60 protein-coding genes are annotated in these 55609 nt (G+C 60.0%); 33 read left to right on the forward strand and 27 right to left on the reverse strand.

The window, feature by feature from the left end:
• Positions 1 to 96: 96 nt before the first annotated feature.
• Positions 97 to 468 (forward strand): glutathione S-transferase N-terminal domain-containing protein, encoded by a 372-nt coding sequence (locus HX830_RS17475; protein WP_177101512.1) that lies wholly within the window; start codon positions 97 to 99, stop codon positions 466 to 468.
• A 12-nt stretch (positions 469 to 480) separates the two neighbouring features.
• Here the strand turns inward: HX830_RS17475 and HX830_RS17480 are convergent, their stop codons facing one another.
• From HX830_RS17480 to HX830_RS17490, 3 genes are all read right to left on the reverse strand, one after another.
• Entirely contained in the window at positions 481 to 876 is a 396-nt protein-coding gene (locus tag HX830_RS17480) for a lysozyme inhibitor LprI family protein (protein WP_177101514.1), read from the reverse strand.
• A gap of 126 nt (positions 877 to 1002) precedes the next feature.
• A complete protein-coding gene (locus HX830_RS17485) occupies positions 1003 to 1605 on the reverse strand; it encodes a glutathione S-transferase family protein (RefSeq protein WP_103498212.1) in 603 nt (200 codons plus the stop codon).
• Between the two features lie 10 nt (positions 1606 to 1615).
• Positions 1616 to 2782: an aminotransferase-like domain-containing protein gene (locus HX830_RS17490; protein ID WP_177101516.1), complete on the reverse strand. Its 1167-nt coding sequence runs from the start codon at positions 2780 to 2782 to the stop codon at positions 1616 to 1618.
• 83 nt (positions 2783 to 2865) lie between these two features.
• Here HX830_RS17490 and HX830_RS17495 point away from each other — a divergent pair, with 83 nt between their 5' ends.
• From HX830_RS17495 to HX830_RS17505, 3 genes are all read left to right on the forward strand, one after another.
• Positions 2866 to 3306: a MarR family winged helix-turn-helix transcriptional regulator gene (locus HX830_RS17495; protein WP_177101518.1), complete on the forward strand. Its 441-nt coding sequence runs from the start codon at positions 2866 to 2868 to the stop codon at positions 3304 to 3306.
• Between the two features lie 316 nt (positions 3307 to 3622).
• On the forward strand, positions 3623 to 4972 hold the full coding sequence (locus HX830_RS17500; protein ID WP_177101520.1) for an NCS2 family permease: 1350 nt from the start codon (positions 3623 to 3625) through the stop codon (positions 4970 to 4972).
• 64 nt (positions 4973 to 5036) lie between these two features.
• The gene (locus tag HX830_RS17505; RefSeq protein WP_177101522.1) at positions 5037 to 5663 is read left to right on the forward strand and encodes a LysE family translocator; all 627 of its coding nucleotides are present in this window, start codon (positions 5037 to 5039) and stop codon (positions 5661 to 5663) included.
• A 229-nt stretch (positions 5664 to 5892) separates the two neighbouring features.
• Here HX830_RS17505 and uraH read toward each other — a convergent pair whose 3' ends face one another.
• Positions 5893 to 6246: a hydroxyisourate hydrolase gene (gene uraH / locus HX830_RS17510; protein WP_103496213.1), complete on the reverse strand. Its 354-nt coding sequence runs from the start codon at positions 6244 to 6246 to the stop codon at positions 5893 to 5895.
• A gap of 420 nt (positions 6247 to 6666) precedes the next feature.
• Here uraH and puuE point away from each other — a divergent pair, with 420 nt between their 5' ends.
• The 8 genes from puuE to HX830_RS17550 all read left to right on the forward strand — a co-directional run bounded on the left by puuE (position 6667) and on the right by HX830_RS17550 (position 14724).
• Complete coding sequence (gene puuE, locus HX830_RS17515) at positions 6667 to 7593, forward strand: allantoinase PuuE (protein ID WP_177101524.1); 927 nt, start codon at positions 6667 to 6669, stop codon at positions 7591 to 7593.
• Complete coding sequence (gene uraD, locus HX830_RS17520) at positions 7590 to 8105, forward strand: 2-oxo-4-hydroxy-4-carboxy-5-ureidoimidazoline decarboxylase (RefSeq protein WP_177101526.1); 516 nt, start codon at positions 7590 to 7592, stop codon at positions 8103 to 8105. Before puuE ends, uraD begins: the two co-directional genes overlap by 4 nt.
• Before the next feature lie 60 nt (positions 8106 to 8165).
• Complete coding sequence (gene alc / locus HX830_RS17525; protein WP_103496216.1) at positions 8166 to 9161, forward strand: allantoicase; 996 nt, start codon at positions 8166 to 8168, stop codon at positions 9159 to 9161.
• Positions 9162 to 9230: 69 nt separating this feature from the next.
• The gene (locus HX830_RS17530) at positions 9231 to 9734 is read left to right on the forward strand and encodes an ureidoglycolate lyase (protein ID WP_177101528.1); all 504 of its coding nucleotides are present in this window, start codon (positions 9231 to 9233) and stop codon (positions 9732 to 9734) included.
• 51 nt (positions 9735 to 9785) lie between these two features.
• A complete protein-coding gene (locus HX830_RS17535; protein WP_103496218.1) occupies positions 9786 to 11135 on the forward strand; it encodes a urate hydroxylase PuuD in 1350 nt (449 codons plus the stop codon).
• Between the two features lie 221 nt (positions 11136 to 11356).
• Entirely contained in the window at positions 11357 to 12712 is a 1356-nt protein-coding gene (locus HX830_RS17540; protein ID WP_177101530.1) for a nucleobase:cation symporter-2 family protein, read from the forward strand.
• A gap of 352 nt (positions 12713 to 13064) precedes the next feature.
• Positions 13065 to 13850, forward strand: a complete 786-nt coding sequence (locus tag HX830_RS17545) for an outer membrane protein OmpK (RefSeq protein WP_177101531.1) — start codon at positions 13065 to 13067, stop codon at positions 13848 to 13850.
• A gap of 265 nt (positions 13851 to 14115) precedes the next feature.
• Positions 14116 to 14724: a TetR/AcrR family transcriptional regulator gene (locus tag HX830_RS17550; RefSeq protein WP_100940637.1), complete on the forward strand. Its 609-nt coding sequence runs from the start codon at positions 14116 to 14118 to the stop codon at positions 14722 to 14724.
• Here HX830_RS17550 and HX830_RS17555 read toward each other — a convergent pair whose 3' ends face one another.
• Entirely contained in the window at positions 14725 to 15165 is a 441-nt protein-coding gene (locus HX830_RS17555; RefSeq protein ID WP_177101532.1) for a GlcG/HbpS family heme-binding protein, read from the reverse strand. It lies immediately after the preceding gene.
• 254 nt (positions 15166 to 15419) lie between these two features.
• Here HX830_RS17555 and gcl point away from each other — a divergent pair, with 254 nt between their 5' ends.
• The 6 genes from gcl to HX830_RS17585 all read left to right on the forward strand — a co-directional run bounded on the left by gcl (position 15420) and on the right by HX830_RS17585 (position 22070).
• Positions 15420 to 17195: a glyoxylate carboligase gene (gene gcl / locus HX830_RS17560; RefSeq protein ID WP_177101534.1), complete on the forward strand. Its 1776-nt coding sequence runs from the start codon at positions 15420 to 15422 to the stop codon at positions 17193 to 17195.
• A 115-nt stretch (positions 17196 to 17310) separates the two neighbouring features.
• Positions 17311 to 18093 (forward strand): hydroxypyruvate isomerase, encoded by a 783-nt coding sequence (gene hyi / locus HX830_RS17565; protein WP_177101536.1) that lies wholly within the window; start codon positions 17311 to 17313, stop codon positions 18091 to 18093.
• Positions 18094 to 18111: 18 nt separating this feature from the next.
• Positions 18112 to 19002, forward strand: a complete 891-nt coding sequence (locus HX830_RS17570) for a 2-hydroxy-3-oxopropionate reductase (RefSeq protein WP_177101538.1) — start codon at positions 18112 to 18114, stop codon at positions 19000 to 19002.
• A 198-nt stretch (positions 19003 to 19200) separates the two neighbouring features.
• A complete protein-coding gene (locus HX830_RS17575; protein WP_177101540.1) occupies positions 19201 to 20106 on the forward strand; it encodes an urea transporter in 906 nt (301 codons plus the stop codon).
• 48 nt (positions 20107 to 20154) lie between these two features.
• Positions 20155 to 20979, forward strand: a complete 825-nt coding sequence (locus HX830_RS17580; protein WP_177101542.1) for an ion transporter — start codon at positions 20155 to 20157, stop codon at positions 20977 to 20979.
• Between the two features lie 92 nt (positions 20980 to 21071).
• Complete coding sequence (locus HX830_RS17585; protein ID WP_103496226.1) at positions 21072 to 22070, forward strand: sulfate ABC transporter substrate-binding protein; 999 nt, start codon at positions 21072 to 21074, stop codon at positions 22068 to 22070.
• A 151-nt stretch (positions 22071 to 22221) separates the two neighbouring features.
• Here HX830_RS17585 and HX830_RS17590 read toward each other — a convergent pair whose 3' ends face one another.
• Positions 22222 to 22860, reverse strand: a complete 639-nt coding sequence (locus HX830_RS17590; RefSeq protein ID WP_177101544.1) for a DUF5666 domain-containing protein — start codon at positions 22858 to 22860, stop codon at positions 22222 to 22224.
• Between the two features lie 148 nt (positions 22861 to 23008).
• Here HX830_RS17590 and HX830_RS17595 point away from each other — a divergent pair, with 148 nt between their 5' ends.
• On the forward strand, positions 23009 to 23251 hold the full coding sequence (locus HX830_RS17595; protein ID WP_152737032.1) for a hypothetical protein: 243 nt from the start codon (positions 23009 to 23011) through the stop codon (positions 23249 to 23251).
• A 97-nt stretch (positions 23252 to 23348) separates the two neighbouring features.
• Here the strand turns inward: HX830_RS17595 and HX830_RS17600 are convergent, their stop codons facing one another.
• The 10 genes from HX830_RS17600 to ccmA are packed head-to-tail and all read right to left on the reverse strand — an operon-like array spanning position 23349 to position 30605.
• Positions 23349 to 23741, reverse strand: coding sequence for a hypothetical protein (locus HX830_RS17600; RefSeq protein ID WP_177101546.1), 393 nt, complete (start codon positions 23739 to 23741; stop codon positions 23349 to 23351).
• 10 nt (positions 23742 to 23751) lie between these two features.
• Positions 23752 to 24957: a c-type cytochrome biogenesis protein CcmI gene (ccmI, locus tag HX830_RS17605; RefSeq protein ID WP_177101548.1), complete on the reverse strand. Its 1206-nt coding sequence runs from the start codon at positions 24955 to 24957 to the stop codon at positions 23752 to 23754.
• Positions 24954 to 25424 carry a cytochrome c-type biogenesis protein gene (locus HX830_RS17610; RefSeq protein WP_177101550.1) on the reverse strand — a complete coding sequence of 157 codons (471 nt, stop codon included), beginning with the start codon at positions 25422 to 25424 and terminating at the stop codon, positions 24954 to 24956. The genes ccmI and HX830_RS17610 overlap by 4 nt, the downstream gene beginning before the upstream one ends.
• A complete protein-coding gene (locus tag HX830_RS17615) occupies positions 25421 to 25957 on the reverse strand; it encodes a DsbE family thiol:disulfide interchange protein (RefSeq protein ID WP_177101552.1) in 537 nt (178 codons plus the stop codon). The genes HX830_RS17610 and HX830_RS17615 overlap by 4 nt, the downstream gene beginning before the upstream one ends.
• Positions 25954 to 27927: a heme lyase CcmF/NrfE family subunit gene (locus HX830_RS17620; RefSeq protein WP_103499455.1), complete on the reverse strand. Its 1974-nt coding sequence runs from the start codon at positions 27925 to 27927 to the stop codon at positions 25954 to 25956. Before HX830_RS17620 ends, HX830_RS17615 begins: the two co-directional genes overlap by 4 nt.
• Before the next feature lie 3 nt (positions 27928 to 27930).
• A complete protein-coding gene (gene ccmE, locus HX830_RS17625) occupies positions 27931 to 28386 on the reverse strand; it encodes a cytochrome c maturation protein CcmE (protein ID WP_100940651.1) in 456 nt (151 codons plus the stop codon).
• A complete protein-coding gene (gene ccmD, locus HX830_RS17630) occupies positions 28383 to 28559 on the reverse strand; it encodes a heme exporter protein CcmD (RefSeq protein ID WP_103499454.1) in 177 nt (58 codons plus the stop codon). The genes ccmE and ccmD overlap by 4 nt, the downstream gene beginning before the upstream one ends.
• Positions 28556 to 29314, reverse strand: a complete 759-nt coding sequence (locus HX830_RS17635) for a heme ABC transporter permease (protein ID WP_177101554.1) — start codon at positions 29312 to 29314, stop codon at positions 28556 to 28558. Before HX830_RS17635 ends, ccmD begins: the two co-directional genes overlap by 4 nt.
• Before the next feature lie 44 nt (positions 29315 to 29358).
• Entirely contained in the window at positions 29359 to 30027 is a 669-nt protein-coding gene (gene ccmB / locus HX830_RS17640; RefSeq protein WP_100940965.1) for a heme exporter protein CcmB, read from the reverse strand.
• A complete protein-coding gene (gene ccmA, locus HX830_RS17645; protein ID WP_248767642.1) occupies positions 30024 to 30605 on the reverse strand; it encodes a cytochrome c biogenesis heme-transporting ATPase CcmA in 582 nt (193 codons plus the stop codon). Before ccmA ends, ccmB begins: the two co-directional genes overlap by 4 nt.
• A 248-nt stretch (positions 30606 to 30853) precedes the next feature.
• Here ccmA and fliK point away from each other — a divergent pair, with 248 nt between their 5' ends.
• Both fliK and HX830_RS17655 read left to right on the forward strand, forming a co-directional pair.
• The gene (gene fliK, locus HX830_RS17650; RefSeq protein WP_177101558.1) at positions 30854 to 32425 is read left to right on the forward strand and encodes a flagellar hook-length control protein FliK; all 1572 of its coding nucleotides are present in this window, start codon (positions 30854 to 30856) and stop codon (positions 32423 to 32425) included.
• Positions 32422 to 32751, forward strand: coding sequence for an EscU/YscU/HrcU family type III secretion system export apparatus switch protein (locus HX830_RS17655; RefSeq protein ID WP_100940656.1), 330 nt, complete (start codon positions 32422 to 32424; stop codon positions 32749 to 32751). Before fliK ends, HX830_RS17655 begins: the two co-directional genes overlap by 4 nt.
• Positions 32752 to 32841: 90 nt before the next feature.
• Here HX830_RS17655 and speC read toward each other — a convergent pair whose 3' ends face one another.
• The 4 genes from speC to HX830_RS17675 are packed head-to-tail and all read right to left on the reverse strand — an operon-like array spanning position 32842 to position 37851.
• Positions 32842 to 34740, reverse strand: coding sequence for an ornithine decarboxylase (speC, locus tag HX830_RS17660; RefSeq protein ID WP_177101560.1), 1899 nt, complete (start codon positions 34738 to 34740; stop codon positions 32842 to 32844).
• Positions 34724 to 35944, reverse strand: a complete 1221-nt coding sequence (locus HX830_RS17665; protein WP_177101562.1) for an MFS transporter — start codon at positions 35942 to 35944, stop codon at positions 34724 to 34726. Before HX830_RS17665 ends, speC begins: the two co-directional genes overlap by 17 nt.
• A 53-nt stretch (positions 35945 to 35997) precedes the next feature.
• Positions 35998 to 36369, reverse strand: coding sequence for an adenosylmethionine decarboxylase (gene speD / locus HX830_RS17670; protein ID WP_177101564.1), 372 nt, complete (start codon positions 36367 to 36369; stop codon positions 35998 to 36000).
• A gap of 60 nt (positions 36370 to 36429) precedes the next feature.
• Positions 36430 to 37851, reverse strand: coding sequence for a coproporphyrinogen-III oxidase family protein (locus HX830_RS17675; protein ID WP_177101565.1), 1422 nt, complete (start codon positions 37849 to 37851; stop codon positions 36430 to 36432).
• Positions 37852 to 38517: 666 nt separating this feature from the next.
• On the opposite strand from HX830_RS17675, the gene HX830_RS17680 reads away from it, so the two are divergent.
• The 4 genes from HX830_RS17680 to HX830_RS17695 are packed head-to-tail and all read left to right on the forward strand — an operon-like array spanning position 38518 to position 43318.
• Positions 38518 to 40536 (forward strand): type VI secretion system Vgr family protein, encoded by a 2019-nt coding sequence (locus HX830_RS17680; protein WP_177101567.1) that lies wholly within the window; start codon positions 38518 to 38520, stop codon positions 40534 to 40536.
• Positions 40537 to 40582: 46 nt separating this feature from the next.
• A complete protein-coding gene (locus tag HX830_RS17685; RefSeq protein WP_177101569.1) occupies positions 40583 to 42583 on the forward strand; it encodes a hypothetical protein in 2001 nt (666 codons plus the stop codon).
• A 55-nt stretch (positions 42584 to 42638) separates the two neighbouring features.
• Entirely contained in the window at positions 42639 to 42917 is a 279-nt protein-coding gene (locus HX830_RS17690; protein WP_177101571.1) for a hypothetical protein, read from the forward strand.
• A complete protein-coding gene (locus HX830_RS17695) occupies positions 42914 to 43318 on the forward strand; it encodes a lysozyme inhibitor LprI family protein (RefSeq protein ID WP_177101573.1) in 405 nt (134 codons plus the stop codon). Before HX830_RS17690 ends, HX830_RS17695 begins: the two co-directional genes overlap by 4 nt.
• A gap of 99 nt (positions 43319 to 43417) precedes the next feature.
• Here the strand turns inward: HX830_RS17695 and HX830_RS17700 are convergent, their stop codons facing one another.
• Positions 43418 to 44173, reverse strand: coding sequence for a spermidine synthase (locus HX830_RS17700; protein WP_103499669.1), 756 nt, complete (start codon positions 44171 to 44173; stop codon positions 43418 to 43420).
• Positions 44174 to 44283: 110 nt separating this feature from the next.
• Here HX830_RS17700 and HX830_RS17705 point away from each other — a divergent pair, with 110 nt between their 5' ends.
• Positions 44284 to 45630: a class II 3-deoxy-7-phosphoheptulonate synthase gene (locus HX830_RS17705; protein ID WP_100940659.1), complete on the forward strand. Its 1347-nt coding sequence runs from the start codon at positions 44284 to 44286 to the stop codon at positions 45628 to 45630.
• Between the two features lie 169 nt (positions 45631 to 45799).
• Here the strand turns inward: HX830_RS17705 and HX830_RS17710 are convergent, their stop codons facing one another.
• A complete protein-coding gene (locus tag HX830_RS17710; protein ID WP_177101575.1) occupies positions 45800 to 47011 on the reverse strand; it encodes a winged helix-turn-helix domain-containing protein in 1212 nt (403 codons plus the stop codon).
• Positions 47012 to 47069: 58 nt separating this feature from the next.
• Positions 47070 to 47297, reverse strand: coding sequence for a DUF1127 domain-containing protein (locus HX830_RS17715; protein WP_152737045.1), 228 nt, complete (start codon positions 47295 to 47297; stop codon positions 47070 to 47072).
• A gap of 98 nt (positions 47298 to 47395) precedes the next feature.
• Here HX830_RS17715 and HX830_RS17720 point away from each other — a divergent pair, with 98 nt between their 5' ends.
• Positions 47396 to 48250, forward strand: a complete 855-nt coding sequence (locus HX830_RS17720; RefSeq protein ID WP_177101648.1) for a LysR family transcriptional regulator — start codon at positions 47396 to 47398, stop codon at positions 48248 to 48250.
• Here the strand turns inward: HX830_RS17720 and HX830_RS17725 are convergent.
• Complete coding sequence (locus HX830_RS17725) at positions 48240 to 48989, reverse strand: TSUP family transporter (RefSeq protein WP_177101577.1); 750 nt, start codon at positions 48987 to 48989, stop codon at positions 48240 to 48242. The genes HX830_RS17720 and HX830_RS17725 overlap by 11 nt on opposite strands.
• A gap of 104 nt (positions 48990 to 49093) precedes the next feature.
• Here HX830_RS17725 and HX830_RS17730 point away from each other — a divergent pair, with 104 nt between their 5' ends.
• From HX830_RS17730 to HX830_RS17745, 4 genes are all read left to right on the forward strand, one after another.
• Positions 49094 to 50050, forward strand: coding sequence for a LysR family transcriptional regulator (locus HX830_RS17730; protein ID WP_177101579.1), 957 nt, complete (start codon positions 49094 to 49096; stop codon positions 50048 to 50050).
• Positions 50051 to 50123: 73 nt separating this feature from the next.
• Complete coding sequence (locus HX830_RS17735) at positions 50124 to 50576, forward strand: MarR family winged helix-turn-helix transcriptional regulator (RefSeq protein WP_103499664.1); 453 nt, start codon at positions 50124 to 50126, stop codon at positions 50574 to 50576.
• 275 nt (positions 50577 to 50851) lie between these two features.
• Positions 50852 to 51271, forward strand: coding sequence for an organic hydroperoxide resistance protein (locus HX830_RS17740; RefSeq protein WP_103499663.1), 420 nt, complete (start codon positions 50852 to 50854; stop codon positions 51269 to 51271).
• Positions 51272 to 51297: 26 nt separating this feature from the next.
• A complete protein-coding gene (locus tag HX830_RS17745) occupies positions 51298 to 52308 on the forward strand; it encodes an alpha/beta hydrolase (RefSeq protein WP_177101581.1) in 1011 nt (336 codons plus the stop codon).
• A gap of 80 nt (positions 52309 to 52388) precedes the next feature.
• On the opposite strand, the gene HX830_RS17750 is transcribed toward HX830_RS17745, so the two are convergent.
• Positions 52389 to 52958, reverse strand: a complete 570-nt coding sequence (locus HX830_RS17750) for an elongation factor P (protein ID WP_100940667.1) — start codon at positions 52956 to 52958, stop codon at positions 52389 to 52391.
• Positions 52959 to 53006: 48 nt separating this feature from the next.
• The gene (earP, locus tag HX830_RS17755; protein WP_177101583.1) at positions 53007 to 54140 is read right to left on the reverse strand and encodes an elongation factor P maturation arginine rhamnosyltransferase EarP; all 1134 of its coding nucleotides are present in this window, start codon (positions 54138 to 54140) and stop codon (positions 53007 to 53009) included.
• 127 nt (positions 54141 to 54267) lie between these two features.
• Here earP and HX830_RS17760 point away from each other — a divergent pair, with 127 nt between their 5' ends.
• Together HX830_RS17760 and HX830_RS17765 are read left to right on the forward strand one after the other, a co-directional pair.
• Positions 54268 to 54687 (forward strand): hypothetical protein, encoded by a 420-nt coding sequence (locus HX830_RS17760; protein WP_177101585.1) that lies wholly within the window; start codon positions 54268 to 54270, stop codon positions 54685 to 54687.
• Positions 54688 to 54701: 14 nt separating this feature from the next.
• Entirely contained in the window at positions 54702 to 55184 is a 483-nt protein-coding gene (locus tag HX830_RS17765; protein ID WP_177101650.1) for a GreA/GreB family elongation factor, read from the forward strand.
• 9 nt (positions 55185 to 55193) lie between these two features.
• On the opposite strand, the gene HX830_RS17770 is transcribed toward HX830_RS17765, so the two are convergent.
• The gene (locus tag HX830_RS17770) at positions 55194 to 55448 is read right to left on the reverse strand and encodes a hypothetical protein (RefSeq protein WP_100940670.1); all 255 of its coding nucleotides are present in this window, start codon (positions 55446 to 55448) and stop codon (positions 55194 to 55196) included.
• Between the last annotated feature and the right edge of the window lie 161 nt (positions 55449 to 55609).

Below are 55609 nucleotides of genomic sequence, written 5' to 3' on the forward strand. Positions count from 1 at the left end.
TGCGTTTTCACACAGTCTGACTCATCGCCGGTTTTTTTTCGCCTGGAGAAAATCAGGTAAGCTGCGCCCCTTCTCCACCGCCCGCGAGGCTATCCCGTGTTCGTCAAAGCACTTCGAGTCGGCCTGGGCCAACTCATCATCTTCATCGATTTCCTCACCCGCCCCAGCAAGCAAAAGCGCTCCGCGCCAGACCAGGCCAAGGTCGATGCCGCGGCCAGGGACCTGACCCTGTATCAGTTCCACGCCTGCCCGTTCTGCGTGAAGACCCGTCGTACCCTGCGCCGCCTCAACGTGCCGGTGGCGCTGCGTGATGCGAAGAACAACGAACAGGATCGCCAGACCCTGCTCGAGCAAGGCGGCAAGATCAAGGTGCCGTGCCTGCGTATCGAAGAAAACGGCCAGACCACCTGGATGTACGAGTCCAAGGTGATCATCGAGTACCTGGACAAGCGTTTTGCCGCGGCCTGAGTACAGTCGCCGTCAGTTGCGGCAGCCGTTGGTTTCATCACGACACTCGGTATAAGCCTTCAACTGCGCCGCCCGCTGCCTGGTCAACTCGGTCTTGCACTGCAGATCCAGCAGCGGCCAGATCGAACCACCGTCCGCCGGTTTGCCATTCTGATACAGGCAATCGGCGTCGCGGAAAGCCAGCCACTTGCGCTGGGCATCCTGGAGCGCGGCCTTGTTGGCCGGGTTCTTCAGGTAATCCATCTGGGTCTTGTAGTAGGTGTTCAGGTCATTGTCGGCCTGCTTGAACGCCTTGCCCGCACATTCATTCATCGACGCCTGGTTGGCATCGCAGTTGTCGGCTGCCTGTGCATCCATGGCCAGGCCCAGCAGGCTGGCAGTCAAAAACCCTACGCGTGGATATTTCATGGACGGCACCCCGTTCAGTAGGTAATAAACACAGTTCTCGATAGGACCTCGACGGCGACAAAAGTGCTTGCGCGGGCAAAAATAAACCGGCCCTGGGGCCGGTTTAAGTGTTTCCGGATTTGCCGATCAATCCAGCATGCCGACATGCTTCGGATGGCTGGCCACCCGCAGCAACCAGGCCTGGATACCCGGGTATTCGCTCAGGTCGAAGCCGCCCTGATGGGCCACATGGGTATAGGCATACAGCGCGATATCAGCAATCGAATAGTGCTCGCCCACCAGGTACGGGGTTTGCTGAAGCTGCTTTTCCATCACTTTCAACGCCTTGTGCCCGCGTTTCTGCAGCTTGAGGTATTCCTCGCGACGCTCTTCCGGCAAGCCCAGGTAGAACTCGATAAACCGCGCTACCGCGATATAGGGTTCGTGGCTGTACTGCTCGAAGAACTGCCATTGCAGCACCTGGGTACGCAGACGCGGCTCGGTGGGCAGGAATTCGCTGCCATCGGCCAGGAAGTTGAGAATCGCATTGGACTCCCACAGGCAGGTGCCGTCTTCCAGCTCCAGCACCGGCACCTTGCCGTTGGGGTTCTTCGCCAGGAATTCCGGGGTCTCGGTGTCACCCTTGAGGATGTCCACCGGGTGCCAGCGATATTCCTGCCCCAGCAGGTGCAGCATCAGCTTGATCTTGTAGCAATTGCCCGACTGGTAATCGCCATAAACCTTGTACATGGCCCTCCCCTTAAGCCGCTTGTGCAGCCTGTGCGTGACGGATGACAGCAGCCAGGCGCTTGAGACCTTCGTCCAGGCGCTCCGGTGCGATGTGACTGAAATTGAGACGAAGATTACCCGGATTACGCTCCGGTTCGGCAAAAAAAGGTTCGCCGGGCATGAATGCGACATCCCGACTCAACGCGTCGGCGAGCAAGGTGCGGGTATCCAGCGGCTGTTTGAGGGTCAGCCAGAAGAACAAACCGCCCTGCGGCACCTGCCAATCGGCCAGGTCAGCGAAGTGGCGCTCCAATGCCTGTTGAAAGGCATCCCGTCGGACCCGGTAAAAGTCCCGGAGTTGCACCAGGTGCTGGCGATATTTTTCCGTACCGATCCACTGCAACACCTGCCACTGGCCGACGCGGTTGGTGTGCAGGTCCGCCGACTGCTTGAGCTTGAGCAGATGGGGGAACAGGTCCGGGCTGGCAATCAGGTAACCGACCCGCAACCCGGGGGCCAGGGTCTTGGACACCGTGCCGGTATAGATCCAGCTGCTGCGCTTCAAACGGCTGACAATCGGCCGGGCGCTGCCGCCGTCATAGGTCAGCTCGCGATAGGGTTCGTCTTCGATCAGGGTTACGCCGAATTCGTCGAGCAAGGCGGCGACGGCCTCGCGCTTGGCTTCGCTGTAGCGCACGGCGGACGGGTTCTGGAACGTCGGAATCAGATAGACGAAGGCCGGCTGGTGGTTTTCCAGGCGCGCACGCAGTTGGAGCAGGTCGGGGCCGTCCTGTTCCTGGGGGATCGTCAGGCAATCGGCGCCGAACAGCTGGAAGATCTGCAAGGCGGCGAGGTAGGTCGGCCCTTCGAGGAGGATCTCGGTGCCCTTGTCGATATGCAGCTTGGCCACCAGGTCCAGGGTCTGCTGGGAACCGCTGACCACCAGCACCTGGCTGGCCTGGCAGTCGATCCCCAGCGCCCGCGCCTCGGCGGCCAGCACCTCGCGCAGCGCCGGTTCGCCCTCACTCATGCCGTATTGGCCGAAGGCGACCGGCAGGCCCTCCCAGTCCAGCGTCGGCAACATGGCTTCGGATGGCAGTCCGCCGGCAAAGGACATCACTTCCGGGCGTTGAGCGGCGGCGAGGATTTCGCGAATCAGAGAGCTTTTCAGACGGGTCACGCGCTCGGAGAAGGCCATGGCAGGTCACCGGTAGCTAAGTAAGCGGAAAGTACGTCAAACTGCTTGACCGAAATTACGCCGCCACGAGCCGATACGTCAATATGCTTGACCTTAAAAATTCAAACGCGCAGCAAGACGCCATGCAGGCCTTCTTTTTCGGCTACCAGGCGTTCACCGCCAAGGCCGACGAAATGCTCGAGCGTCGTGGCTTGAGCCGGGTGCACCAGCGCATTGTGTTTTTTATCGCCCGTTATCCGGACGTGAGCGTCAAGGAGTTGCTGACCTTGCTCGGCGTCAGCAAGCAGGCGCTGAACATGCCGTTGCGCCAGTTGACCGAGATGGACCTGGTGCGCAGCGTTGCGTCCGAGGCCGACAAGCGCAAGCGCCTGCTGCGCCTGACGGCGGACGGGGCGAGCCTGGAAGAGTCGTTGCGCCGTGAGCAGGTCAAGTTGTTGCAGAAGGCTTTCGCCCAGGCTGGTGAGGCCGCGGTGGAGGGCTGGCTGGCGGTGAACCTCGCGCTGGGAGAAAACCGCCCTTCCTGATACGCCCCCTTGTAAGCGCCGGCTTGCTGGCGATAGCGGTTTAACAGGCGATACAGATGTCGACTGCCAGATTGCAATCGCCAGCAAGCCGGCCCCTACAGGTTTCGCGACTACTCCCGCCAACAAGATCCTACCTTCCGACGTATCGCACACGAATCCAAAAACATTATTTGCTTTATTTGTATACAAAAGCATAATTCGCTTCGTGCGAGTTCCTGACTTTACAGTCAACAAACCCGTGCTGCCTCAAAGAGCCGTTGCCCGCCCCTGCGCCCGGCTCTGGAAATAACAATAAAACTCTTGAGGAGTACTCGCTGTGGAAAGCCGCAAATCCGAAGCCCCCCTGCTGGACCTGTCGCCACCGTCAAGTTCCGGCCTGCTGGAACGCCTGTTCAAGCTCAGGTTGCATGGCACCACGGTGAAAACCGAACTGATCGCCGGGGTGACCACCTTCATCACCATGGCCTACATCATCTTCGTCAACCCGAACATCATGGCCGACGCCGGCATCGACCATGGCGCCGCCTTTGTCGCCACCTGCATCGCCGCCGCCCTCGGCTGCCTGCTGATGGGCCTCTACGCCAACTGGCCGGTGGGCCTCGCACCGGGCATGGGCCTGAACGCGTTCTTCACCTACACCGTGGTCGGCACCATGGGCTACCACTGGGAAACCGCCCTCGGTGCGGTCTTCATCTCCGGCGTGCTGTTCATGGCCCTGACCCTGTCGAGGATCCGCGAATGGCTGCTCAACAGCATTCCCGTCAGCCTGCGCCATGCGATGGGTGCCGGGGTCGGGCTGTTTCTCGGGGTGATCGGCCTGAAAACCGCCGGGATCATCGTTGCCAGCCCCGCCACCCTGATCAGGCTCGGCGCCCTGCATGAACCCGGCCCATTGCTGGCCGCCATCTGTTTCCTGATGATCGCAATCCTCAGCTACCACCGGGTCTTCGGCGCCATCCTCATCAGCATCATCACCGTGACCCTCGCCGGCTGGGGCCTGGGCCTGGTGGAATACCACGGCATCTTCTCCACCCCACCGAGCCTGGCCCCGACCTGGATGGCCATGGACCTGAAGGGCGTATTCAACGTCAGCATGATCAGCGTGGTCCTGGCCTTTCTCTTCGTGCACATGTTCGACACCGCCGGCACCCTGATGGGCGTCGCCCAGCGCGCCGGCCTGGTCAACCCCGACGGCCGTATCGAGAACCTGTCCCGGGCAATGAAAGCCGACAGCGTCTCCAGCGTATTCGGTGCCGTGGTCGGTGTGCCACCCGTTACCAGCTACGTGGAAAGTGCCGCGGGTGTTGCCGCTGGTGGTCGGACTGGTCTGACCGCTGTTACTGTAGGTATCCTGTTTGTGGCGGCCATGTTCTTTGCCCCGCTGGCTGGCATGATCCCTGCGTACGCGACCGCCGGCGCGCTGATTTATGTAGCGATACTGATGATGAGTGGCATGGCGCATATCGAGTGGGACGACGCGACGGACAGTATTCCGGCGATTGTGACCGCGATCATGATGCCGCTGACTTTTTCGGTCGCCGACGGCATCGCCCTGGGTTTTATCACCTATGTGGCACTGAAGGCCGGGACCGGCAAGTTCAAGGATATTTCCGTCAGCCTGTGGGTGCTGTGCGCCATTTTTATCGCCAAGTTCATCTTCCTGTAAGAGAGCCCATGCGGTAGTAACCAGCCTCACTTCGGTGGGGCTTTTGTACGAAGGGAGAAACCTGATGAGTCTGGAAACCTGGTTGTTGTTCAGCAGTGCCGCCCTGGTGGTGATCCTGATCCCCGGGCCGCTGTCGCTGCTGATGATCAGCAACAGCCTGAATTATGGATTGCGTCGTTCATACCCGGCCTTTCTCGGCGGTGTCAGCGCCTCGATCTGCTTGTTGAGCGCTTCGGCCCTGGGCCTGGGTGCGTTGCTGCTGGCCTCGGAGCAGTTGTTCAGCGCCCTGAAGATTGTCGGCGCGCTGTACCTGTTCTATCTCGCCTGGCAGAGCTGGCAGCAATCGCGACAGCCGGCACGGGCGGCGAATGTGCCCGAAACCGCGCCGGCCCCACGCTTTCGTGCCCTGTTTGGGCGCGCCTTTGTGCTCGGTGCCAGCAACCCGAAGGACATCCTGTTCTTCGCGGCCTTCCTACCGCAGTTTCTCAAGGCCGACCAAGCGTTTCTCGGCCAGTTGCTGGTGATGATCGCCACCTGGACCGTGCTGGACCTGCTGTGCAAGCTGGCCTATGGCCTTGGCGCCCATGGCGCGGCGAGTTATCTGCGAAGCGGTAAAGGGCAGAGCTGGTTCAACCGGATCAGCGCCGGGTTGTTCGGTGGGGCGGGGGCGATATCTTTGTTGAGCCGTTAGATATGCAGTGCCAGTACTGGCCTCTTCGCGGGCAAGCTCCGCTCCCACAATGTCCGAGTCAACCTCGGTATTGTGTACAGACACAAAACTGTGGGAGCGGAGCTTGCCCGCGAAGAGGCCCTCACATTCACCATCACAACCTCTGCCAACCCAATCGCCAGACATAAAAAAGCCCGCAGTGAACGCGGGCAAATAACCAAGGAAGCTTTGGCGCAGATGCTTGGGGAATCTAGCTGCCTCGGTAGGTCGAATAGCTGTAGGGCGAAATCAGCAACGGCACGTGGTAGTGCTCCTGCTCGGCACTGATCCCGAAACGCAGCACCACCACGTCGAGGAACGCCGGCTCCGGCAGCGCCACGCCACGAGCCCGATAGTAGTCACCGGCATGGAACTGCAACTGATAGACCCCGGAGCGGTAGTCGGTCCCTTGCAGCAACGGTGCATCGCAGCGCCCGTCGCTGTTGGTCAGGGCGCTGGCGACCAGCTCCAACTGTGCGCCTTCGACCCGATACAGCTCGACCTTGATCGAACTGCCGGGGCAGCCATGCGCGGCATCCAAAACATGCGTAGTCAAACGTCCCATTGCTTCTGCGGGCCGCCCTGCCCTTCAGGCAGATCAGGCCTCGCGCCTCCCGGAGTCAGTGGATAAAGGAGAGGCCATGCCCCAGAGGGGCGGCCCGGAAATAATTAAGACACTTTTACAAAAAATTGTACACAATAAATTCAAGCTTTTTTCTGACAACCCCGGCTCGGCCCAGCCAGCCACGAATAGAGCGCAATCACTTGCCCGCAGAAGACCTCAGAACCACTAGCTGACCGATCAGGCAGGTTTCTTGCAGTGTTCCCCGAGGTGAAACCTGCGGTCATCAAACGGAAAGAAATGCAAAAATACGGGCTTACAAAATGATTATAAAGTTGTATACAATCATCCCATCGCCGTGACGCCACCCGGTTTTGACGGGGCACCACGCAACCGTCACCACGAACAAGAAGGAAGACTGCAGTGAGCGCCGACTACCCACGCGACCTGATCGGTTACGGCAGCAACCCGCCTCACCCCCACTGGCCGGGCAATGCCCGCATCGCCTTGTCCTTCGTGCTCAACTACGAAGAAGGCGGCGAACGGAACATCCTCCATGGCGACCCGGAATCCGAGTCCTTCCTCTCGGAGATGGTCGCGGCGCAGCCTCTGCAGGGCGCGCGCAACATGAGCATGGAGTCGCTCTACGAGTATGGCAGCCGTGCCGGCGTGTGGCGGATTCTCAAGCTGTTCAAGCGTTTCGATATTCCCCTGACCGTGTTCGCCGTGGCCATGGCCGCCCAGCGCCACCCGGACGTGATCCGCGCCATGGTCGCGGCCGGTCACGAGATCTGCAGCCACGGTTACCGCTGGATCGACTACCAGTACATGGACGAAGCCCAGGAGCGCGAGCACCTGCTCGAAGCCATCCGCATCCTCACCGAAATCAGCGGCGAACGCCCATTGGGCTGGTACACCGGACGCACCGGGCCGAACACCCGCAAGCTGGTGATGGAGGAAGGCGGCTTCCTCTATGACTCGGACACCTACGACGACGACCTGCCCTACTGGGAGCCCAACAGCCCCACCGGCAAGCCGCACCTGGTGATTCCCTACACCCTCGATACCAACGACATGCGCTTCACCCAGGTGCAGGGCTTCAACAAGGGCGACGATTTCTACCAGTACCTCAAGGACGCCTTCGACGTGCTCTACGCTGAAGGCGAAGAGGCGCCGAAAATGCTCTCCATCGGCTTGCACTGCCGCTTGATCGGCCGCCCGGCACGCCTGGCCGCCCTCCAGCGCTTCATCGAATATGTCAAAGGCCATGACCGGGTCTGGTTCAGTCGCCGGGTCGATATCGCTCGCCACTGGCACGCCACCCACCCGTTCCAGGGAGTCGCGAAATGACGGCCTTCAAGACCCTCAAGCCCTCGACCTTGAGCCGCGAAGCCTTTATCCAGACCTTCGCCGATATCTACGAACATTCGCCCTGGGTCGCCGAAAAGGCTTTCGACCTGGGCCAGGACGCCGACCTCGACGAGGTCGAGACCCTGCACCAGCGCATGAGCGACATCCTCTTGAGCGCCGATCACGCCAGCCAGCTGGCCCTGATCAACGCCCACCCGGACCTGGCCGGCAAAGCCGCCGTCCAGGGCCAACTCACCGAAGCCAGCACCAACGAACAGGCCGGCGCCGGTATTCACCAATGCTCGAACGAAGAATTCCAACGCTTCACCGAGCTGAACGACACCTATAAAGCCAAGTTCAAGTTTCCCTTCATCATGGCGGTAAAAGGCAGCAACCGGCATCAGATCCTCGCCGCGTTCGAAGTGCGCATCCACAACCCGGTGGACACCGAGTTCCAGTGCGCGCTGGCCGAGATCAACAAGATCGCCCTGTTCCGCCTACTGACCCTTTAGCGAGCCGTACCTGAACCCGGCAAGCCTCCCCAGCCACTTATTAAAAGGCAGACAAAAAGCATGAAAGCTTACGCCGTACCTTTCGAGAAGTTCGTCAACCTGGCCGACGCCCGACTGGGCACCAAGATCCTCTCGGTCACCGACGACTGGTTCGCCGACGCCAACCGCCTGTTCCAGCCGACCCCGGCCGTCTGGAAAGAAGGCGTGTTCGATGACAACGGCAAGTGGATGGACGGCTGGGAGTCGCGCCGCAAGCGTTTCGAAGGCTACGACAGCGCGGTGATCCGCCTCGGCGTCGCCGGCTCGATCAAGGGCGTGGACATCGATACCTCCTTCTTCACCGGCAACTATCCGCCGTCGGCCTCCCTGGAAGCCTGCTTCCTGAGCAGCGGCGAGCCGGACGAAAACACCCAGTGGGTCGAAGTGCTGTCCGCCGTCGAGCTGCAAGGCAACAGCCACCACTACCACGAGATCAGCAACGACCAGGCCTTCAGCCACCTGCGTTTCAACATCTATCCGGACGGCGGCGTGGCGCGCCTGCGGGTCTACGGTATTCCATTCCGTGACTGGTCGGCGGTGGGCGACAACGAACAGGTCGACCTGGCTTCCGCCCTCAACGGCGGCCGCGCCCTGGCCTGCTCCGACGAGCATTTCGGCCGCATGAGCAACATCCTCAACCCGGGCCGTGGCGTCAACATGGGCGACGGCTGGGAAACCGCGCGCCGGCGTACCCCGGGCAATGACTGGGTGATCGTGGCTTTGGGTCATCCGGGCGAGATCGAACAGATCATCGTCGACACCCTGCACTTCAAGGGCAACTACCCGGACAGCTGCTCGATCCAGGGCGCCTTCGTCAAGGGCGGCACCGACAGCCAGATCGAGACCCAGAGCCTGTTCTGGCGTGAACTGCTGCCGAGCCAGAAGCTGGAAATGCACCAGGAACACAGCTTCGCCGAACAGATCAAGGCGCTGGGACCTATCACCCATATCCGCCTGAACGTGTTCCCGGACGGTGGCGTAAGTCGCCTGCGGGTGCTGGGCAAAGTCGCGAAGTAACCCCATGGGTGGTTCTCGCGCCTCGCGCGGGAACCACCGATACACAGAATTCGAGAACAGAAGAACCGCATGCGCACACTGACGATTGAACCGCTGAGCAAAGAAGCCTTCGCCCCCTTCGGTGACGTGATCGAAACCGACGGCAGCGACCACTTCATGATCAACAACGGTTCGACCCAGCGCTTCCATCGCCTGGCGACGGTGCAAACCGCCAAGCCGGACGACCAGGCGATCATCAGCATCTTCCGCGCCGACGCGCTGGGCATGCCCTTGACCGTGCGCATGCTCGAGCGCCATCCGCTGGGCAGCCAGGCTTTTATCCCGCTGCTCGGCAACCCCTTTCTGATCGTGGTCGCGCCCCTTGGCGATGCACCGGTATCAGGCTTGGTCCGCGCCTTTGTCAGCAATGGCAGGCAGGGCATCAATTACCATCGCGGCGTCTGGCACCACCCGGTGCTGACGATCGAAAAGCGGGATGACTTCCTGGTGGTTGATCGCAGTGGCTCCGGCAACAACTGCGATGAGCATTTCTTCAAAGAGGATGAGTACCTGATCCTCGCCCCCCACCAATAAGAGAAGGTCTGATCACTCCCGAAAAAGAGTGACAGGCGAGAGGTAAAGACTGTGCAAGCACATCTGATGGAATGGCTGAACCTGAGCGTGCGCTGGATTCACATGATCACGGGCGTGGCCTGGATCGGTGCATCGTTCTACTTCGTCTGGCTGGAGAACAACCTCAACCGGGTCAATCCCAGGGACGGCCTGGCCGGCGATCTGTGGGCGATCCACGGCGGCGGTATCTACCACCTGGAAAAATACAAGCTGGCCCCGCCGACCATGCCGGACAACCTGCACTGGTTCAAATGGGAAGCCTATTTCACCTGGATGTCGGGGATCGCGCTGCTCTGCGTGGTGTTCTACTCCAACCCGGTGCTCTACCTCGTGGCCCCCGGCAGCGGCCTGAGCGGCCCCGAGGGCGTGGCCATCGGTATCGGCGCACTGATCGCCGGCTGGTTCGTCTACGACTTTCTCTGTGACTCGGCCCTGGGCAAGCGCCCGGCCCTGCTCGGCTTTATCCTGTTCGTGCTGCTGATTGCCGCCGCCTACGGGTTCAGCAAAGTATTCAGCGGTCGCGGCGCCTACCTGCATGTCGGCGCGATCATCGGCACCATCATGGTCGGCAACGTGTTCCGCATCATCATGCCGGCCCAGCGCGCGCTGGTGGCGGCCATCGCCGAGAACCGCACGCCGGACCCGAGCCTGCCGGCCAAGGGCCTGCTGCGTTCGCGGCACAACAACTACTTCACCCTGCCGGTGCTGTTCATCATGATCAGCAACCACTTCCCGAGCACCTATGGCAGCCCGTACAACTGGCTGATCCTGGCCGGGATCGCGGTGCTGGCGGTGATGGTGCGGCACTATTTCAACACTCGGCACAACAGTCACAAATTTGCCTGGACCTTGCCGGTCGCGGCCCTCGGGATGATCTGCCTGGCCTATGTCACCGGCCCGTCGCCGGTCCCGAGCGCACCGCAAGTGGCCAAGGCCCCGGCGAAGATCGAGTACCAGCCGTTGCCGGAAACCGCGTTGGGCGGCAAGCCGGCCCAAGCCACGCCAGCGGTACCAGAGACGCCAGCCGTTACCGCCGCACCAGCCGCCGCCGCAGCTCCGGATTCGGTTCCTGCGCCAACGACCACAGCGAGTGCCGCCGACGTCAGCTTCGACAAGGTTCACCGTGTGATCCAGGAGCGCTGCGCGGTGTGCCATTCGGCCCAACCCACCAGCCCGCTGTTCAGTTCGGCGCCGGCCGGGGTGATCTTCGATACCGCGCAACAGATCCAGCAATTGGCTCCACGTATCCAGGCCCAGGCCATCACCACCCAGATCATGCCGTTGGGCAACATCACCCAAATGACCCAGCAGGAACGTGACCTGATCGCGGCCTGGATCAACCAGGGGGCACGCACCAACTGAATGTCGCTGTTAGCCAGCTGATTTGGAGACACCGCGTTACCTGTAGGAGCGTGGCTTGCCCGCGAAGCTTTTAGCGATCTTGAAAGCCTCTTCGCGGGCAAGCCCTGCGCCTACAGGTTCGAGATCAACCGTGAAGCGGTTGCGTTACCCCGGCTACAAAAAACGCTGTCCGCAACCACACAGCGCTAAAACCACAAGAATAAAAAAATCCGAGGTGTTGCATGTCCGAGTTATCCGAACCGCGCATCCCCGCCGCACCCGCTATCCAGCGCCTGCCTCTGTTGCAGCTGATCCTGGTGGGCCTGCAACACGTTCTGCTGATGTATGGCGGCGCCGTCGCCGTACCGCTGATCATCGGACAGGCCGCCGGCCTGGGTCGTGAGGAAATCGCTTTTCTGATCAACGCCGACCTGCTGGTGGCCGGTATCGCCACCGTGGTGCAATCCCTCGGCATCGGCCCCATGGGCATCCGCATGCCGGTGATGATGGGTGCCAGTTTCGCCGCCGTCGGCAGCATGGTGGCCATGGCCGGCATGCCCGGTATCGGCATGACCGGGATCTTCGGCGCCACCATCGCCGCCGGTTTTTTCGGCCTGCTGATCGCCCCGTTCATGTCCAAGGTCGTGCGTTTCTTCCCGCCCCTGGTCACCGGCACCGTGATCACCGCCATCGGCCTCTCGCTGTTTCCGGTGGCGGTCAACTGGGCTGGCGGCGGCAGTGCCGCGACACAATTCGGCTCGCCGATCTACCTCACGGTGGCCGCGCTGGTGCTGGCCACCATCCTGCTGATCAACCGCTTCATGCGCGGCTTCTGGGTGAATATCTCGGTGCTGATCGGCATGCTCCTGGGCTATGTGCTGTCCGGCGTCATCGGCATGGTCGACCTCAGCGGCCTGGCCCAGGCGCCCTGGCTGAAAGTGGTCACCCCGCTGCATTTCGGCCTGCCGCAGTTTCACCTGGCACCGATCCTGTCCATGTGCCTGGTGGTGGTGATCATCTTCGTCGAGTCCACCGGGATGTTCCTCGCCCTGGGCAAGATCACCGGCCAGGACGTCACCCCACGCATGCTCCGGCGCGGCTTGCTGTGCGACGCCGGCGCCTCGTTCCTCGCCGGTTTCTTCAACACCTTCACCCACTCCTCCTTCGCCCAGAACATCGGCCTGGTGCAGATGACCGGTGTGCGCTGCCGTTCGGTGACCATCGTCGCCGGGCTCTTCCTGATCGTCCTCAGCCTGCTGCCCAAGGCCGCGTTCCTGGTCGCCTCGATTCCACCGGCGGTACTGGGCGGCGCGGCCATCGCCATGTTCGGCATGGTCGCGGCCACCGGGATCAAGATCCTCCAGGAAGCGGACATCTCCGATCGGCGCAACCAGTTGCTGGTGGCGGTAAGCATCGGCATGGGCCTGATCCCCGTGGTGCGACCGGAGTTCTTCGCCCACCTGCCGCTGTGGATGGGTCCGATCACCCACAGTGGTATCGCCATGGCGACCTTGAGCGCCGTGTCCCTGAACCTGCTGTTCAACGTGCTGGGGGGCGCCGAACGGGCGGCACTCAGCGGGCATGTTCACCCCCACTGATACCTTTGCCGGCGGACGCGAGCGCTCTGGCACGGGCGCTTGAGCCCTCGGGCGCGAATCAGTATGCTGCGCGCCCGCTGGAATCCGCTCGAACAAGCCATCGCCACCGACACCTGACCCAAGCGCCTCTCTATCCCGGCGCGGGACAACCCCAAGGCCTATGGAAGCCCGCACCACTCGACTGTCCCACGGACAGCCGAACGCAGGGTCTTTGACTGTTTTTTTGCCTTGAACCGGCCCTTGCCAGAAGCAGGCAGGCCGCTGAACCGGCGATGGCCGACAGAAAAAAAGCGCCGAACCCAGAGCGCTGAACGACGGAAGCCTTGAACCACTGACCTTAGGGAGCAACCCAATGAAGCGCACCTCTACGAGCCTGATATTGTCCGCCACCTTGCTGAGCGCAGGATCCGCCTGCGCGGGCGACCTGCTGCAATGGCAGAACAACAGCCTGACCTACCTGTACGGCAAGAATTTCACCGTCAATCCGCAGATCCAGCAGACCGTCACCTTCGAACACGCCGACGCCTGGAAGTACGGCGACAACTTCTTCTTCCTCGACCGGATCTTCTATAACGGCAAGGCCGATACCCGCCTCGGCCCGAACACCTACTACGGCGAGTTCACCCCGCGCCTGTCCATGGGCAAGATCTTCGACCGTTCGTTCGCCTTCGGCCCGGTCAAGGATGTGCTGCTGGCCATGACCTACGAGTTCGGCGAAGGCGACACCAACGCCTACCTGTTCGGCCCCGGCTTCGACCTGGACGTACCCGGCTTCGACTACTTCCAGTTGAACTTCTACCAGCGCCATACCGACAGCAACCGTCCGGGCAGCAATATCTGGCAGATCACCCCGGTCTGGTCCTACACCATCCCAGTGGGCCATTCCAACGTGCTGATCGACGGCTATATGGACTGGGTGGTGGACAACGACCGCAATGCCCAAGGGACCTACCACGCCAACCTGCACTTCAACCCGCAGATCAAGTACGACCTGGGCAAGGCCCTGCATTGGGGCGAAAAGCAGTTGTACGTGGGGTTTGAGTACGACTACTGGAAGAACAAGTACGGCCTCCAGAGCAACAGCGACTTCAGGACCAACCAGGACACCGCGAGCCTGTTGATCAAGTATCATTTCTGATGCTGTCGTGGGTTCTGCGGCGCCTGGTCGACCGCCATCGCCGGCAAGCCGGCTCCTACAATTGTGCGTATCGCCACAGACTCTCGGCGTGCGCCCCCCCTGTAGGAGCCGGCTTGCCGGCGATGGCGGCCGAGAGGACAGCGCAGGGCTCAAGGGCCTGACCGACTTTGCTCATTCAGACGTGTGGGAGGGGCATTCTTGAGCCTTGCGCAAACCCGGTGCTACCATGCCCAACCGCCCGGGCCGGCAAGGAAAAACCTGGTTTATGAGCACCATCCGCGAACGCAACCGTGAACTGATCCTGCGCGCCGCCAGCGAAGAGTTCGCCGACAAGGGCTTCGCCGCCACCAAGACCAGCGATATCGCGGCCAAGGCCGGCCTACCCAAGCCCAACGTCTACTACTACTTCAAATCCAAGGACAACCTCTACCGCGAGGTGCTGGAAAGCATCATCGAGCCGATCCTCCAGGCCTCGACCCCCTTCAACCCCGCGGGCGTGCCCGCCGAGGTACTGGCCGGTTATATCCGTTCGAAGATCCGTATCTCCCGCGACCTGCCGTTCGCCTCCAAGGTCTTCGCCAGCGAAATCATGCACGGCGCGCCGCACCTGAGCCCCGAGCAGGTGGAGCAGCTCAATGCCCAGGCCCGACACAATATCGCCTGCATCCAGACCTGGATCGACCGCGGCCTGATCGCCCCGCTCGATCCCCATCACCTGATGTTCAGCATCTGGGCCGCGACCCAGACCTATGCCGATTTCGACTGGCAGATCTCCTCGATCACCGGCAAGGCCAAGCTGGAAGACGTCGACTATGAAGCGGCGGCGCAGACCATCGTGCGGTTGGTGCTCAAGGGCTGCGAGCCGGATCGATAGTCAGACAGACACCCCGGCATCCGCCACCAGCTCCAACGCCTCGATTGCACTGATCGCACACTGCTCATCGATATCCGAAGTATCCCCGCTGATCCCGATGGCCCCGATCACCTTCCCCTCCTGATCGCGAATCAACACCCCGCCCGGCGCCGGCACCACGCTGCCCTGCCCCAGGCTGTTCAATGCCGCCACAAACGCCGGTCGCTGCTGCGCATCCAACGCCAGCAAGCGCGAGCCCTTGCCCAGGGCGATCGCGCCCCAGGCCTTGCCGATGGCGATCTGCGGACGCAACAGGCTCGCCCCATCCTCGCGTTGCAGTGTCACCAGGTGACCACCGCCATCCAGCACCGCAATGGTCAGCGGTGCTGCCGAAATGACCCGGCCGGCGGCAATCGCCTCGCTGGCCAGACTGACTGCGACGTTCAAGGTTAAAGCGCTCATGGTGCCGTCCTTATCGAGTGAGGAGAGAGCCGTCGCTGCTCCTTTTCAGAAGCAGTTCGGCCAAACAAATAGAACACAATGTTAAATATTTTTGTATACAAAAATATAGAAACACTCATCAAACCCTTGAGAAACGGCCCCAGAACGAATCCACCAATCATTTTATAAAAGGCATTGACCAGCGCCGCCCTGCGTGAATACACTCGCCACACAGCAACTTGTATACAATTACAAAACGCAAGAGGCACAAAATAATGAGCAAAATGAGAGCAATCGAAGCCGCCGTCCTGGTGATGCGCCGCGAAGGCGTGGACACTGCCTTCGGCATTCCCGGTGCCGCGATCAACCCGCTGTACAGCGCGCTGCAAAAGCTCGGCGGTATCGATCACGTCCTTGCTCGCCACGTCGAAGGCGCCTCGCACATGGCCGAGGGTTACACCCGCACCAAGGCCGGCAATATCGGCGTGTGCATCGGCACCTCGGGCCCGGCCGGCACCGATATGGTCACCGGCCTGTACAGCGCCAGCGCCGACTCGATCCCGATCCTCTGCATCACCGGCCAGGCACCGCGGGCACGCTTGCACAAGGAAGACTTCCAGGCCGTGGACATCACCAGCATCGTCAAGCCGGTGACCAAGTGGGCGACCACCGTGCTCGAACCCGGCCAGGTGCCCTACGCCTTCCAGAAAGCCTTTTATGAAATGCGCTCCGGCCGCCCCGGCCCGGTGCTGATCGACCTGCCGTTCGATGTGCAGATGGCGCAAATCGAATTTGATATCGACGCCTACCAACCACTGCCCCTGGCCAAGCCAGGCGCCACACGGATTCAGGTCGAGAAGGCCCTGGCCCTGCTCGACCAGGCCGAACGCCCGCTGCTGGTGGCCGGTGGCGGCATCATCAATGCCGATGCCAGCGAACTGCTGGTGGAGTTCGCCGAACTGACCGGCATTCCGGTGATCCCGACCCTGATGGGCTGGGGCACGATCCCTGACGATCACCCGCTGATGGTCGGCATGGTCGGGCTGCAAACCTCCCACCGCTACGGCAACGCCACGCTGCTCAAGTCCGATGTGGTGCTGGGTATCGGCAACCGCTGGGCCAACCGTCACACCGGTTCCGTGGAGGTCTACACCGAAGGACGCACCTTCATTCACGTGGACATCGAGCCGACCCAGATCGGCCGCGTATTCACCCCGGACCTGGGCATCGTGTCCGACGCTGCCGCGGCCCTGACGGTATTTATCGAAGTGGCCCGTGAATGGCAGGCCGCCGGCAAGCTGAAGGACCGCAGTGCCTGGCTTGCCGATTGCCAGCAGCGCAAGGCCAGCCTGCAGCGCAAGACCCACTTCGACAACGTGCCGGTCAAACCCCAGCGCGTCTATGAAGAGATGAACCAGGTGTTCGGCAAGGACACCTGCTACGTCAGCACCATCGGTCTGTCGCAGATTGCCGGCGCGCAGTTCCTCCATGTCTACAAACCACGGCACTGGATCAACTGCGGCCAGGCCGGGCCCCTGGGCTGGACCATTCCGGCCGCGCTGGGGGTGGTCAAGGCCGACCCATCGCGCAAGGTCGTGGCACTGTCCGGCGACTATGACTTCCAGTTCATGATCGAGGAACTGGCGGTGGGCGCGCAGTTCAAGCTGCCGTATATCCACGTGGTGGTGAACAACTCCTACCTGGGACTGATTCGCCAGGCCCAGCGCGGCTTCGACATGGACTACTGCGTGCAATTGTCTTTCGACAACCTCAACGCACCGGAGCTCAACGGTTATGGCGTGGACCACGTCGCCGTCGCCGAGGGCCTGGGTTGCAAGGCCTTGCGGGTGTTCGAGCCGGATCAGATCCAGGGTGCGCTGCGTCAGGCCCAGGCGATGATCGAGGAGTTCAGGGTGCCGGTGATTGTCGAGATCATCCTGGAGCGGGTGACCAATATTTCCATGGGCACCGAGATCAACGCCATCAACGAGTTCGAAGACCTGGCGCTGGTCGGCAACGATGCGCCGACGGCGATTGCCTTGCTCGACTGATCCCACACCCGCGTAGGGACGGGCTTGCCAGCGCAGTCGATATCACCTTCACTGCCGCTATCGCTGCGCCTGCAGCCCGTCCAAACGCTTTGTATCGATTCGCCAGGAGATTCCCATGCCACGCTTTGCCGCCAACCTGTCCATGCTGTTCACCGAAGAGGATTTCCTGGCCCGTTTCAAGGCCGCCGCCGAGGCTGGTTTCAGCGGTGTGGAATACCTGTTCCCCTACGACTTCAGCTCCGCCGAGATCAAGGCGCAACTGGATGCCCACGGCCTGACCCAGGTGCTGTTCAACCTGCCGGCCGGCGACTGGGCCAAGGGCGAACGCGGGATTGCCTGCCACCCGGACCGGGTCGAGGAGTTCCGTGCCGGGGTCGACCTGGCCATCGCCTATGCGCAAGTGCTGGGCAATACCCAGATCAACTGCCTGGCCGGCATCCGCCCCCAGGGTGTCGACGACGCCGTGCTGGAAAAGACCTTCGTCGACAACCTCAAGTACGCCGCCGGCAAGCTTGAAGCCGTCGGCATCCGTCTGGTGATGGAAGCCATCAACACCCGCGACATCCCCGGTTTCTACCTGAACACCACGGCCCAGGCCCTGTCGATCCGCCATCAGGTGGGCAGCGCCAACCTGTTCCTGCAATACGACATCTACCACATGCAGATCATGGAAGGTGACCTGGCGCGGAGCCTGTCCGACCACCTGGCCGAGATCAACCATGTGCAGTTGGCCGACAACCCCGGGCGGCATGAGCCGGGGACCGGAGAGATCAACTATCGATTCCTGTTCGAGCACCTGGACCGCATCGGTTATCAGGGCTGGGTCGGTTGCGAATACAAACCGCTGACCAGCACCGAAGCCGGGCTGGGCTGGTTGAAAACCCATAACGCGACATAAGAAAAAGAGGACGTTGTCATGGCTAAAATCGGTTTTATCGGCACCGGCATCATGGGGCATCCCATGGCCGCCAATCTGCAAAAGGCAGGTCACAGCCTGTTCCTGTCCAACCAGCACGACGCCGCGCCGGTCGACCTGATCAGCGCCGGCGCGGTGGCCCTGGCGAGCCCGAAGGAAGTCGCCCAGGAAGCCGAGTTCATCATCGTCATGGTGCCGGATACCCCGCAGGTCGAGGACGTGCTGTTCCGTGCCGACGGGATTGCCGCCGGCGTCGGTCCGGGCAAGATCGTCATCGACATGAGCTCGATCTCGCCCACCGCGACCAAGGCGTTCGCGGCCAGGATCAACGAGAAAGGCGCGCAGTACCTCGACGCCCCGGTGTCCGGCGGTGAAGTCGGCGCCAAGGCCGCGACCCTGAGCATCATGGTCGGCGGCGACGCCCAGGCCTTCGCTCGCGCCCTGCCGCTGTTCCAGAACATCGGCAAGAACATCACCCTGGTGGGCGGCAACGGCGACGGTCAGACCGCCAAGGTGGCGAACCAGATCATTGTCGCCCTGAATATCCAGGCGGTGGCCGAGGCACTGTTGTTCGCCGCGAAAAACGGCGCCGACCCGGCCAAGGTACGTGAAGCGCTGATGGGCGGCTTTGCCTCGTCGAAAATCCTCGAAGTACATGGCGAACGCATGATCAAGGGCACCTTCGACCCGGGCTTCCGCATCAGCCTGCACCAGAAGGACCTGAACCTGGCCCTGGCCGGTGCCCGCGAGCTGAATATCAACCTGCCCAATACCGCCAATGCCCAGCAGGTATTCAACACTTGCGCGGCGATCGGCGGCAGCCAGTGGGACCATTCGGCACTGATCAAGGGACTGGAGCATATGGCGAACTTCTCGATTCGCGAGCGCTAGGCCCCTCCCGGCTCAACGCGGTCAACTGTAGGAGCCGGCTTGCCGGCGATGAGGCCCATGAGCCTTGCATCGCCTGATCAGCCGCCATCGCCAGCAAGCTGGCTCCCACAATGTAGCGTCGAGCACAGATCCTGTAGGAGCAGAGCTTGCTCGCGAAAGCGGTCTTGCGCCCCCAAAGAATCCCCCTGACACCCCACCATGCCGAAGATCCCCAGCACACCCCACTGCCCCGACTGGGCAACCGCCCTGCTCAACGGCTTCAGCCAGATCTTCCTCCAGCGCCATCCGCTCTGCGGCCTGTGCTGCCTGCTGGCAATACTTCTGGCGGCACCGAGCCTGGTTGGCGGCGCGTTACTCGGCGGCCTTGCCGGCCTGCTCACCGCCCAGCGTCGCAGCTACCCCAAGGCCGAGCGCCAGGCCGGTCTCTACAGCTATAACGGCGTACTGCTGGGCCTACTGATCAGCCTGCAGTTTCCCCGGTCGATACTGATCCCGCCACTGATCATCGCCGCCTCCGGCCTGAGCGCGATCCTGGTCCGGCAATGGCTCAAACACACCGGCGACGTTCAAAGCCTGCCCGCCTACACCGCGCCCTTTGTCGGCCTGAGCTGGTTGCTGCTGGCGTTCACAACCCATGACCCGACAAGCAGCTCGCCACTCCCCCTCGCAGACACCTTCGCCTACGCCAACGCCGCCTTCATGGGCCTGGGCCAGATCATGTTCCTCGACCAGCCCCTGGCGGCCTTGTCGATCTTCATTGGACTGCTGATCGCCAATCGCCGCGCAGCCGTCTGGGCGGTCCTCGGCAGCACCGTCGGGCTGGCCTTCGCCCTCCTGCATGATCCTGCGTCACCCACCCAGCTCGGCCTCGCCGGCTACAACCCGGCGCTGGTCGCGCTCGCCCTGAGCCAGCAACAGCGCGCCCCCTGGCCCGCGCTGATCGGCATGCTCCTGGCGAGCGTGCTGACACCGGGCTTTGCCGCCCTCGGCCTGGCCACGCTGACCGCCCCCTTTATCCTCGCCTGCTGGCTAATCCGGGCCGGAGCCCGCGTGCTACGCCAGGCCAGCGACGACAACTGCCAAGACCGCCGGCTTGCGCATTGATCGGCAATCCCCCACGCTTCCCACATCCATAAGCTTGGGCAACACCTCATGAATAGCAACAACGACTGGCGCCAGCGGCTCTACGTCATGGTTTTCCAATCCGACACCGTCGCCGGCAGGCGTTTCGACAAGACCCTGCTGCTGATCATCCTCGCCAGCCTGGTGATCGTGATCCTCGACAGCATCGAGAGTTTTCACCAGACCTTCGCCGCCCCCCTGGCCTACATAGAATGGGGCTTCACCTTCATCTTCGCCGTCGAGTACCTGCTGCGCCTGTACTGCTCGCCACGGCCGCTGCGCTACGCCTTCAGCTTCTACGGGCTGGTGGACCTGCTGGCCATCGTGCCGGGGATCCTCGCCCTCTACTACAGCGACGCCCAGTACCTGCTGATCATCCGTATCATCCGCATGCTGCGGATCTTCCGGGTCCTCAAGCTCGGCCCGTACCTGAAACAGGCGCACTACCTGCTCGACGCCCTGCGCGGCAGCAAGCAGAAGATCCTGGTGTTCCTGCTCAGCGTCTGCACCCTGGTGATCGTGTTCGGCACCCTGATGTACGTGGTCGAAGGCCCGGAGCATGGCTTTACCAGCATTCCCAAGGGCATCTACTGGGCTATCGTTACCCTCACCACCGTGGGTTATGGCGATATCGTGCCCAAGACCGTGTTGGGCCAGGTGATTTCCTCCCTGGTGATGATCACCGGTTACTCGATCATCGCCGTGCCCACCGGGATCTTCACCGCCGAACTGGCCAGCGCCATGCGCGGCGATTCCCACAAGCACGACTGCCCGGTTTGCGGAAAAAACAGCCACGAGCCGGAAGCCTCTTTCTGCTCTCGCTGTGGGAATTCTCTATACAAGAAAATAGAATAAGCAAAGCATTTTTTAATCTTTAAGTGACTATGTCAGCGCCGTTATAGTTGCTGGCAAATTGCCCCTCTCTCAGCTGAAACAAGGACTGCGCAGTGAAAAAACTCTTTGGCGCTTCACTTCTGGCCGCTGGCCTGGCCTTTGGCAGCCTGGCTCAGGCCGCACCGACCTTGCTGAACGTTTCCTACGACGTGATGCGTGACTTCTACAAGGACTACAACGCGGCATTCCAGAAACACTGGCAGGCCGAGCACAATGAAAACATCACCTTGCAGATGTCCTTCGGCGGCTCCAGCAAACAGGCGCGTTCGGTTATCGACGGCCTGCCGGCGGACGTGATCACCATGAACATGGCCACCGACATCAATGCCCTGGTGGACAACGGCAAGCTGGTGCCGGACAACTGGGTCACCCGCCTGCCGAACAACAGTGCGCCGTTCACCTCCGCCACCGTGTTTATCGTGCGCAAGGGCAACCCCAAGGCCCTGAAAGACTGGCCGGACCTGCTCAAGGACGGTGTCCAGGTGATCGTCCCGAACCCCAAGACCTCGGGTAACGGCCGCTACACCTACCTGTCGGCCTGGGGTTATGTGCTGAAGAACGGCGGTGACGAGAACAAGGCCAAGGAGTTTGTCGGCAAGCTGTTCAAGCAGGCTCCGGTGCTGGATACCGGCGGCCGCGCGGCGACCACCACCTTTATGACCAACCAGATCGGCGATGTGCTGGTGACCTTCGAGAACGAAGCGGAAATGATTGCCCGCGAGTTCGGTCGCGATCAATTCGAAGTGGTCTACCCAAGCGTGTCCGCCGAGGCCGAGCCGCCGGTGAGCGTGGTGGACAAGGTGGTCGACAAGAAGGGCAGCCGCGCGGCGGCCGAAGAATACCTGAAGTACCTGTGGTCGCCGGAAGGCCAGGAAATCGCCGCCAACAACTACCTGCGCCCGCGTGATCCGCAGGTGCTGGCCAAGTTCACCGACCGCTTCCCGAAAGTCGACTTCCTCTCGGTGGAGAAGACCTTCGGCGACTGGCGCACGGTGCAGAAAACCCACTTCAATGATGGTGGTGTGTTCGATCAGATCTATAACGGCAAGTAACTGATACCACCCGGCATTGAAAACACCGCGAAACCTGTAGGAGCCGGCTTGCTGGCGATGAGGCCAGTGAGCCTTGCATCGCCTGATTGGCCGCCATCGCCAGCAAGCCGGCTCCTACAGCATCAAGGGTGTTTTCAAGATAACGCCGTCCTTACATCGGCGGCTTGACCCCATCCTTACCCGCTGAAATCCCCGCCGCCGTCAGCTTGCCATCCGCGCCCTGCTGGGCAAACAGCACCACCTTCACCCCCGGCTTGAGCAGGCTGCGATCGCCTGGCACCAGGTTGACCACAGGCACGCCCTCCGGCACCACGATCTTCTTCTCCCCGCCTTTGTAGCTCAGGGTCAGGGTCCGCCCATTGGCGACCTTCAGCTCACCCACCCGGCCATTGGTCATGGTGCTGCCCTGGGCCAGATCGAAAGGACGGTGACCGTCTCCGGTACCAGCCATCTCCGGTGGGAATACATGAACTTCCATCGCCGTCAGCGTGCCATCCGGGCCAGGCATCGCCGCCGTGCCGATGTAGCTGCCGGGCTTGATATCCGAGAGAGTCGCGAGGGTCACACCGCGAACCTGGGTGTCCTTGGTCAGGCCGACCGTGACATCCTCATTAGCGATGGTATGCACCTTGAGCGCATCGCCGTCGAGCGCCGTGATTTCACCGCGCACCGCCACCCGCTGGGCCGGGGCATCAGCGGCCTGGGCAAGACCAACAGACATCAATACCGCCAGACTCATCGCCGAGGCCAACGCACTGCGGCGGGCCAATTTGCCGAAAATCGAATTCATGGGACGTCAGGTTCCTTGGGTGGGGAGATAAACAGTTCTCAATTCAACAGGACTGTTATAGCGCTGATAACGGGATTCGGGGGATGAAAATATCGCCTTTGCGGTAAATCGCCCGGACCTTACGCTTGAACAACTGGACCGCACCTCCATGCTGATGGATCGTGCAATCCCCGATGGTGAAGTCACGGGGTACGAGGCTTTGATCCAAGGGCTCTCGTTACCTGACGCCGATGACCGCCATGTCCTGGCTGCCGTGATTTGCGCCGCCCAGCGTCAACGCCATCAGCTCAAGACGCCGCCCCTTTGTGTTGACGACTATCTCGATATTCTTTTCCGACAAGGCCTGGTTCAAACGGTAAAGGCACTGCTGGCCTACCGTCCCATGCTTTGATCACAGCACTTCAGGCATCGGCTGATCGATACGCCAATTGACGAAATCTGAAATAACCTCAAAAAAAACGGCGATCTCTAAAGATCGCCGTTCTCACTCACTGACCGAACTGCTTGCCCAGCCCCGGCGGCACGCCATGGATATCGGTGTCTTCCCATGGCCCGTTGGGGCTGATGGAGCGGCTCCAGCCATTGTTCCAACGGTAGTAGGTGCGCTGGCGATAGAAGGTGTTGGTCTGGTTGTCGAGGACATAGACGCCCATCTGCCCATCCCAATGGCTGTTACCGCCCGGTGGCGGAGCAAACGTCGGCGAGAAGCTCGGACGTGGTTTGCCCGGTGAGATAGGTTTACTCGGCGTACCCGATGGATAAGGTTGGGTCGTCGGACCGGAAGGCGGGATTGTCGGCCCCTCCGGCGGCGGGCGATGGACCGCACAAGCGCTCAACCCCAGGACCAGCGTTAACAGGGTGAGGCGAGCGATGGCGGTCATGGCGAATTCTCTATTTATCCGGGCTGTCGATGGTCAGGTTCTGTTGCGCGGCGGTGCTGCTGGCCAACGGCTGGCTGCGCCCGATCCACTCGCCCGCCGTCGGTTGGCCGGCGCGGGATACCCGTGCAACCAGTTGGACTTCAGGAAAGTTCGACAGTTTCAATTGCGGCATCATCGCGTCCGCATCACCCAACTCGACGGTGGCCGGCAGGTCGGCGACCGTCAGGCGCTTGGCCGCCAGCGGCGCAGGCGGGCCCTGGGTGGCACGAGCGAAGATAAAGACGCTGTCGCCCGGCCGGACCTTGGCTTTCAACTCCGCCGCCAGATCGACCCGCACTTTCAACAGCGCGCCCTTGACCACAGGCCGCTCGACGACCGCGACCTTGCCACCGCTCGCCACCAACTTCTCACTGGCACGGTCGATACCGCCCTGCAACGCGGCACGGGAATTGTCGTCCGGCGGCAATTGCGCCAGCAGGCGTTTCCAATAGTCGATGGCCTCCTGGTAACGCTGCCCTTCAAACGCCGCGATCCCCAGCAGACCCAGGCTGGTAACTTCCTTCGGATCGATCTTGAGGGCTTCGTCGGTCAGCGCCTGGACCTGCGGCGACCACTGCTTGCCATCGGCGAAGTATTGCGCCTGGGCCCACTGCCCGAGCAACTCCGGCTGGCGCCCAGCCACCTTGACCGTACGTTCGAAGACCTTCGCCGCATCGGCCGCACGGTCCTGGGCCATATAGGCACGCCCGAGGAAATACAGGCCCTCGGCCGAATCCGGCTGGGCCGCCACCGCCCGTTCCAGACGCCGGGTCATCTCTTCCACGGACTGCGGTGCCTGGGCGAATTCGCGGGTCAGTTCGACCTTGTCGCTGGCGCCGAAATGCAGGTACAGCGCCAACCCCAGCACCGGTACCAGCAGCGCCGCCAGCAACGGCAATGGCTTGCCCAGTCGCGAGACACGGGCCGGTGCCACACCTTCGGTATCGGCCAGCAACTCACGCGCGGCTTCCGCCCGACCGCTGTCCATCTGTTCGGCGCTGAGCACGCCTTCAACCTGCTGCGCCTGCAACTCGGCGACACGCTCCTGGTAGAGGGCGACGTTCAACGCGGTGCGGTCTTCCTCGCGCTGCACGCGGCGTTCACGCAAAATCGGAATCAACAGAAAACTCAGGGCAATCAGTAACAACAGACCTGTAGCGAGCCAGAAATCAATCATTCGGTTTTCTTATCCAGCAGGTGGTCGAGGCGCTGGCGCTCCTCGGCGGAAAGCGCGTCCGGGGCGGCAGCGCCCTCGGCACGACGACGGCGGACGATCACCGCGATCACGACAAAGCCCCCCAGCAGCAGGCCGGCCGGGCCGAACCAGAGCAAGGCGGTCTTGCCGCTCAGGGCCGGCTTATAGCGCACAAAGTCGCCATAACGGTCGACCATGAAGTCGATGATCTGCTGATTGTCCTTGCCCTCGCCGAGCATGCGGAAAATCTCCCGGCGCAGGTCGGCGGCAATCGGCGCGTTGGAATCGGCGATGTCCTGGTTCTGGCACTTGGGGCAGCGCAGTTCCTTGGTCAGGTCGCGAAAACGTTCACGCTCGGCGTCGTTGGCAAACTCATAGGTGTCGATGGCGGCATGGGCCACGCCAACCAGACTCAGGCCCAGGAGGACCGCGGCTAACCAGCGCTTCATGGCCGGCCCTCGTCCACCAGCGACTGATACACCGTCGCCAGTTGTTCACGCCAGACCGTCTCGTCGATCACCCCGACGTGCTTGTAGCGAATCACGCCCTTGCCGTCGATAAAGAAGGTCTCCGGCGCGCCGTACACCCCCAGGTCCAGGCCCAGGGTGCCCTGCTCGTCGCGGATATTCAGCTGGTAGGGGTTATGGAATTCCTTCAGCCACTTCAGCGCCTCGGCATTGTCATCCTTGTAGTTGATGCCGTAGATCAGCACGCCCTGCTGGGCCAGTTTGTTCAGCACCGGATGCTCGACCCGGCAGGAAATGCACCAGGTCCCCCAGACATTCACCAGCGCCGGCTTGCCTTGCAGGTCGGCCACGGTCAGCTTCTTGTCACCCTGCACGTCGGGCAACGCGAACGCTGGGAACGGCTTGCCGATCATCGCCGACGGCAGCTCGGACGGATCGAGGTACAAGCCGCGATAGAGGAACACCGCCATCACCAGGAACGCCGCCAGCGGCAATACCATCAACCAACGCTTCATGCAGTCGCTCCACTCATGCCCAGCGCTTCACGCACGCGGCTTTTCACCTTGACCCGATAACGCCGGTCCAGGGCCGCCAGTGCACCGCCCAAACCGGTCAGCAGGCCGCCGAACCAGATCCAGCGCACGAACGGCTTGACGTGTACCCGTACCGCCCAGGCGCCGTTTTCCAGTGGTTCGCCGAGGGCGACATAGAGGTCACGGGTGAAACCGGCGTCGATCCCGGCTTCGGTCATCATCGATTGCTGCACGGTGTACAGGCGTTTCTCCGGGTGCAGCAGCGCCACTTCCTTGCCGTTTTCAATCACCCGGATCGTGCCTCTGTCCGAGGTGAAGTTCGGCCCTTCGACATGCTTGGCGCCTTCGAAGATGAAGTGATAGCCGCCCAGTTCCATGGACTCGCCCGGCGCCATGCGCAGGTCACGCTCGGCGCTTTCCTGGCTCGACAGCACCACACCCAGGGCGCAGACCGCGATGCCCAGGTGCGCCAACTGCATGCCCCAATAGCTGCGGGTCAGGCTCGGCAAGCCCTTGATCAGGCCTTTGTTGCGTGTCTTGTCGAGGATGTCGCGTACCCCGGCCAGCAGCACCCAGGCCGCCAGCAGGAAGGTCGCCAGCACCGCCCAGTTGAAATCGCCGTAGACCAGCCCGGCCACCACCGCCAGGGCAACGCTGCCCAACAGCACCGGGGTCAGCATGCCCACCAGCCATTTCACCGGGGTGTCTTTCCAGCGCACCAGCACGCCGATCGCCATCACCACCATCAGCAAGGCCATCAACGGAATGAACAAGGCATTGAAGTACGGCGGGCCGACCGACAGCTTGGCGCCACTGAGGGCATCGAGCACCAACGGATACAAGGTGCCCAGCAGGATCATCGAGGCCGCCACCACCAGCACCAGGTTGTTGCCCAGCAGCAGGGTTTCCCGCGACCACAGGTTGAAGCCCACATGGCTTTTCACCACCGGCGCGCGCAGGGCGAACAGGGTCAGCGAACCGCCGACCACGAACAGCAGGAAGATCAGGATAAACACACCTCGTGCCGGGTCGGAGGCGAAGGCGTGTACCGAAGTCAGCACGCCGGAACGCACCAGGAAGGTCCCCAGCAAGCTCAGGGAAAACGCCGCAATCGCCAGGAGCACGGTCCAGCTCTTGAACACCCCGCGCTTTTCCGTGACCGCCAGGGAGTGGATCAGCGCCGTGCCCACCAACCAGGGCATGAACGAAGCGTTTTCCACCGGATCCCAGAACCACCAGCCACCCCAGCCGAGTTCATAGTAAGCCCACCAGGAACCGAGGGTGATACCCACCCCCAGGAACGCCCAGGCGACGATGGTCCAAGGCCGCGACCAGCGCGCCCAGGCGGCATCAAGACGCCCGCCAAGCAAGGCGGCGATGGCAAAGGCGAAGGCCACCGAGAAACCGACATAGCCCATATAGAGCATCGGTGGATGGACGATCAGGCCGACGTCCTGCAGCAACGGGTTGAGGTCGCGACCGTCCGCCGGAATCTGCGGCAGGATCCGTGAGAACGGGTTGGACGTCAGGATCAGGAACAGCAGGAAGCCGGTGCTGATCATGCCCATCACCGCCAATACCCGGGCCAGCATCACCTGGGGTAACTGCCGGGAGAAGACCGACACGGCAAAGGTCCAGCCACCGAGGATCAGGGCCCAGAGCAGCAGTGAACCTTCATGGGCGCCCCATACCGCGCTGAACTTGAAGTACCAGGGCAAGGCGCTGTTGGAGTTGTTGGCGACATAACTGACGGAGAAGTCGTCGGTCATGAAGGCGTAGGTCAGTACCCCGAAGGCGAACACCAGGAAGGAGAACTGCCCCCAGGCCGCCGGCCGCGCCAGGCTCATCCACAGGCGATCACCGCGCCAGGCGCCGAACAGCGGGACGGTGGCCTGCACCAGGGCGAAGCACAGCGCGAGGATCATGGCCAGATGGCCCAACTCAGGAATCATCGATCAACCCTCCTTGGCTTGTGTCGGGGCGGATTGACCGCTGTCTTTCAACGCCTTGGTGACTTCCGGAGGCATGTATTTCTCATCGTGCTTGGCCAGCACTTCATCGGCCACCACCACGCCATCGGCGTTCAGCTTGCCGAGGGCAACAATGCCCTGCCCTTCGCGGAACAGGTCCGGAAGGATGCCGCGATAGGTAATGGTGACGGACTTGTTGAAATCGGTGACCACGAACTTCACGTCCAGCGAATCGCCGGAACGTTGCAGCGAGCCCTTCTCCACCATGCCGCCGGCGCGAATCCGCGTGCCATGGGGGGCGTCGCCATTGGCGATCTGGGTCGGAGTGTAGAACAGGTTGATATTTTCCTGCAGTGCACTCAAGGCCAGGCCCACGGCGGCGCCGACGCCGACCAGGATGGCGAGGATAATGATCAGGCGCTTTTTGCGCAGCGGGTTCACTTGGCATTCTCCCGGCGCAGACGACGCGCCTCTTGTTGCAGGTAACGCCGCCGAGCCAGGATCGGCGCCGCGACGTTCAAGGCCAGTACAGCCAGGCAGATACCGTAGGCCGACCAGACATACAGGCCGTGATGGCCCATGGCGAGAAAATCGCCGAAGGTGGCAAAACTCATCGAGCCACCCCCAGCTCGTTCAGGACTTCAGCCTTGACCCAACTGGCCCGGGCCTCGCGCTTGAGTACTTCAAGGCGCATGCGCAGCAGCACCACGGCGCCGAAGAAACAGTAGAACCCCAGCACCGTCAGCAACAGCGGCAGCCACATTTCAGCAGGCATGGCGGGTTTTTCGGTCAGGCTGAAGGTCGAGCCCTGGTGCAGGGTGCTCCACCACTCCACCGAGTATTTGATGATCGGGATATTGATCACCCCGACAATCGCCAGCACCGCGCAGGCCTTGGCGGCGCTGTCGCGATTGGTGATGGCGTTGCCCAGGGCGATCAGGCCGAAATAGAGGAACAACAGAATCAGCATCGACGTCAGCCGCGCATCCCAGACCCACCACGCGCCCCAGGTCGGCTTGCCCCAGATGGCCCCGGTAATCAGGGCCACGGCGGTCATCCAGGCACCGATAGGCGCGGCGCATTGCAACGCGACGTCGGCCAGCTTCATCTTCCACACTAGCCCCACCACACCGCAGACCGCCAGCATCACATAGCAGGACTGGGCCAGCATGGCTGCCGGCACGTGGATGTAGATGATGCGAAAGCTGTTGCCCTGCTGGTAGTCCGGCGGCGCGAAGGCCAGGCCCCAGACCACGCCGGTGCCGATCAGCAGCACGGCGGCCACGCTCAGCCAGGGCAGCAGGCGCCCACTGATGCCATAGAACCATTTGGGCGAGCCCAGCTTATGAAACCAAGTCCAGTTCATCACGGTACATCCAGGGTCTTCGCTGGTCATCAACGGACCAGACCTCATTATTCGCCGACGCTGATCTTCAGGCCAGCCGCTATTGCAAAAGGTGTCAGGGTCACCGCCAGGGCAGCCAGGCTGCCCAGCCAGAGCAGGTAACCGGTGGCCGGCATGCCCTGCAACGCAGCCTGCAAGGCCCCGCTGCCAAGAATCAGGACCGGGATATACAGCGGCAGGATCAGCAGGGCCAACAATAGACCACCGCGCTTCAATCCCACCGTCAGGGCCGCCCCCACCGCACCGAGCAGACTCAGTACCGGCGTACCCAAGAGTAGCGATAACAGCAGCACCGGCAAGCAAGCCGTTGGTAATCCGAGCATCAGCGCCAGCAAAGGCGCGAGCAGGACCAGGGCCAGGCCGGAAAAAACCCAGTGTGCCAGTACCTTGGCCAAAACCAGAAGGGCCAGGGGGTGCGACGAAAGGACCCACTGTTCCAGGGATCCGTCCTCGAAATCACTGCGAAACAGCCCGTCCAGCGAGAGCAGGACCGACAACAGGGCCGCCACCCAGACCAGTCCCGGAGACAAGGTTTGCAACATATTTGTCTCGGGACCGACCGCCAACGGGAACAGCGCAATCACAATGGCGAAGAACACCAGGGGATTGGCCAGTTCCGCCGGACGGCGAAACAGCAGCCGCGCTTCACGGGCGAACAACAGACCGAAGACACTCATGCGGCCCACCGTCCCAGGTCAAGATCACGGTAACCGGCCGGCACCCGGGTCAGCGTGTGATGGGTGGTCAGCACGACCATGCCACCGCGTTCGCAATGGCCGGCCAGGTGTTCTTCGAGTTGGGCGACCCCCTGCTTGTCCAGGGCGGTGAAGGGTTCATCGAGAATCCACAGCGGCGGGCTGTCCAGGTACAACCGGGCCAGGGCCACACGGCGCTGCTGGCCGGCGGACAGGGTATGGCAGGAGACGTCCTCGAAACCCCGCAGCCCGACCGCCGCCAGGGCCTGCCAGATCGCGTCGCGCCCGGCCGGCTGATGCAGGGCACAGAGCCAACTGAGGTTCTCTTCGGCGGTCAGCAGGTCCTTGATACCGGCGGCGTGACCGATCCACAACAAGGTGCGGGCCAGCTCGCTGCGCCGGGCACTCAGCGGCTGCCCGTCAAGCTGTACTACCCCGGCGGTCGGCTGCATCAGACCGGCCAGCAGGCGCAACAGGCTGGTCTTGCCACTGCCGTTGGGGCCGCTGATCTGCAAGAGGTCGCCGGGGCGCAGCTGCAACTCGAGGTGCTCGAAGAGCATCCGCCCGTCCCGTTCACAGGCGAGCGCCAAGGCTTCTAGAAGAGGGCTGGTCAAATAATCGAGGCCTTTTTACAGTTCAAGTCGGCACGGGCGCAGCCGTTAAAGTGAAGCAGAATAAATGCTTTTGCAGCTCGACCTACAGAGCTGTGTCAATTTTTGCGCTATTTTGGACACACTTTCGGAGATGGGCGGCATTATACATGCGATGCCCTACTCCAAAGAGGGCTATTTCGACAGGCTGCGACCCGATGACAGGCGAAATCAACATCCTCCCCCTGCCCCAGTTGATCCCGGCCAACAGCCGTCCGATGCAACTGGCCAGCGAACTGCTGCAGCTGACGCCGCCGCTGGAAGGCCTGATCGCCCCCGGGCAGAGTGCCGAGGCCGAAGTCCTCTCGCTCAAGCAAACCGACCAGACCTTCCAGATGCTGCTCAAGGTCACCACCGACAGCGGTCGCCAGACCACCGTGCAGGTCAACAGCAACCTGCCGCTGCCACAAGGCACCAGTGTCGCCGTGACCCAACCGACGCCCGGCAACCTGGCGATCACCGTGCAACAGGCCCTGAGTGCCAGCATCGCCGCCCTGACCCGTCTGGATACCACGCAACTGCCGGTCGGCACCTTGCTGCAAGGCAAGGTCATGACCGCCCAGCTACTGCCACAGACACCCGGACAACCGGCGGTCTATCGCTCGCTGGTGACCCTGCTCAACACGGTCCTGAGCGGCACCACCCTGACCCTCGACAGCCCGCAGCCGCTGCGTATCGGCAGCCTGCTGAGCGCCCTGGTGCAGGACGCGCAAAGCCTGAGCCTGGTGCCGTTGGCCGCCCGCCAGGACCAATTGGCGGTGGCCCAGCAGTTGGTCACCCAGCAAGGTCGGCAAGGCTCGCTCGACAGCCTGGTCAGTACGCTGCAGAACCTGTCCCAAAACGCCGAGCTGCCCGAAGACCTGCGCACGGCCATCAACACCCTGCTGGCGGACCTGCCTGACGTCAATCAGTTGAGCAACCCCAAAGGGCTCGCCCAGGCCCTGCAAAATAGCGGGCTGTTTCTCGAAGCCAATCTGTTGCAAGGGCAGAATCCGGCGCTGACCCCCGACCTCAAGAGCAACCTGCTGCGCCTGATCGCCCAGATCATGCCGCAGTTGCCCGGCAGCCCGAACTTCGACCCCGGAGCCGCCGGCGCGCTGCTCGCCCGCACGCTCCCGGGCTTTGTCCGCAGCGCCCTGGGTACCCTCGGCCAGGTCGGCGAGCCGACCCAGCCGATCAGTTTTCCGCTGCCCTCGCGCCTGCTGCAAAGCCTCACCGACGATGGCGACCTGGAAGGCCTCCTGCGCCTGGCCGCGGCCGCCGTTTCGCGCCTGCAAAGCCATCAGCTTTCCAGCCTGGAACAGACCGGGCGCACCCCCGAGGGCAATCTGCAGACCACCTGGCAGCTGGAAATCCCCATGCGCAACCTGCAGGACATCGTGCCTTTGCAGATCAAGATCCAGCATGAGGAAAAGGAGCCGCCACCCGAGCAGGAAAAACGCGAAAAGCGCGAGCAGAAGGAACAACTGTGGCGAGTGGAGCTGGCCTTTGACCTGGAACCGCTGGGGCCGCTGCAAGTCCAGGCACAGTTGGTGCGGGGCAGCCTGTCCAGCCAGTTATGGGCCGAACGTCCCTACACCGCCAGCCTGATCGCCAGCCAACTGGGCGAGTTGCGTGAACGCCTGCGGGCCTCGGGCCTGAATGTCAGCGACCTCGATTGCCATCAGGGCACGCCCCCCCAGGGCAAGCAAACCCGACTGGACCAACGCTGGGTTGACGAAACCGCATGAAGAATCCCAACACCCCACGCCAGGCCATTGCCCTCAAGTACGACGGCCAACAAGCCCCGACCCTCACCGCCAAGGGCGACGAGGAGCTGGCCGAAGCCATCCTGAAGCTGGCCCGCGACTATGAAGTACCGATCTACGAGAATGCCGAGCTGGTGAAACTGCTGGCCCGGATGGAGTTGGGCGACAGTATTCCGGAGGAGTTGTACCGGACCATCGCCGAGATCATTGCCTTTGCCTGGAACCTCAAGGGGAAATTTCCGGCTGGCCAGGATCCCAATGCGCCCCCTGTGGAGAAGGATATTACCGAGCGTGGGGAGGATTATTAATTCAGAAAATCATTCACAACGCGCCAGAGTAAAATCCATCTACATGTTGAATGAAAGTTTCACGAGCTGTCCTTTCATGGCAGCTGTACATCAGGACTTGACAACATACCCATACAAGCACTGCTTACCGTCGCTTTCAACCTGTCTATGCACACCTTGTATATCAGGTGAAAAATACGGAAAGGCATTCATAAACGTCTCAATCGCTATTACATAGTCCAGCACAGCGTCACCCCATTGCTCGCCGGGCGCAATACACATAATTCCTGGAGGATAAGGAACCACCCCCTCTGCGGCAACCCTGCCCTTCGCAGTGGCTAAAGGAATAAGCTCAACATGACCACGAACCAGTTGGAGATTCGCTTCATAGGGCGACAGGACAACACGTGGAAAATGGGCCTCACTAAACATATCACGCAGCAATTTCTTGAAATTAAAACGAGCATACAGAAGGTGCATTTCCTGACAAAGATCAGCGACTCTGTAGTCTTGATAGCGTGTCAGTTCCTCTTGACAAACCGAAGGAACAACATCAATGAGCAGTGAGTTGGACTTTATGTGAAATTCAAACTCGCGCAACCTGGAGACCAGCGTGCAAATTTTGGCATCCCCCACTGCGGGCGTAAGCAAAAAAACGATAGAATTGAGATCACTTTTCTCTGGAACAACACCTTTATCTCGCAGGTAGTGCGCAAGTATCGTGGCAGGTACGCCAAAGTCTTCATATTCCCCGCTGCTCAAGTTGATGCCTGGAGTCGTCAGCAGCAGTTTACAGGGATCAATGGAGTATTGCCCCCTTCCATACCCGACAAAGTGATGCCATTGCTCACTGGGAGAAAATTCAAAAAAACGCGCATCGTTCAAAATCGTATCGGTGCCGTAATCTTGCCAAGGTATACCTTCAATACAAGGTGGTACAAATGGGGTTATCATTTCGCAAGCAGAAAAAATGGCTTTACGCGCCTCAATCCCGAGGCGAACACACTCCGTCCATAACCGTTGACCACTTCCTTGCGAATGGATCTTCGCATTGACATCAAGAGATGCGAACAGCGGATAAAAAGGACTCGTTGACGCATGCAACATAAAAGCGTTGTTAAAACGATCATGGTGACAGTATCGAACCTGTGCCTGAATATGATCATCTTTTTTGTGGATTTGAGAGGCCTGGGAAAAACCGGCCAATTGCTTATGAACTGATTGCGTCACGATAATGCCGGGACTTTCCTCGTCCAGGCTCAACAAAAGAGGGGAACAGTCACGTATGACGGATATGAACTGCTCATACCCCAGCCATGCTGAATCAAACAGTATATAGTCACACAAATGGCCTATTTTATTAACCACCTCTCGTGCATCATAAACAGTACCATCCCATGTACCAGACTGAAGAATAGCCAATCGAAACGGGCGACGCCACTCCGCTCGTTCAGGAGCAACCGCTTTAAGTCTATTTCGCAGATAACGCTCATCAAAACAATGTTCGGGTATGCCGCCTATAAGCCCGAACGCATTTCGAGCGGCCTCTAGGTAGACCGGTGTCGCCCCTGCTTGAATCAATGCCCCGTGATAGCAAGACTTGTGATTATTGCGATCGAATAAAACACAGTCTCCCGGGGTGAGCAGAGCGTTCGCGACGACTTTATTCGAGGCTGATGTTCCATTAAGAACAAAATAAGTTCTGTCTGCATTAAAGACACTCGCCGCATGTACTTCAGCGTCTCCGGGAGGCCCTCCATGGCTCAGCAACTCCCCAAGCACAGGATCGGCATGTGGCACATCGGATCGAAATAGGTTTTCTCCGAAAAACTCAATAAATTCTTGCCCTGCCGGATGTTTAGAAAAAAAATCGATTCCTTGATGACCTGGGCAAGCAAATGTAATATTCCCCCTTGAAACATATCGAGTCAGCGCGCTAAAAAAAGGCGGTAACAGAACCTCTGATATTCTGGGGCTTTCGATGGTTTCAAACTCATTTTTCTTTTTCATGCTCTACCCTTTTTATTTTAAAAATCACTGCTCTGGCGGCCAAAGTGATCAACAAGGAAATTATGGAAAATGATGCCCCTCCGACCAGCAATGAAAACACACCTGAAAAAAGCCCCGAGACGGCTTCGCAGGTATTGGCAATGGTCGAATAGATCCCATAGTTTTTACCTAACTCCCCCTTGACTGAAAGCGTCTGAATATTGGTAATGATCGATATATCGACTATCGCACCAGAAAAACCAAGAAAAAACACAACCACAAACACACTGGCAAGATGAAACTTTATAACAATTGAGACCATCAAAAATAGAAACCCATATACCATCCAGGCTTTCATCAATTGTATCGGCGTCGTGCACCGCACGAGCCACGTATAACACAAGCTCCCCAGTACGGTACCAAATGACATCAGCGAAAAAATATAGCCCACCAATGCCTCATCGCCATAGATGCTTATAATAGATGCTGGCAATACAAATCTTAGCAACGACGCGACAAACAAGACACATACTGATGTACCCGCCACGACCATGAAAAGGTTTTGATTTCGCGTGCATATATCAACAAGCGTATTTCGCGCCTCCAAAAAAACGACTGAACATGAAAAATGACTGCTGTGCTTGCCCGGACGACTCACCTGCAAACACAATAAAAAAATTATTGACAGCAGATAACTCACGGCATAAAAGCAAATCACATTGCTTTTTTCGCTTGAAGCGATTATCAGGGAACAGATTAATGGCCCGAGTATCGAGGCTACGTCCTCGATCAATTGGAGAAGGCTATTTCCCGCCGGCAAATCTCTTTCTTCAAGAACATAGGGTAGATACGCACGGAAGCTAGGCTGAAACAAGCTTCTAGCGATGGTCATGGCCATTGAGCTTATGACCAGTATATATATGTTCAGCCCTCCACTTATATAAATAAAATACAGAATAGCTGCGATAACAAACCGCAAAAAATCACTGCCCAGCATATTGTATTTCTGAGGAAAAGCATCTGCCAACCAGCCCCCCACGGGACCAAACAAAAGATACGGTATAAACCTGAAAAAATAGATAATTCCAAGATAGAAAAACTCAAAAGAAAGTAACTCAATTGCTATAAGAGCGAATGCAACCTCATAGGCGAAGTCACCAGTCTTCGATATCAAACTCGAACAAGAAAGCGGAAATATTTTTTTATTAAAAATTACGCCATGCATCCCTACACCTCGGTTTTCATCACCGAACTTAATATTGACTGAGACCGACGGCTTTATTCAGAATATTTCTCACCACCTCGAAAAATGATAGACCTGCGAACAGACCCGGGACTCAACCGACTGACAAACGCCTCAAGAATCAAATCGGGCTTGCAGTTACCACAGGTGAAAATATCGAAAAAAAGACCACCACACTCAGGATAGGTATGGATAGACGCATGAGACTCCGACAACAAAACCAATGTGGTAACGCCACAGGGGGAAAACTGCTTGGAGAGATGACCGCAGACAGTGGCACCACCCGCCGATATTGAGTCAATCAACGATTTTTCCAGAAAAGGCAAATCGTTCAACCGGTCAAAATCCAGCCCTGTCAGTTCGCCAAATATGTGAGTCCCCAGAAATGTCGCATGAAGTGTACTCATGTTAAACATCCCCTCTCTAAATCATTTCACATTGGGAAAGGTTTAGCTTGATAGGACACGCTAAGCCGACCTGAAAAATATTTCACCCTCGGAAATATCGCGTATTGAGCCATCCAGCTGTTCGGCGATAAAACCATCCATGGCTTGCTGTTCAATAGCAGGCAACAGGTAATACATTACATTTACGTAATTATACCAACCGGTCTTGGTGAGCACATACTGCGTTTCAGTTTCAGTAACAAGCCCCGCCTGCTCAAGCGAAACGACCTTATCTTTGATTTCCGGCATCATTGACTGAAAGGAAAGCCTGTCTTTATCGACCGATCCAAAATATGGCAGCCTTAACGCCAGCGGCCGCAGTGCATCCAACTCACTACCGTGTTTGCACACCTGAAATGTATCCTTAATGTTATTCGGCCTTGCAAGCTGAGATATGTACTTACTTCTCAGGTTGGTATTGATTAACTTGGCGCCCTGCAGACTGCTTATAGCGCCTGCACCAAATCCAATCAGGTCATGGTCTTGGTAACCATACACATGTTCGTGATACTCAAATCGGTAGCCGGTGTAGACCACATCCTGATTAATGTTCCCCTTGCCGACCTTACGATACCCATGCCCATTGTGAGGCATATAGCCCCTTGAGCGCATATAGCCGTCTACCAACATGTTCATCGTGAATTTTCTGGTCGCTGACGTAGGGGAATGATTCAGCACACTTAATGCCTTGTGCAGTGATGGCTGGGTCATAATATTGTCGATGGGATAGACATCAATATTACTGACTCCGGTATCACACGCCTGCGTCAAATCCGAAAGCAGTTCTTCTTCAGTATGCCCAGACATACCATATAGAATATCGAATGACACGGTAGAAAAATGCTCAGACAAAATATCAACACTACGTTTAATTTGGTCAAGCGTGGCGGTGAGTGTAAAGAGATCACGCCATTTTTTTGAGAACGTTTGCAGGCCGAATCTTGGGTGGGTCACTCCCATTCTTTGCATGGCTTTGGCTTTTTCTGGGGTGAGGCTTTTAACCTCTATTTCAAATGAAAACTCCTTGACCTTTGTCAAGTCAAAATTTCGATGCAGGACGTCACCGATCCGAGTGATTTGCTCAGCTGACATTATGGAGGGGGTACCACCGCCAAAGAAAACTGCATTGATGGGGACACTGAAAAGATGTAAGGACTCGCTCTTTATTTCTATCTCATTAATCAGTGCCTGAACATACAATTCAATGATGTTCACATCGCTAACGCGGCCACGAGTGAATGGACAGAATGAACAAATCGTGTCACAAAATGGGATATGCACATACAACGCCCTTTTTCTAGCGTTTCCATTTGCGACGGACAGGATTTTTTCAACATCTACATGATCTTCAACGACAACACCGGAAGCAGGAAAGAAAAAATTATAAATTGGGTACTGCATATTAAAAGGAAGCAAGTCTGCGGTGAGGATATTCATCATCATACCTTCCGACTCTTAATTTTATTATTGATATTGCGGCTAATTATTTTTAGCCGCAATATTTTTAGCCCACCTTACCAACAGGCTCTCGTGCCGAACTCCTTGACTCGGCTAGTCGCCTGTTGGTTTTTTTTGAAAAACCCTTTCGCACTTTTCGCGTTCATGTGTATATCTCCACTATTGGTTTTTATTTTGTCCGAGCGAGTGCTGGACAATTCCAATCTAGATAGACACCATCAATTTTGTCAATTCTTGAACACGGGACAGGGATAGTTTAACTCACCCTGAAAAAGCCGACACGTAAGACAGTTCACACAACATGTATAGTGCACCGTTGAAAGCAACAGCTCTAGACTGCGACTCTCTTGTAGGACTCGCCATCATTCAGAAACATTTTCCACGAAACAATTTGAAATGATTGAATGTCATTTTTCTCTCTCATGTATAAATTCCTATATACATAAAGATGGCATAGATGTGTTGAGCGCGAGCCTGTTTTTATCTGCTGCTGATCCAACTTCCTGCGAGGCTCATTCCCTTCCCCCTACACTGCCCTACAGCCCTCAAACATAGGGCGCTGTAGCCCCATTCTGATTTTGTTTTCCTGCGTTCAACACCACCACCGACGGGTCCACACTTCGTGCATTCCCCTTGCAGGAGGCACAACGGATGTTCACCTCGGCACCTCGCTTTACCTTCACTCTTCCGGACTTCGAACAGGGATTGGAAGTCCTGGCGTTCAAGGGTACGGAAGCTATCAGCCAACCCTACCGCTTCGAACTGGAGTTGGTCAGCCGGCAGCCGGACCTCAACCTCGACGAGCTGCTGCATCGGCAGGGTTTTCTCGCCTTCAACAACGACGGCGCGGGCATTCACGGCCAGATCCACGGCATCGGCCAGGGCGATAGCGGCCAGCGCTGGACGCACTATCAGCTCACGCTGGTGCCGCAACTGGCCTATCTGGCCCATCGCTTCAACCAGCGAATTTTCCAGAACCGGAGCGTGCCGCAGATCATCGCCCAAGTGCTCAAGGACCATGGCATCCTCAGCAATGCCTTCAGCTTCAATCTCGCCAATCCCTTCCCCGCTCGCGAATACTGCGTGCAATACAACGAGTCCGACCTGGACTTCATCCAGCGGCTGTGTGAAGAGGACGGCCTGCACTATCACTTCCAGCACAGTGCGCAGGGCCATCACCTGGCCTTTGGCGACGACCAGACCTATTTCCGTCAACTGCCCGACAGCGTGCCATACCGACCGGACAGCAGGATGGTCGCGCAACGGCCCTGCATCCAGTCCTTCGACCTGCACCTGGAAACCCGCAGCACCCGGGCAACCTTGCGCGACTACAATTTCAAACAACCCGGTGCCCGGCTGGAAAACAGCGCCTGCGTGCTCCACTCCCTGCCGCAGCCGGACCTTGAAGATTACCGTTATCCCGGTCGCTACCACCGCGACGAACACGGCCGGCAGCTCAATCGTCGCCAGTTGGAAAGCCATCGAAGCGACAGCCGACGGGCGTCGGGCAAGAGCAATGAACCCCAACTGGCCAGTGGGCACTTCCTGCTCCTGGCCGAACATCCACAGCCAGACTGGAACACCCTCTGGCTACTGACCCAACTGACCCACGAAGGCAAGCAGCCGCAGGTGCTGGAGGAGTTGGCAGCGAACCAAAGCCGTACCGACAGTGATTTCCGCCAGGGCTACCGTAATACCTTTCTCGCCACCCCCTGGGAGGTGTTCTTCCGTCCACCGCTGCAAGCGCGCAAATCCCGTCGGCTCAATACCCAGAGCGCCATCGTCACCGGCCCGCCCGGCGAAGAAATCCACTGCGACGAATATGGCCGGGTGAAGGTGAAGTTCCACTGGGACCGCTCGGACGAAACCGATGCCCAAAGCAGTTGCTGGCTACGGGTAGCCTCCAGCTGGGCCGGGCCCGGTCATGGCGCCGTGACCTTGCCCCGCGTCGGCATGGAAGTGCTGGTGACCTTTCTCGAAGGTGACCCCGACCAACCGCTGATCACCGGCTGCCTGCCCAATCAGCGCCATCCGCCGACCTACCCGTTGCCGGCGCACAAGACCCGCAGCGTGTTCAAGAGCCGCAGCAGTCCTGGCGGTGGTGGCAGTAATGAGCTGCGTATCGAAGACCGCAAGGGCGAAGAGCAGATCTACCTGCATGCCCAGCGCGATTGGCAACAACACATCGAGCGCAATCTCTCGGTCACGGTCGGCCATGAACGGCATGAGTGCGTGGAAGCCAACAGCTACTGCGAGCTCAAGGCCGAGGAACACCACACCGTTCACCTGGACCGCCGCGTCGAGGTAAAAGGCGATGACAGCCTGCTGGTCGCTGGTAGCCAACAGGTAAAGGCCGGGCTGGGTTACTTCATCGAGGCCGGGCAGGAGATCCACCTGCGGGCCGGGGACAAGGTGGTGATCGACGCGGGAGAGCAACTCACCCTCAAGGTCGGCGCGCACTTCATCAAGCTCGACGCCAACGGCATCACCTTGAACGGACCCGAGGCGAACGAGGACGCGGGTATAGGCTCGGGGCCGCGGATCAAGGGGCCATTGCTGCCGGGAGCGGTGGAACAGGCGCCGCCGTTGCGCCTTGAAACAGCCGTCGTCGACGGAGTGCCGGAACAACGCCAGAAAGAACTGGCGCTCGATACAGGTTTCTCCGACTGAGCCCCCCCCTTAACCCGGACAGGAGTTCGCCGACGAGTGTGCCGCGATGACAGAGATATTCAGGACTGAAAACTGGTCATTTCCCTTAAAGGACGGAAATCAGGCCCCTTATGATCCTCACCGTGACGTCAAGGCCTTGGCAAAGGCCGAAGGCGGTTACTACCCATTGGGACGGCGAGGGCTTTGGCACGGAGGCATTCATTTCGATGAAGCCACGGGCCTGATCTCGGATAAGCGCGAGATCTCTTGTTTAGCCGATGGCGAGGTGATCGCCTATCGCATTGATGAACGCTATCCGGCTTCGAGTTTCGAGGGGCGCTCGGCGGTGTTTTCCAGCGGTTTTGTGCTGGTCAGACATCGGTTGCAGCCACCACCGTTGACAGGAATCTCCTATGCACCTCCTGCGCCCACATTGACTGTTTACAGCCTGTACATGCACCTGCTGGATTGGGCGGGCTACCTGACCAGCTCGGGGTTGCGCCGTCCCACTTTCTGGGGCGGAGGCGTTTATCGGGTCAAGGACAGTGCGCAGGACAAGACACTCGGGTTGAGAATCCGGGCCGCCCCGAAAGATCATCCAGACCATGGAGTAATCCTCGCTGTCCTACCGCGGGGCACAACCGTCATGACCAAGGCTGCGTCTGCGGCGGATAAATGGCTGGAGGTTGTCAGCGTCAGCCCTGAAATCGAGGGGTTGGCGCCGTCCACTGGCTGGGTGTTCAAGCCAGAAATGACCGCATTGGGAACGGATCGGTACCTGATCGGTAATGCTGCCAAGGATGCGCCTGTCGAGCAAATGACCGGTGTGAACGTTCGAGCAACGGCCAATGCCAACGCCAACCCCCTGGGGCTACTGCCGATTGGCACCTCACTCAAGATCAGCAACGTGGGTGCAGTGGGCAAATTCCGCAAGCTGCTGAAGATCGTCAGCGGCAAGTGTGTACCACCTCTGGCGATCGATGAGAACGGACATCTACCGGGTTTTGTCTGGCTGGATGCACTGGAGGCCAACCGCGAACCCGAGGCGAAAGATCGCGTTGTCGTGCTGAATGAACCGATCAGGATCAAGGCGGGAGATCTGATCGGCCATGTCGGCAAATATCAGGAGCTCAGCGAGGACATCGCCAGAAACCTGCTGCACCTGGAAGTTTTCAGCTGCGAGGACGTGCCCGACTTTATCGCTCGAAGTCGTGAGTACGCCGCCTGTCTTCCCGCCGACCAGCGCACCTTGTTGAAACTCTACAAAGGCAGCAGCCGGGTGGTCCCCCACCGTGAAGACATCAATACCGATAACCCGCCGAGCATCAATGAGCCCGGAGCGGTGATCGGTGCGCCGGTGATTCTGCCGGTCGGGCTGCTGGAGTCGTTGCCGCCCGAATCGAAATTGAGCATTACCGAAACAGTTCCCGGAACCACCATCAGCTACACCCGTCGCTGGTGGCGCCTGGACGATCATTTGCCGAACGAGTCCGGCGAGACAGTCAGCGGCTGGGTGCTGGAGCAAGACCTGCTGACGACTCGTCATAGTCCGTGGGAATGGGAGGGTTATGAATGCATCACCGAGACCAGTCGAAATGCCGACAACCTTGCTCATCACCTTTCATCGCTGGCAGATCTGACCCTAGAGCAACGTCGTCATTACCAGGCGTTGGCGAGCAGAGCAGGCAAAGGGCCAATCAGGTCACGGCTGCACACACTCCTGAATATCGGCGAAAACGAGCACCTGGGACACGAAGAGATCCGTGCCGCACGGGACAAACCTTGGCACGCGCAGGCGATAGGCAGGCTGATTACCCACTATAAAAGCGAGTGGTTCTGGAACCCGCAAAAGTGGGATGAACTGGACGCGCTCTGGGACCACACGGGACGCGTGAGGCCAGAACAATGGCAGATTTCAAAAGCACGGATAAAGAAACTGTCATGGTGGGCGGAATTGGCAGGGCTGCACGGGATCAGTTTGGAGGGCAAGGCGTGGCACTTTCATATGATCCAGACTCGCCGAGGCGGCTGGCCTAAAGGGCAGCCAGGCAGCTCAATTCGTCAATAATTACCGAGCATCGATAGGAGATATCACACATCAACAAGAGCAGGCCCTCTTTGACTTGATTTACCCGTTTTACATCGATAGAGCGATAGCCAACTACAATAAATGGACAGAGAACCTGGCCGGACGGCAGCCGTGGGAATCGCTTCACCCCATCATCAGGGATATTCTTGTCGACTTCGTTTACCAAGGTTTTACCGCTGGTCCCAACCCGATGAAAGCCGGGATGAAAAACAACTTTTCCGAACTGATAAGTTATATAGAAAACACACCCGCAATCAGCCAATACGAGCCGGGCCGGCAGCGAGCGAACTATTTGAGAAAGTACCAGCAATGAACATTACTAAAAAAGCCCTGATTTTTTTACTCCCTGCTACTTTGTGGTCGATCGCAGGTGGCGCCTACGCTCTTGATTGCGAAAACATCATCGCCAGCACACAGATTGACACTTGTGCAAAATCAAAAAAAGAAAGCACGGACAAAACACTTAACGAAATCTATAAAAAACTGATCATTCGAATCAAAGAGCAATACGCCCCTGATCCCGAAATGGGAGAGCGTTACCTTTCAAAACTCAGAAACTCCCAGCGCGCCTGGATAACGTTACGTGATGCGAACTGTGAGCTTGAATCCTTTTTAGCAGACCCGTCCTCTCCTGCCCATGAAACGCTCACCAACAACTGCATCACAAAAATGAGTCGGGAGCGATCAGCCTACCTGGACCAAACACAACCCTGACCCTGGCGGAAGCTGGCAAGAAGAAGCTTCCGCCATCGCCGATGGTGGCAGTGCGCGGCCAACGCAAGCTTGCTCGCGATCCGCACACCCGCCCTTCACCTAGGTCGCCGGCCGAATCTCACCGATCAAGGTCTGCAACGAATAACCCAGGCGCGGCGCCAGTTCATCGGCCCGGCTCTGCAATCCGCGCAGGTCCAGCTCCTGGTCGAGGTCCGCCGGCACGATCAGGATGACATTGCCCTCCTTCACCGGCAGCTCCCAGTAGTGTCGGTGATACAGCCCGCGCAACAACGCAGCACCCAAGGGTTTGCCGTCATCGGTGGCCCATTGGTTGATCACCAGCCAGCCGCCAGGATTGAGTTTCTTCTGGCAGTTTTCCAGAAAGCTCCAGGCCAGATGGCCGACACCGGGACCGACATCGGTATACAGGTCGACAAAAATCAGGTCGGCCGACTCCGCGCTCTCCAGCAGTTCCAGCGCATCACCGACGCGGATATACAGGCGCGGATCGTCATCCAGACCCAGGTACTCGATGGCCAGGCGCGGCACGTCCGGGCGCAGCTCGATGGCCTCGACATCCTCCAGCGGCAGGAACCGCAGGCACGCCTGGGTCAAGGTCCCGGCCCCCAGCCCCAGGAACAGGGCGCTTTCCGGCTCTTCGTGGCACAAGGCACCGATCAGCATGGCCCGGGTGTAGTCGTATTCCAGCCAACTGGGATCGGCGGTGAACACGCAGCTCTGCTCAATGGCATCGCCAAATTCGAGAAAGCGGTAATCGTCCACTTCAAGGACTCGAATCATGCCGAAGGCATCGTGCACTTCGGCGAGCAGACGCTCCACGCGCTCCTCAGCCATTTCATATCCTTGCAAGCGGGAAAAGCGCAATTGTCAGCCAAGCCGACAGAGCAGGTCACGTACTAATTACTGCTAACATGGGCCTCCCACCGTCAAACCTCGAGTTCATGATGAGCCAACCCTGGAGCCCCGACAGCTGGCGCGCCCTGCCGATCCAGCAACAACCCCAGTATCCGGACGCCGCGCACCTGCTGCGAGTCGAGCAAAGCCTGGCCAGTTATCCACCACTGGTGTTCGCCGGGGAAGCCCGTGAACTGCGCCGTCAGTTCGCCGAAGTCACCCAGGGCCGCGCCTTCCTGCTCCAGGGCGGCGATTGCGCCGAGAGCTTCGCCGAGTTCTCGGCGGCGAAGATTCGCGATACCTTCAAGGTGCTGCTGCAAATGGCCATTGTCATGACCTTTGCCGCCGGCTGCCCGGTGGTCAAGGTCGGGCGCATGGCCGGCCAGTTCGCCAAACCCCGTTCGGCCAACGACGAAACCATCAACGGCGTGACCCTGCCGGCCTACCGTGGCGATATCGTCAACGGCATCGGCTTCGATGAAAAAAGCCGCGTGCCGGACCCGGACCGCCTGTTGCAGTCCTACCATCAGGCCACGGCGACCCTGAACCTGCTGCGGGCCTTCGCCCAGGGCGGCTTTGCCGACCTGCACCAGGTGCACAAGTGGAACCTGGACTTCATCGCCAACTCGGCCCTGGCCGAGAAGTACAGCCAACTGGCCGACCGTATCGATGAAACCCTGGCGTTCATGCGTGCCTGCGGCATGGACAGCTCGCCGCAATTGCGCGAAACCAGCTTTTTCACCGCCCACGAGGCACTGCTGCTGAATTACGAAGAAGCCTTCGTGCGCCGCGACAGCCTGACCAACGATTATTACGATTGCTCGGCCCATATGCTCTGGATCGGCGACCGTACCCGTCAGCTCGATGGTGCCCACGTCGAGTTCCTGCGCGGGGTGAACAACCCGATCGGGGTCAAGGTCGGCCCGAGCATGAACACCGACGACCTGATCCGCCTGATCGATATCCTCAACCCGGACAATGATCCCGGTCGCCTGAACCTGATCGTGCGCATGGGGGCGAACAAGGTCGGCGATCACTTGCCGCAACTGATCCGCGCCGTGGAAAGCGAAGGCAAGAAGGTGCTGTGGAGCTCCGACCCGATGCACGGCAACACCATCAAGGCCAGCAGCGGCTACAAGACCCGGGATTTCGCGCAGATCCTCAGCGAGGTGAAGCAGTTCTTCCAGGTGCACCAGGCCGAAGGCAGCTACGCGGGCGGGATTCATATCGAGATGACCGGGCAGAACGTCACCGAGTGCATCGGTGGCGCGCGCCCTATTACCGAGGATGGGTTGTCGGATCGTTATCACACCCATTGCGATCCGCGGATGAACGCCGATCAGTCGCTGGAACTGGCGTTTTTGATTGCCGAGACCTTGAAGCAGGTGCGGCGTTGAGTCAGTAGGTTTTTTATTGTCTGGAAGGGCCTCTTCGCGGCGGTGGGGCGATCCGACAAGCCCAGCTCCTACAGTCCGGCGTCGGATACATATTTTGCGTACGACACCAGACTGTAGGAGCAGGGCTTGCCCGCGAAGGCGGCCTCACAGGCACCGCCATATCCAGCGTTCACAGCAACCCACGCAACCGCTGCGCACTGACCCGCTGACAATTGAGCTGAATATCCGCCAACCCCAGCCAATCGGCCAACTGCCGCAAGTTGACGGCCAGCGCCGCCATCCCCGCCTCATCCAGCCCCTGCTCTTCCTCATGCACCGCATGCACGGCCAACCGCCCGAGCGCCCGTTCCGCACGCAGGTCGACCCGCGCGGCAATCCGTTCGTTGTGCAAAAACGGCAACACGTAATAGCCATACACCCGCTTGTGCTGCGGCGTGTAGATCTCCAGCCGATAACGGAAATCGAACAACCGCTCGGTACGGCTGCGTTCCCAGATCAACGAGTCGAACGGCGACAACAGAGCACTGGCCTCGACTCGGCGTGGGACCTTGATATCCGGCAAGCAGTACACCGGCTGGCGCCAGCCCTGCACCTCACCCACCTGCAATTCACCGGCCTCGACCAACTCCGCCAGGCGTGCACGGCTATCGCCCGGGTCCAGGCGAAAGTAGTCACGCAGATCCTTTTCCGTCGCCACCCCAAGAGCCGCCGCGGCCTGGCGTAACAAGCCGCGCTGGGCCTCGGCTTCGTCAATCAGCGGCTGTCCAAGCACCGCCGACGGAATCACCCGCTCCGGCAGATCGTAGAGCCGTTCAAAGCCCCGGCGCCCGGCCACCGTCACTTCACCGGCGGCGAACAACCATTCCAACGCATGCTTCTCGGCACTCCAATCCCACCAGGGTCCGGCTTTTTCCTCACGACTCGACAGGCTGCCCGCGCCCAACGCGCCGCGTTCCTCGACCAAAGCCAGTACCCGGCGAATGGTCGCCTGCTCATCGCGGCCGAAACGCGCCATCTGCTGATAGATCCCCTCGCCACGGGACGCCCGCTGCATGCGCCAGCGCATCAGCGGATACAGCGACATCGGCAGCAACGACGCTTCGTGCCCCCAGTATTCGAACAAGGTGCGCCGTCGCCCCTGGCTCCAGGCGGCCTGGTCGAGCAAGTCGGAGGAGTAGTTGCCCAATCGCGAGAACAACGGCAGATAGTGCGAACGCACCAAGGCGTTGACCGAATCGATCTGCACCACACCCAGGCGCTCGATCAGCCGATTGACCTGCATCGGCTTGATCGATGTCGAGGCTCTACGCCCCTGGAAACCCTGGGCCGCGAGCGCCAGGCGGCGGGCTTGTTTCAATGAAAACGACAGGTCTGCGGGCATGCACGCCTCCTTGTGAACCCGCAAACTACCGCAGTCGCCCCCTGCTTGTGTAGCGCTATCAACGGCCCTTGCCCAGCGGATCATTCCAGAAATGCCGATGGGTTTCCTGCTCGACATCGGCGCGACTGAGGCCCATGTCCTTGAGCGCGTCGTCATTCAATGCCGCCAGTACCTGACGCTCGCGCGACACCTCATGCCAACGGACAACCCGCCGCCACAAGGCCCGCAGCGACAGCACCGAATGCGCGCCACCATCGATCAACAGATAACCTTTTTGACCTTTCATCATCCTACCCTCCAGTTGGGGATGACTAAAGTCTGTACCTGGCGCTAAGATCAATCCAACGAATGTTTCTTATGCAATACATCTCGGAGATTGATGAATTGTCCAGCTACCCGAGCATCGACACCGACGTTCTGCGCACCTTTGTCGCGATTGCCGATCAAGGCGGCTTTACCAAGGCCGGCGAGTTGGTCAACCGCACACAATCAGCCGTCAGCATGCAGATGAAACGCCTGGAAGAGGATGTGCTCAAGCGCCAGTTGTTCGAGCGCGACGGACGCCAGGTGCGACTGACAGCCGAAGGCCAGGTGCTGCTCGGGTATGCCCGGCGCATCCTGAAACTGCACAGCGAAGTGTTCAACACCCTGCGCGAGCCGCATATGGTCGGCATGGTGCGGATCGGCGTACCGGATGACTACGTGATGCGTTTCCTGCCAGGCATCCTCTCGCATTTCGCGCAGTTCTATCCTCTGGTCAAGATCGAAGTGAACTGCGAATCCTCCACGCAGTTGCTGCAACGCCACGACCTGGACCTGACCATCGTCACCCGCAAACCGGGCAATGAACTCGGCCAGTTGCTGCGCCAGGAACGACTGGTCTGGGCCGAAGCCCAATGTTCCGCCAATCACGAACAAACGCCCTTGCCACTGGCCATGGACGGTATCGATTGCTTCTGCACCCAATGGGCCTGCAATGCACTGGACGCCCGTGGCCGCGACTATCGCCTGGCCTACAACTGCCCGAGCCTGTCGACGATCATGGCGGTGGTCAACGCCGGCCTGGCCATGACCGCCCAGTTGGAAAGCCTGATTCCCCAGGACTGGCGGATTCTGGGCGAAGCCGAAGACTTGCCCCAGTTGCCCCTGCTCAACATCATGCTGGTGCGCAACCTGAACAAGCCGTCACCGATCACCGAATGCCTGGCCGAGCACATCGTCGAAGGTTTCAAACTTTGAAGCTGAGCAGCAGCGCGCCGAGCACCAGGTAAGCGCAAAACAGGCCGCGTAAGACTTTCTCGGGCAAGGCGTAGGCCACTTTCACGCCCCAACTGATGCTCATCAGGCCGCCGATGGCCATGGGGATGCCCATGCGCCAGTCCACCTCGTTATGCACCGCGTAAGTCACCAGGGTGACGCTGGTGCTCGGCAATGCCAAGGCCAACGACAGGCCCTGGGCCACCACCTGCGAAGTACCAAAGACGCTGGTCAGAACCGGCGTCGCCACCACCGCCCCGCCGACCCCGAACAACCCGCCCATGGTGCCGGATGCCGCGCCCAAGACACCGAGCCAGGGCCAAGGGTGACGCATCTGCGCCGACACCGGGGACTGAGCCATGAACAGGCGCACCAGGTAGAACAGCGCCAGTGCCAGCAGAAAGCCGACAAAACCCAGGCGCATACTGCGCGGATCCAGGCCCACCGCCCACAGGGCGCCGAACCAGGCAAAACAGAAACTCATCAGTACCAGCGGCAGCGCGTGGCGCAGTTGGATGCGATTGCGCTGGTTATAACGATGCAAGGCCAGCACCACGTTGGGTACCACCATCACCAGTGCCGTGCCCTGGGCCAACTGCTGGTCGAGGCCGAACAGGATACCCAGCACTGGAATCGCGATCATCCCGCCGCCAATGCCGAACACCCCACCCACTCCGCCCATCACGACGCCCAGCAGCAAGTACTCAATCAATTCGATCACAGCCGTCTCCCCACTCAATGGCCTTCATGCTACGCAGTCCGCTCTAGCGCGGAAACGCACAGCAACGCACAATGGCTATGCCAACTTCGCACAAGCAACCATTTATGAATCCCACGGCACTGACCGATCAGCTCGGCCTGTTTCTCGATGTCCTGGAAACCGGCAGTTTTTCCGCCGCCTCCCGCCTCCATCCGCTGACCCCATCCGCCGTGGCGCGACGGATCGACAGCCTGGAAAGTTCGGTCGGCAGCCGCCTGTTTATCCGCAGCACCCATGCGGTCCGGGCCACGCCCGCCGGCCTGGCGTTCGCCGAACGGGCCCGGCGGATCGTTGCCGAACTGCGCCTGGCCCGGGCCGAGGCCGTGTCCCTGAGCAACGCCCCCGAGGGGCTGATCCGGGTCGATGCGCCCGCGGCTTTCGGTCGCCGCCACCTGGCACCGGCCATCGCCGACTTCCTTACCGGTTACCCGGGCCTGGATGTGCAGTTGCACCTGATCGATAGTTTCGTCGATATGCAGGGCTCCAACCTGGGCAAGGTCGACCTGGTGCTGCGCGCCGGGCAAATGGTCGATACCCGGCTGGTGGCGACGCCCTTGGCGAGCATCGTACGGATCGCCTGTGCCAGCCCCGCCTACCTGAAAAATCGCGGCACGCCGACTCATCCGGGCGCGTTGAGCGAACATGACGGCCTGGACTGGGATGCCCTGGCCCCGTTCATGGCCTGGCGCTTTGTGCAGGACGGACAGATGCAACTGCACCGCCCGGCGCGTGTGCGCATGACCTCGAACAACGCCGAGGCGCTGCTGTCCGGAGCCCTGGCCGGTCTGGGCATCGCCCATTTGCCGACCTGGCTGGTCAGCGAATACCTGCTGCGCGGCGAACTGCTGCCGCTGTTCTGCGAAAACGGCCTGCCGGCGCCAGAGAGCTCCGGGGTCTATGCCCTGCGCCTGGAACAACCGGCCAACTCCCGCAGCCGCTTGCTGCTGGAGTTCCTCAAGGGCCGCTTCAGCCCCGTACCACCTTGGGACCTGGCCCTGCAAAGCGGCCTGGGACGACACTAGGCTGGGAAAATTCTCTGGCGCATTAAAGATTCGACCGCTAGATTCATCGAACGTAACGCACAAGGCTTTAGTGATGACCAGCAACCGCGACAACTGTGACGACCTGCTCCTCGACAACCAGGTGTGCTTTGCCCTGCACTCCACCTCGTTGTTGATGACCAAGGTCTACAAACCCCTGCTCCAGGCCCTCAACCTGACCTACCCGCAATACCTGGCAATGATGGTGCTCTGGGAAAAGGACGGCCTGACCGTGGGCGAGATCAGCACGCGCCTGCTGACCGACCCGGGCTCCCTGACCCCCCTGCTCAAGCGCCTCGAAAGCGAGGGGCTGTTGAGCCGGACCCGGAGCAAGGAGGACGAGCGCGTGGTGATCGTCGAGTTGACCGAACAGGGCCGGGCCTTGCGCGAGCAGGCCCGGGGTATCCCGCAGTGCATTCTCGCCGCCAGCGGCGATTCCCTGGAACGCCTGCGCGCCCTTCAGGCCGAGTTGGTGGCCCTGCGTGGGCATCTGCAAGACAGCCTCTGACCCCGCCTCTTTTCAGCGCTTCGCGCTGATCGCCGGCAAGCCGACTCCTACAAAAAAGCCGGATCGCTCCTAGCCACAGGAGCGATCCGGCTCGCCGAAACCCCTCGCGGTTACCGTTAGTCTCCCTCCCTGATCCAGCCCCAAAAAATCGAACCCTGTCTTTTTTGAAAATTTATCTTGCGCGCAAGATATTTGCGATATACATTTATCTCGCACTTAGTTAACGCGCAAACAATTAGCGCACAACACACACCCCTGAAACGACGAGGCTCATCATGCAAACGCTCTATACCGCAATCGCAACCTCCACCGGTGGCCGTGACGGCCGTGCTGTTTCCAGCGACCAGATCCTCGACGTCAAGCTCGCCACCCCGAAAGAACTCGGCGGTGCCGGCGGCGCGGCGACCAACCCGGAACAACTGTTCGCCGCCGGTTACTCGGCCTGCTTCATCGGCGCCCTGAAATTCGTCGCCAGCCAGAGCAAGCGCCAGATCCCGGCCGATGCCGCGATCACCGCCCATGTCGGCATCGGCCAGATCCCCGGTGGTTTCGGCCTGGACATCGACCTGCACATCAGCCTGCCCGGCCTGGAACAAGCCGAAGCCCAGAGCCTGGTCGATGCCGCCCACCAGGTCTGCCCGTACTCCAACGCCACCCGTGGCAACGTCGACGTCCGCCTGCACGTCACCGTCTAACCACTTCGCCACTCAAGGATCCGAACATGAACACTTTCAGCAAAGTCCTGACCGGTACCCTGCTCGCGCTGTCCGTCCAGGGCGCTTTCGCCGGTGATGTCGAGCACAACACCCAGGCGTTTCTCAATGCCTTGAACAGCGGCGGCGGCAAGCCGATGGAACAGATGACGCCGACGGAAGCACGCGCCGTGCTGTCCGGGGCACAGTCGGGGGTCAAGCTGAACCTGCCCCGCGCCGATGTCAGCCAGAAGACCATCCAGGTCGACGGCAAGCCGCTGGAGCTGACCATCGTCCGCCCGGCCGGGGTCAAGGGCACGCTGCCGGTGTTCATGTTCTTCCACGGTGGCGGCTGGGTCCTGGGGGATTTCCCGACCCACGAGCGGCTGGTCCGTGACCTGGTGGTCGGCTCGGGTGCGGCGGCGGTGTTCGTCAACTACACGCCCTCCCCGGAAGCCCACTACCCGGTGGCGATCAACCAGGCCTACGCCGCGACGAAATGGGTGGCGGAACACGGCAAGGAGATCAATGTCGACGGCAAGCGCCTGGCCGTGGCCGGCAACAGCGTCGGCGGCAATATGGCGGCGGTGGTCAGCCTGATGGCCAAGGACAAGGGCACCCCGGCGATCAAGTTCCAGCTGCTGCTGTGGCCGGTGACCGATGCCAATTTCGAGACCGCGTCCTACAACCAGTACGCCGAGGGGCACTTCCTCAGCAAGAACATGATGAAATGGTTCTGGGACAACTACACCACCGATGCCAAGCAACGCGGCGAGATCTATGCCTCACCGCTGCGCGCGACCACGGACCAGCTCAAGGGCCTGCCGCCCGCGCTGATCCAGACCGCCGGCGCCGATGTGCTGCGTGACGAAGGCGAGGCCTACGGACGCAAGCTGGATGAGGCCGGCGTGCCAGTGACCAGCGTGCGTTACAACGGCATGATCCACGACTTCGGCTTGCTCAATGTGGTCAGCCAGGTGCCGGAAGTACGTTCGGCCATGCTGCAGGCTTCGCAGGAACTGAAGGAACACCTGAAATAAGCCCCACCCTAGAAACAAGTAGACACAAAAAAGCCCGGCGCATGTCCGGGCTTTTTTGTTCGTGCGGCGAAAAGCAGTGCTTATTTAGCACGGCCTTTGTAGGAACCGCCTTCACGGGTATCGATCTCGATCATGTCGCCGATTTCGATGAAGTCAGCTACCGACAGTTCGGTACCGTTCTTCAGTTTGGCAGGCTTCATCACCTTGCCGGAAGTGTCACCGCGAGCCGAACCTTCGGTGTAGTCGACCTGGCGCACGATGGTGGTCGGCAGTTCTACGGAAACCAGGCGGTCTTCGAAGAACACGGCTTCGCAGACGTCGGTCATGCCTTCTTCCACGAATGGCAGAACAGCCTCGATGTCTTCGGCGTTCAGCTCGTACATGGTGTAGTCGGAGGTGTCCATGAACGTGTAGGAGTCGCCGCTGATGAAGGACAGGGTCGCTTCTTTGCGGTCGAGGATCACGTCGTCCAGTTTGTCATCGGCGCTGTAGACGATCTCGGTCTTGTAACCGGTCAGCAGGTTCTTCAGCTTGGTCTTCATGATTGCGCTGTTACGACCGGATTTGGTGAATTCAGCTTTCTGAACCAGCCAAGGATCGTTTTCGAGACGGATCACGGTCCCGGGTTTCAGTTCTTTACCAGTTTTCATTGCGAATATCCGAATTTGGATGGGATGTACATAAATCTAGGCCGCGTATCATATCCAATTTAGGTAAAGCTTCACCAGCGCCGTGGCAAGATCGGGCCGCGAAGCCTGTTCCAGACACCAGCGCTCGGCGTGTTCGGCCAGCTCCCGCTCGTTTTCCAGCAGCGTTTTCCAGGCCAACGCCATGTCGCCCGGTGTATTCCAGGCCCGCCACCAGCCCTCGAACGCCGCTTTGGCCGGTGCTGACAAGCCCTGGGTGTACAACCCGAGAAAGGCCTCCAGCTTGTCCAGGTGAACGTCATCCTCCTGGCGATAGATGTGCCAGAGCAACGGCCGCCCCGCCCATTGCGCCCGCACGAACGAGTCTTCGCCGCGCACCGCGTTGAAATCGCAGCTCCACAGCAGGCGGTCGTAATCCTCCTGGGGGACGAACGGCAACACCTGCACCGTCAGTTGGCCACGGACTTCCCGGGCCCCCACCGCCAGGCCCTCGGTCCCCAGCCAACGCTGGACATCGGCCAGGATACGCCCCACCGGCACCAGCAACTGCGTCGGCCGGACATCGGCCGCCAGGGCATCGAGCCAACTGGCCAGGCTCGCGTTTTCATAGGCGAACAGCGAGATAAGCCGCGCACCGTCTGTCGGTTCGACGCCGAGTCCTCGGAGGAAATCGCCACGTGCCCGCGGATCCTGGACAAAAGCCCGACGCTGCTCCAGCAAACCGGCTTCCCGCAGCAGGCCACCCGTTCCGGCCTGGAAGCCCGGGAAGAAGAAGAATTTCTGCACCTGCTTGAACTTGACCGACGGCAGTCCGTGGCAGCCGACGATCCAGTCCTCGGCGCTCAGATAGTCGAGATTGAGCCATAACGGCGCCCTGTCCCGTGCCGCCATGGCTTCCATGTATTCATGGGGCAAGGCGCAGGCAAAGGCGCCGATCACCACATCGGCCGCCGGCACGGGCAACCAGGGCGCCGACCAACGGCAGACCTCGACCCCACGCTGCGACTGCCGCTCGAGCCCGACATCGATCGCCGGGCACAGATGCTCGAAGGCTCGCAGATCATCGACCCACAGCCGCACGGCACAGTCGTGTTCGGCAGCCAACTGCCGGGCCAGGCGCCAAGTCACCCCGATATCGCCGAAGTTATCCACAACCGTGCAGAAAATATCCCAGGTGGCCTTCATTCCGGGCTCCATTTGGCAAAAGCGCCGATTGTCCGCATAAATCTGTGCGCGCAGAAGAGCCGATGTCGATTAATCTTCATATGCGACAATGATCCTTTGCTCCGAATCGCCCTGCCAGGAGGTCACCATGCCTTACCGCCGACAAGCGCGCCGCCCCATTTATGTCACCCTCAACCCACTGCAATTGACCGCCAGTATCGCCCTGGGCATCTGGCTGGGCGTCATGGCCCTGGCCCTGACGGCCTGGGTGGTGGCACGGATCTTTGTCCCGCAGCCCCTGGCACCGCTGGCCGAGGCCGCCCGCCAACTGAGCAACCCGGCTCCCGCTGTCAGCAGCACCCCGGCGCCACAAAGCGGCGGCGATTCGACGCAGATGTTCGAGCAGTACAAGCAGAACCTATCCAAGAATGAAGAACAGCAGCGCCTGGAACAGGCCCGCAGCAGCTACCGCAACCTGTCCAACCCCAAGTGCCAGTTCTGGCTGCAACAGGACCAGACCGCGCCCACTGACAAGAGCCGCGCCAACGTGCTGCAGTTCTGCAATTGAGCGACATCACCGTGATGGACAAGCACGCCGTGCATCAACGGCTTCTCGAACTGCTGGACATCGACCTCGACGTCTTGCAGCGCGCGGCACAAACCGCCTACGAAACCGCGACCCACGAAGAAAACGTCGCCGAGAACAAGTACGACACCCTGGGCCTGGAAGCCTCATACCTGGCCACCGGACAAGCCCGGCGCATGGAGGAAATCCGCCAGGCCCTCAAGCGCTGCCGGGAATTGATCCCGCGCCCGTATGACCCGCAAACCGGTATCCAGCTCGGCACCCTGCTGGCACTCGAGGCCGAGAACGGCAGCGAACAATGGCTGTTCCTGGCACCCGATGCCGCCGGTCTCAAGGTCGAGGAAGCCGGTCAGTTGATCACCGTGATCAGCCCGCGCTCGCCCTTGGGCGGCGCCCTGCTGGGCAAGCAGGACGGCGACGAGGTGACGATCAAGGTCGGCGGTGTGACCCAGCGCTACAGCATCATCCGAGTGGAGTGAGGCCTGCGTTTACTTGGCCGCCGCCATCAGGCGATTGACCTCACTGCGGACCATGCTGGTGTATTCCGGCGGCGACAGGGTGTCGAGTTCCGAACGTACCCACTCCGCCCACTTGCCCTTGCGCTTGGCGCGCTCGCCGAACAGGCGCGCGGCCTCGCCCTTGGCCTTGCCCAGGTTGCTCTGCCAGAGATCGAACAGCCGGGACTTTTCGTCCTCGAGGGCGGCACGCTCAGCCAGGGACTTGTTAGCCAGATTGAAGCTCATTGGAAAATCCTGCGGTGTAAATAGAGGCATATCTTACACCGTCGATGGAAATATCCTGCCGTGGATTTTGTTTCGCCCCAGGGCCACGGCTGAAAAATTTGCAACTTTCACCGGCACAATCGACTCATAGGGTGAGTCCCATCATTCTCTTGAAAGGAAGA

It is taken from the genome of Pseudomonas gingeri, from assembly GCF_013385425.1.
GTDB lineage: Bacteria > Pseudomonadota > Gammaproteobacteria > Pseudomonadales > Pseudomonadaceae > Aquipseudomonas > Aquipseudomonas gingeri_D.

Bases quoted from the DNA above. Each gene is read 5' to 3' on its own strand.
- HX830_RS17480 (WP_177101514.1), bottom strand. From the start codon at position 876: ATGAAATATCCACGCGTAGGGTTTTTGACTGCCAGCCTGCTGGGCCTG.
- HX830_RS17485 (WP_103498212.1), bottom strand. From the start codon at position 1,605: ATGTACAAGGTTTATGGCGATTACCAGTCGGGCAATTGCTACAAGATC.
- HX830_RS17490 (WP_177101516.1), bottom strand. From the start codon at position 2,782: ATGGCCTTCTCCGAGCGCGTGACCCGTCTGAAAAGCTCTCTGATTCGC.
- HX830_RS17495 (WP_177101518.1), top strand. From the start codon at position 2,866: ATGCTTGACCTTAAAAATTCAAACGCGCAGCAAGACGCCATGCAGGCC.
- HX830_RS17505 (WP_177101522.1), top strand. From the start codon at position 5,037: ATGAGTCTGGAAACCTGGTTGTTGTTCAGCAGTGCCGCCCTGGTGGTG.
- uraH (WP_103496213.1), bottom strand. From the start codon at position 6,246: ATGGGACGTTTGACTACGCATGTTTTGGATGCCGCGCATGGCTGCCCC.
- uraD (WP_177101526.1), top strand. From the start codon at position 7,590: ATGACGGCCTTCAAGACCCTCAAGCCCTCGACCTTGAGCCGCGAAGCC.
- alc (WP_103496216.1), top strand. From the start codon at position 8,166: ATGAAAGCTTACGCCGTACCTTTCGAGAAGTTCGTCAACCTGGCCGAC.
- HX830_RS17530 (WP_177101528.1), top strand. From the start codon at position 9,231: ATGCGCACACTGACGATTGAACCGCTGAGCAAAGAAGCCTTCGCCCCC.
- HX830_RS17540 (WP_177101530.1), top strand. From the start codon at position 11,357: ATGTCCGAGTTATCCGAACCGCGCATCCCCGCCGCACCCGCTATCCAG.
- HX830_RS17545 (WP_177101531.1), top strand. From the start codon at position 13,065: ATGAAGCGCACCTCTACGAGCCTGATATTGTCCGCCACCTTGCTGAGC.
- HX830_RS17550 (WP_100940637.1), top strand. From the start codon at position 14,116: ATGAGCACCATCCGCGAACGCAACCGTGAACTGATCCTGCGCGCCGCC.
- HX830_RS17555 (WP_177101532.1), bottom strand. From the start codon at position 15,165: ATGAGCGCTTTAACCTTGAACGTCGCAGTCAGTCTGGCCAGCGAGGCG.
- gcl (WP_177101534.1), top strand. From the start codon at position 15,420: ATGAGCAAAATGAGAGCAATCGAAGCCGCCGTCCTGGTGATGCGCCGC.
- hyi (WP_177101536.1), top strand. From the start codon at position 17,311: ATGCCACGCTTTGCCGCCAACCTGTCCATGCTGTTCACCGAAGAGGAT.
- HX830_RS17570 (WP_177101538.1), top strand. From the start codon at position 18,112: ATGGCTAAAATCGGTTTTATCGGCACCGGCATCATGGGGCATCCCATG.
- HX830_RS17575 (WP_177101540.1), top strand. From the start codon at position 19,201: ATGCCGAAGATCCCCAGCACACCCCACTGCCCCGACTGGGCAACCGCC.
- HX830_RS17580 (WP_177101542.1), top strand. From the start codon at position 20,155: ATGAATAGCAACAACGACTGGCGCCAGCGGCTCTACGTCATGGTTTTC.
- HX830_RS17590 (WP_177101544.1), bottom strand. From the start codon at position 22,860: ATGAATTCGATTTTCGGCAAATTGGCCCGCCGCAGTGCGTTGGCCTCG.
- HX830_RS17595 (WP_152737032.1), top strand. From the start codon at position 23,009: ATGCTGATGGATCGTGCAATCCCCGATGGTGAAGTCACGGGGTACGAG.
- HX830_RS17600 (WP_177101546.1), bottom strand. From the start codon at position 23,741: ATGACCGCCATCGCTCGCCTCACCCTGTTAACGCTGGTCCTGGGGTTG.
- ccmI (WP_177101548.1), bottom strand. From the start codon at position 24,957: ATGATTGATTTCTGGCTCGCTACAGGTCTGTTGTTACTGATTGCCCTG.
- HX830_RS17610 (WP_177101550.1), bottom strand. From the start codon at position 25,424: ATGAAGCGCTGGTTAGCCGCGGTCCTCCTGGGCCTGAGTCTGGTTGGC.
- HX830_RS17615 (WP_177101552.1), bottom strand. From the start codon at position 25,957: ATGAAGCGTTGGTTGATGGTATTGCCGCTGGCGGCGTTCCTGGTGATG.
- HX830_RS17620 (WP_103499455.1), bottom strand. From the start codon at position 27,927: ATGATTCCTGAGTTGGGCCATCTGGCCATGATCCTCGCGCTGTGCTTC.
- ccmD (WP_103499454.1), bottom strand. From the start codon at position 28,559: ATGAGTTTTGCCACCTTCGGCGATTTTCTCGCCATGGGCCATCACGGC.
- ccmB (WP_100940965.1), bottom strand. From the start codon at position 30,027: ATGAGTGTCTTCGGTCTGTTGTTCGCCCGTGAAGCGCGGCTGCTGTTT.
- ccmA (WP_248767642.1), bottom strand. From the start codon at position 30,605: ATGCTCTTCGAGCACCTCGAGTTGCAGCTGCGCCCCGGCGACCTCTTG.
- fliK (WP_177101558.1), top strand. From the start codon at position 30,854: ATGACAGGCGAAATCAACATCCTCCCCCTGCCCCAGTTGATCCCGGCC.
- HX830_RS17655 (WP_100940656.1), top strand. From the start codon at position 32,422: ATGAAGAATCCCAACACCCCACGCCAGGCCATTGCCCTCAAGTACGAC.
- speC (WP_177101560.1), bottom strand. From the start codon at position 34,740: ATGAAAAAGAAAAATGAGTTTGAAACCATCGAAAGCCCCAGAATATCA.
- HX830_RS17665 (WP_177101562.1), bottom strand. From the start codon at position 35,944: ATGCATGGCGTAATTTTTAATAAAAAAATATTTCCGCTTTCTTGTTCG.
- speD (WP_177101564.1), bottom strand. From the start codon at position 36,369: ATGAGTACACTTCATGCGACATTTCTGGGGACTCACATATTTGGCGAA.
- HX830_RS17675 (WP_177101565.1), bottom strand. From the start codon at position 37,851: ATGATGATGAATATCCTCACCGCAGACTTGCTTCCTTTTAATATGCAG.
- HX830_RS17680 (WP_177101567.1), top strand. From the start codon at position 38,518: ATGTTCACCTCGGCACCTCGCTTTACCTTCACTCTTCCGGACTTCGAA.
- HX830_RS17685 (WP_177101569.1), top strand. From the start codon at position 40,583: ATGACAGAGATATTCAGGACTGAAAACTGGTCATTTCCCTTAAAGGAC.
- HX830_RS17695 (WP_177101573.1), top strand. From the start codon at position 42,914: ATGAACATTACTAAAAAAGCCCTGATTTTTTTACTCCCTGCTACTTTG.
- HX830_RS17700 (WP_103499669.1), bottom strand. From the start codon at position 44,173: ATGGCTGAGGAGCGCGTGGAGCGTCTGCTCGCCGAAGTGCACGATGCC.
- HX830_RS17705 (WP_100940659.1), top strand. From the start codon at position 44,284: ATGAGCCAACCCTGGAGCCCCGACAGCTGGCGCGCCCTGCCGATCCAG.
- HX830_RS17710 (WP_177101575.1), bottom strand. From the start codon at position 47,011: ATGCCCGCAGACCTGTCGTTTTCATTGAAACAAGCCCGCCGCCTGGCG.
- HX830_RS17715 (WP_152737045.1), bottom strand. From the start codon at position 47,297: ATGAAAGGTCAAAAAGGTTATCTGTTGATCGATGGTGGCGCGCATTCG.
- HX830_RS17730 (WP_177101579.1), top strand. From the start codon at position 49,094: ATGAATCCCACGGCACTGACCGATCAGCTCGGCCTGTTTCTCGATGTC.
- HX830_RS17735 (WP_103499664.1), top strand. From the start codon at position 50,124: ATGACCAGCAACCGCGACAACTGTGACGACCTGCTCCTCGACAACCAG.
- HX830_RS17740 (WP_103499663.1), top strand. From the start codon at position 50,852: ATGCAAACGCTCTATACCGCAATCGCAACCTCCACCGGTGGCCGTGAC.
- HX830_RS17745 (WP_177101581.1), top strand. From the start codon at position 51,298: ATGAACACTTTCAGCAAAGTCCTGACCGGTACCCTGCTCGCGCTGTCC.
- HX830_RS17750 (WP_100940667.1), bottom strand. From the start codon at position 52,958: ATGAAAACTGGTAAAGAACTGAAACCCGGGACCGTGATCCGTCTCGAA.
- earP (WP_177101583.1), bottom strand. From the start codon at position 54,140: ATGAAGGCCACCTGGGATATTTTCTGCACGGTTGTGGATAACTTCGGC.
- HX830_RS17760 (WP_177101585.1), top strand. From the start codon at position 54,268: ATGCCTTACCGCCGACAAGCGCGCCGCCCCATTTATGTCACCCTCAAC.
- HX830_RS17765 (WP_177101650.1), top strand. From the start codon at position 54,702: ATGGACAAGCACGCCGTGCATCAACGGCTTCTCGAACTGCTGGACATC.
- HX830_RS17770 (WP_100940670.1), bottom strand. From the start codon at position 55,448: ATGAGCTTCAATCTGGCTAACAAGTCCCTGGCTGAGCGTGCCGCCCTC.